Annotated in this window: 54 protein-coding genes and 4 tRNA genes; 14 read left to right on the top strand and 44 right to left on the bottom strand. The window is 39.3% G+C overall.

What is annotated here, in order from left to right; all coding sequences use genetic code 11:
* Positions 1-77: 77 nt before the first annotated feature.
* The 5 genes from ABFY81_RS15785 to ABFY81_RS15765 form a co-directional block, all read right to left on the bottom strand.
* Positions 78-662, bottom strand: a complete 585-nt coding sequence (locus ABFY81_RS15785; RefSeq protein ID WP_347914138.1) for a TetR/AcrR family transcriptional regulator — start codon at positions 660-662, stop codon at positions 78-80.
* Positions 663-1,772: 1,110 nt separating this feature from the next.
* Positions 1,773-2,264 carry a flavin reductase gene (locus ABFY81_RS15780; RefSeq protein ID WP_347914137.1) on the bottom strand — a complete coding sequence of 164 codons (492 nt, stop codon included), beginning with the start codon at positions 2,262-2,264 and terminating at the stop codon, positions 1,773-1,775.
* 185 nt (positions 2,265-2,449) lie between these two features.
* Complete coding sequence (locus ABFY81_RS15775; protein ID WP_224993337.1) at positions 2,450-3,493, bottom strand: methionine synthase; 1,044 nt, start codon at positions 3,491-3,493, stop codon at positions 2,450-2,452.
* 21 nt (positions 3,494-3,514) lie between these two features.
* Positions 3,515-4,501 carry a DUF1852 domain-containing protein gene (locus tag ABFY81_RS15770; protein ID WP_016804373.1) on the bottom strand — a complete coding sequence of 329 codons (987 nt, stop codon included), beginning with the start codon at positions 4,499-4,501 and terminating at the stop codon, positions 3,515-3,517.
* Between the two features lie 371 nt (positions 4,502-4,872).
* Positions 4,873-5,745 (bottom strand): LysR family transcriptional regulator, encoded by an 873-nt coding sequence (locus ABFY81_RS15765; RefSeq protein ID WP_347914136.1) that lies wholly within the window; start codon positions 5,743-5,745, stop codon positions 4,873-4,875.
* A 255-nt stretch (positions 5,746-6,000) separates the two neighbouring features.
* On the opposite strand from ABFY81_RS15765, the gene ABFY81_RS15760 reads away from it, so the two are divergent.
* The 7 genes from ABFY81_RS15760 to tcuB all read left to right on the top strand — a co-directional run bounded on the left by ABFY81_RS15760 (position 6,001) and on the right by tcuB (position 13,915).
* Complete coding sequence (locus ABFY81_RS15760) at positions 6,001-6,609, top strand: LysE family translocator (protein WP_347914135.1); 609 nt, start codon at positions 6,001-6,003, stop codon at positions 6,607-6,609.
* Positions 6,610-6,813: 204 nt separating this feature from the next.
* Positions 6,814-7,743 carry a LysR family transcriptional regulator gene (locus ABFY81_RS15755; RefSeq protein WP_347914134.1) on the top strand — a complete coding sequence of 310 codons (930 nt, stop codon included), beginning with the start codon at positions 6,814-6,816 and terminating at the stop codon, positions 7,741-7,743.
* Positions 7,744-8,021: 278 nt separating this feature from the next.
* Positions 8,022-9,332: an MFS transporter gene (locus tag ABFY81_RS15750; protein WP_191108688.1), complete on the top strand. Its 1,311-nt coding sequence runs from the start codon at positions 8,022-8,024 to the stop codon at positions 9,330-9,332.
* Positions 9,333-9,426: 94 nt separating this feature from the next.
* Positions 9,427-10,221 carry a substrate-binding domain-containing protein gene (locus tag ABFY81_RS15745; RefSeq protein ID WP_212511891.1) on the top strand — a complete coding sequence of 265 codons (795 nt, stop codon included), beginning with the start codon at positions 9,427-9,429 and terminating at the stop codon, positions 10,219-10,221.
* A gap of 131 nt (positions 10,222-10,352) precedes the next feature.
* The gene (locus ABFY81_RS15740; protein WP_191015726.1) at positions 10,353-11,282 is read left to right on the top strand and encodes a LysR substrate-binding domain-containing protein; all 930 of its coding nucleotides are present in this window, start codon (positions 10,353-10,355) and stop codon (positions 11,280-11,282) included.
* Between the two features lie 103 nt (positions 11,283-11,385).
* Complete coding sequence (gene tcuA, locus ABFY81_RS15735; protein ID WP_347914133.1) at positions 11,386-12,792, top strand: FAD-dependent tricarballylate dehydrogenase TcuA; 1,407 nt, start codon at positions 11,386-11,388, stop codon at positions 12,790-12,792.
* Positions 12,782-13,915: a tricarballylate utilization 4Fe-4S protein TcuB gene (gene tcuB / locus ABFY81_RS15730; RefSeq protein ID WP_191000679.1), complete on the top strand. Its 1,134-nt coding sequence runs from the start codon at positions 12,782-12,784 to the stop codon at positions 13,913-13,915. Before tcuA ends, tcuB begins: the two co-directional genes overlap by 11 nt.
* 76 nt (positions 13,916-13,991) lie before the next feature.
* Here tcuB and ABFY81_RS15725 read toward each other — a convergent pair whose 3' ends face one another.
* On the bottom strand, positions 13,992-14,525 hold the full coding sequence (locus ABFY81_RS15725; protein WP_347914132.1) for an HPP family protein: 534 nt from the start codon (positions 14,523-14,525) through the stop codon (positions 13,992-13,994).
* 97 nt (positions 14,526-14,622) lie between these two features.
* Between ABFY81_RS15725 and ABFY81_RS15720 the strand changes: the two genes are divergently transcribed.
* Together ABFY81_RS15720 and ABFY81_RS15715 are read left to right on the top strand one after the other, a co-directional pair.
* On the top strand, positions 14,623-15,171 hold the full coding sequence (locus ABFY81_RS15720) for a TetR/AcrR family transcriptional regulator (protein WP_014208449.1): 549 nt from the start codon (positions 14,623-14,625) through the stop codon (positions 15,169-15,171).
* Between the two features lie 14 nt (positions 15,172-15,185).
* Positions 15,186-15,845 (top strand): VOC family protein, encoded by a 660-nt coding sequence (locus ABFY81_RS15715; RefSeq protein ID WP_347914131.1) that lies wholly within the window; start codon positions 15,186-15,188, stop codon positions 15,843-15,845.
* A gap of 86 nt (positions 15,846-15,931) precedes the next feature.
* On the opposite strand, the gene ABFY81_RS15710 is transcribed toward ABFY81_RS15715, so the two are convergent.
* The 3 genes from ABFY81_RS15710 to ABFY81_RS15700 all read right to left on the bottom strand — a co-directional run bounded on the left by ABFY81_RS15710 (position 15,932) and on the right by ABFY81_RS15700 (position 19,984).
* Complete coding sequence (locus ABFY81_RS15710) at positions 15,932-17,161, bottom strand: CaiB/BaiF CoA-transferase family protein (protein WP_347914130.1); 1,230 nt, start codon at positions 17,159-17,161, stop codon at positions 15,932-15,934.
* A gap of 52 nt (positions 17,162-17,213) precedes the next feature.
* Entirely contained in the window at positions 17,214-18,536 is a 1,323-nt protein-coding gene (locus tag ABFY81_RS15705; protein WP_347914129.1) for an MFS transporter, read from the bottom strand.
* Between the two features lie 227 nt (positions 18,537-18,763).
* The gene (locus ABFY81_RS15700; RefSeq protein WP_005071193.1) at positions 18,764-19,984 is read right to left on the bottom strand and encodes an acyl-CoA dehydrogenase; all 1,221 of its coding nucleotides are present in this window, start codon (positions 19,982-19,984) and stop codon (positions 18,764-18,766) included.
* Positions 19,985-20,229: 245 nt separating this feature from the next.
* Between ABFY81_RS15700 and ABFY81_RS15695 the strand changes: the two genes are divergently transcribed.
* Positions 20,230-21,177 carry a LysR substrate-binding domain-containing protein gene (locus ABFY81_RS15695; RefSeq protein ID WP_347914128.1) on the top strand — a complete coding sequence of 316 codons (948 nt, stop codon included), beginning with the start codon at positions 20,230-20,232 and terminating at the stop codon, positions 21,175-21,177.
* Positions 21,178-21,281: 104 nt separating this feature from the next.
* Here ABFY81_RS15695 and ABFY81_RS15690 read toward each other — a convergent pair whose 3' ends face one another.
* A complete protein-coding gene (locus ABFY81_RS15690) occupies positions 21,282-22,457 on the bottom strand; it encodes a zinc-binding dehydrogenase (RefSeq protein ID WP_347914127.1) in 1,176 nt (391 codons plus the stop codon).
* A gap of 400 nt (positions 22,458-22,857) precedes the next feature.
* Here ABFY81_RS15690 and add point away from each other — a divergent pair, with 400 nt between their 5' ends.
* Positions 22,858-23,853 (top strand): adenosine deaminase, encoded by a 996-nt coding sequence (gene add / locus ABFY81_RS15685; protein ID WP_347914126.1) that lies wholly within the window; start codon positions 22,858-22,860, stop codon positions 23,851-23,853.
* A 154-nt stretch (positions 23,854-24,007) separates the two neighbouring features.
* On the opposite strand, the gene ABFY81_RS15680 is transcribed toward add, so the two are convergent.
* The 15 genes from ABFY81_RS15680 to rpe form a co-directional block, all read right to left on the bottom strand.
* Positions 24,008-24,084: transfer RNA gene (locus ABFY81_RS15680), tRNA-Pro, on the bottom strand.
* 4 nt (positions 24,085-24,088) lie between these two features.
* Positions 24,089-24,164 (bottom strand) — tRNA-His (locus ABFY81_RS15675).
* A 33-nt stretch (positions 24,165-24,197) separates the two neighbouring features.
* A tRNA-Arg gene (locus tag ABFY81_RS15670) sits at positions 24,198-24,274 on the bottom strand.
* Positions 24,275-24,330: 56 nt separating this feature from the next.
* Positions 24,331-24,407 (bottom strand) — tRNA-Pro (locus ABFY81_RS15665).
* A 142-nt stretch (positions 24,408-24,549) separates the two neighbouring features.
* Complete coding sequence (gene nadA / locus ABFY81_RS15660) at positions 24,550-25,614, bottom strand: quinolinate synthase NadA (RefSeq protein WP_004703754.1); 1,065 nt, start codon at positions 25,612-25,614, stop codon at positions 24,550-24,552.
* Positions 25,615-25,760: 146 nt separating this feature from the next.
* Complete coding sequence (argJ, locus tag ABFY81_RS15655) at positions 25,761-26,981, bottom strand: bifunctional glutamate N-acetyltransferase/amino-acid acetyltransferase ArgJ (RefSeq protein WP_347914125.1); 1,221 nt, start codon at positions 26,979-26,981, stop codon at positions 25,761-25,763.
* A 136-nt stretch (positions 26,982-27,117) separates the two neighbouring features.
* Positions 27,118-27,597 (bottom strand): methylated-DNA--[protein]-cysteine S-methyltransferase, encoded by a 480-nt coding sequence (locus ABFY81_RS15650; RefSeq protein WP_347914124.1) that lies wholly within the window; start codon positions 27,595-27,597, stop codon positions 27,118-27,120.
* 11 nt (positions 27,598-27,608) lie between these two features.
* Entirely contained in the window at positions 27,609-27,929 is a 321-nt protein-coding gene (locus tag ABFY81_RS15645) for a multidrug efflux SMR transporter (protein ID WP_004703760.1), read from the bottom strand.
* Positions 27,930-28,078: 149 nt separating this feature from the next.
* The gene (locus ABFY81_RS15640) at positions 28,079-29,065 is read right to left on the bottom strand and encodes a cation diffusion facilitator family transporter (protein WP_347914123.1); all 987 of its coding nucleotides are present in this window, start codon (positions 29,063-29,065) and stop codon (positions 28,079-28,081) included.
* 28 nt (positions 29,066-29,093) lie between these two features.
* Positions 29,094-29,849 carry a copper resistance protein B gene (locus tag ABFY81_RS15635; protein WP_347914122.1) on the bottom strand — a complete coding sequence of 252 codons (756 nt, stop codon included), beginning with the start codon at positions 29,847-29,849 and terminating at the stop codon, positions 29,094-29,096.
* Positions 29,836-31,890, bottom strand: a complete 2,055-nt coding sequence (locus ABFY81_RS15630; RefSeq protein WP_347914121.1) for a multicopper oxidase domain-containing protein — start codon at positions 31,888-31,890, stop codon at positions 29,836-29,838. The genes ABFY81_RS15635 and ABFY81_RS15630 overlap by 14 nt, the downstream gene beginning before the upstream one ends.
* A gap of 40 nt (positions 31,891-31,930) precedes the next feature.
* A complete protein-coding gene (locus tag ABFY81_RS15625; protein WP_311070526.1) occupies positions 31,931-32,323 on the bottom strand; it encodes a hypothetical protein in 393 nt (130 codons plus the stop codon).
* A 101-nt stretch (positions 32,324-32,424) separates the two neighbouring features.
* Positions 32,425-33,246: a Cof-type HAD-IIB family hydrolase gene (locus ABFY81_RS15620; protein ID WP_347914120.1), complete on the bottom strand. Its 822-nt coding sequence runs from the start codon at positions 33,244-33,246 to the stop codon at positions 32,425-32,427.
* A 255-nt stretch (positions 33,247-33,501) separates the two neighbouring features.
* Complete coding sequence (locus ABFY81_RS15615; protein ID WP_347914119.1) at positions 33,502-33,642, bottom strand: hypothetical protein; 141 nt, start codon at positions 33,640-33,642, stop codon at positions 33,502-33,504.
* 29 nt (positions 33,643-33,671) lie between these two features.
* A complete protein-coding gene (gene rpe / locus ABFY81_RS15610) occupies positions 33,672-34,358 on the bottom strand; it encodes a ribulose-phosphate 3-epimerase (protein WP_019456697.1) in 687 nt (228 codons plus the stop codon).
* Positions 34,359-34,542: 184 nt separating this feature from the next.
* Between rpe and ABFY81_RS15605 the strand changes: the two genes are divergently transcribed.
* Entirely contained in the window at positions 34,543-34,815 is a 273-nt protein-coding gene (locus tag ABFY81_RS15605) for a DUF2218 domain-containing protein (RefSeq protein WP_347914118.1), read from the top strand.
* A gap of 3 nt (positions 34,816-34,818) precedes the next feature.
* Here the strand turns inward: ABFY81_RS15605 and fghA are convergent, their stop codons facing one another.
* From fghA to ABFY81_RS15575, 6 genes are all read right to left on the bottom strand, one after another.
* Positions 34,819-35,664: an S-formylglutathione hydrolase gene (gene fghA, locus ABFY81_RS15600; protein WP_347914117.1), complete on the bottom strand. Its 846-nt coding sequence runs from the start codon at positions 35,662-35,664 to the stop codon at positions 34,819-34,821.
* Positions 35,633-37,084: a C13 family peptidase gene (locus tag ABFY81_RS15595; RefSeq protein ID WP_347914116.1), complete on the bottom strand. Its 1,452-nt coding sequence runs from the start codon at positions 37,082-37,084 to the stop codon at positions 35,633-35,635. Before ABFY81_RS15595 ends, fghA begins: the two co-directional genes overlap by 32 nt.
* A 136-nt stretch (positions 37,085-37,220) precedes the next feature.
* Positions 37,221-38,012, bottom strand: coding sequence for a class I SAM-dependent methyltransferase (locus tag ABFY81_RS15590; protein ID WP_151685597.1), 792 nt, complete (start codon positions 38,010-38,012; stop codon positions 37,221-37,223).
* A gap of 11 nt (positions 38,013-38,023) precedes the next feature.
* The gene (gene tsaB, locus ABFY81_RS15585) at positions 38,024-38,689 is read right to left on the bottom strand and encodes a tRNA (adenosine(37)-N6)-threonylcarbamoyltransferase complex dimerization subunit type 1 TsaB (protein WP_151685595.1); all 666 of its coding nucleotides are present in this window, start codon (positions 38,687-38,689) and stop codon (positions 38,024-38,026) included.
* A 132-nt stretch (positions 38,690-38,821) separates the two neighbouring features.
* The gene (locus tag ABFY81_RS15580) at positions 38,822-39,349 is read right to left on the bottom strand and encodes a gamma carbonic anhydrase family protein (protein ID WP_086249623.1); all 528 of its coding nucleotides are present in this window, start codon (positions 39,347-39,349) and stop codon (positions 38,822-38,824) included.
* Between the two features lie 22 nt (positions 39,350-39,371).
* Positions 39,372-39,998 (bottom strand): CoA pyrophosphatase, encoded by a 627-nt coding sequence (locus ABFY81_RS15575; protein ID WP_100290452.1) that lies wholly within the window; start codon positions 39,996-39,998, stop codon positions 39,372-39,374.
* A gap of 114 nt (positions 39,999-40,112) precedes the next feature.
* On the opposite strand from ABFY81_RS15575, the gene ABFY81_RS15570 reads away from it, so the two are divergent.
* A complete protein-coding gene (locus ABFY81_RS15570) occupies positions 40,113-40,661 on the top strand; it encodes an NUDIX hydrolase (RefSeq protein WP_347914115.1) in 549 nt (182 codons plus the stop codon).
* Between the two features lie 48 nt (positions 40,662-40,709).
* Here ABFY81_RS15570 and ABFY81_RS15565 read toward each other — a convergent pair whose 3' ends face one another.
* The 6 genes from ABFY81_RS15565 to ABFY81_RS15540 form a co-directional block, all read right to left on the bottom strand.
* The gene (locus ABFY81_RS15565) at positions 40,710-42,635 is read right to left on the bottom strand and encodes a protein FilF (protein ID WP_347914114.1); all 1,926 of its coding nucleotides are present in this window, start codon (positions 42,633-42,635) and stop codon (positions 40,710-40,712) included.
* Positions 42,636-42,664: 29 nt separating this feature from the next.
* Positions 42,665-43,894 carry a putative pilus assembly protein FilE gene (filE, locus tag ABFY81_RS15560; RefSeq protein WP_347914113.1) on the bottom strand — a complete coding sequence of 410 codons (1,230 nt, stop codon included), beginning with the start codon at positions 43,892-43,894 and terminating at the stop codon, positions 42,665-42,667.
* Positions 43,888-45,552, bottom strand: a complete 1,665-nt coding sequence (locus ABFY81_RS15555) for an outer membrane protein transport protein (protein ID WP_081409887.1) — start codon at positions 45,550-45,552, stop codon at positions 43,888-43,890. The genes filE and ABFY81_RS15555 overlap by 7 nt, the downstream gene beginning before the upstream one ends.
* A 12-nt stretch (positions 45,553-45,564) precedes the next feature.
* The gene (locus ABFY81_RS15550; protein WP_347914112.1) at positions 45,565-46,725 is read right to left on the bottom strand and encodes a transporter; all 1,161 of its coding nucleotides are present in this window, start codon (positions 46,723-46,725) and stop codon (positions 45,565-45,567) included.
* Between the two features lie 44 nt (positions 46,726-46,769).
* Positions 46,770-47,603 carry a C39 family peptidase gene (locus tag ABFY81_RS15545; RefSeq protein ID WP_019456527.1) on the bottom strand — a complete coding sequence of 278 codons (834 nt, stop codon included), beginning with the start codon at positions 47,601-47,603 and terminating at the stop codon, positions 46,770-46,772.
* A gap of 296 nt (positions 47,604-47,899) precedes the next feature.
* Positions 47,900-48,748, bottom strand: a complete 849-nt coding sequence (locus ABFY81_RS15540) for a DUF6160 family protein (protein ID WP_019456526.1) — start codon at positions 48,746-48,748, stop codon at positions 47,900-47,902.
* 353 nt (positions 48,749-49,101) lie between these two features.
* Here ABFY81_RS15540 and ABFY81_RS15535 point away from each other — a divergent pair, with 353 nt between their 5' ends.
* A complete protein-coding gene (locus ABFY81_RS15535; protein WP_347914111.1) occupies positions 49,102-50,448 on the top strand; it encodes an anthranilate synthase component I family protein in 1,347 nt (448 codons plus the stop codon).
* Positions 50,449-50,451: 3 nt separating this feature from the next.
* Here ABFY81_RS15535 and hisC read toward each other — a convergent pair whose 3' ends face one another.
* The 7 genes from hisC to ABFY81_RS15500 form a co-directional block, all read right to left on the bottom strand.
* Positions 50,452-51,537 carry a histidinol-phosphate transaminase gene (gene hisC, locus ABFY81_RS15530; RefSeq protein ID WP_347914110.1) on the bottom strand — a complete coding sequence of 362 codons (1,086 nt, stop codon included), beginning with the start codon at positions 51,535-51,537 and terminating at the stop codon, positions 50,452-50,454.
* Between the two features lie 69 nt (positions 51,538-51,606).
* Complete coding sequence (gene hisD, locus ABFY81_RS15525; protein ID WP_077166090.1) at positions 51,607-52,896, bottom strand: histidinol dehydrogenase; 1,290 nt, start codon at positions 52,894-52,896, stop codon at positions 51,607-51,609.
* Positions 52,897-53,001: 105 nt separating this feature from the next.
* Positions 53,002-53,685 (bottom strand): ATP phosphoribosyltransferase, encoded by a 684-nt coding sequence (gene hisG, locus ABFY81_RS15520; protein ID WP_004703796.1) that lies wholly within the window; start codon positions 53,683-53,685, stop codon positions 53,002-53,004.
* Positions 53,685-54,941: a UDP-N-acetylglucosamine 1-carboxyvinyltransferase gene (gene murA / locus ABFY81_RS15515; protein ID WP_039255534.1), complete on the bottom strand. Its 1,257-nt coding sequence runs from the start codon at positions 54,939-54,941 to the stop codon at positions 53,685-53,687. Before murA ends, hisG begins: the two co-directional genes overlap by 1 nt.
* Positions 54,942-54,947: 6 nt before the next feature.
* The gene (gene ibaG, locus ABFY81_RS15510) at positions 54,948-55,199 is read right to left on the bottom strand and encodes a BolA family iron metabolism protein IbaG (protein WP_004703799.1); all 252 of its coding nucleotides are present in this window, start codon (positions 55,197-55,199) and stop codon (positions 54,948-54,950) included.
* Between the two features lie 138 nt (positions 55,200-55,337).
* Complete coding sequence (raiA, locus tag ABFY81_RS15505) at positions 55,338-55,676, bottom strand: ribosome-associated translation inhibitor RaiA (protein ID WP_049064587.1); 339 nt, start codon at positions 55,674-55,676, stop codon at positions 55,338-55,340.
* A gap of 168 nt (positions 55,677-55,844) precedes the next feature.
* Complete coding sequence (locus tag ABFY81_RS15500; protein WP_004703803.1) at positions 55,845-57,293, bottom strand: RNA polymerase factor sigma-54; 1,449 nt, start codon at positions 57,291-57,293, stop codon at positions 55,845-55,847.
* Between the last annotated feature and the right edge of the window lie 378 nt (positions 57,294-57,671).

The raw sequence follows: 57,671 nt of genomic DNA, 5'->3' as shown, positions 1-57,671 counted from the left end.
TACATAAGTTAATAGCTTAATTAGAAAAATTACGCTTATAAAATCATCAATTACTATTAACTAATAATGAAAATTTCTCATAAAAAATTCAATTTCAAACTTTTAGCCTCAGTTTCCCTCCCCCAAAACCACTCCAACACTTCATCCCTTTCATCCAAACTATTTGAGCTTAAAACCTGTAGTAACAAACCATCGATCAGGTTTACCACCATGTTGGCATCGAATTTTGGCTCGCGGGTTTCCCCGCTAAAAATCAAGTCAAAAATTTCATGGCGCAGCCACTTTCGGTATTCAACCGCCATGTTGTAAGCCTTCGGGTAAAGCAGTTTTATTTCAAAAATGGCTTTAAGTAAAAGGTTGTACAGGCTGCTTAAATTGGTATGTAACACAATAATTGCTTTGATTTTATCTTTTGACGTGTAGTAACGGCTTGAGTAAATGATAGAGAGCACTGCTTCTTTCAGCAGACTTTTTTGAAAGGCGATGCACATTTCAATTAAGCCTTCTTTCGAGTGAAAATAATTGTAAAGCGTACCTTTGGCGATTTTGGTTTCTTTAGCAATCAGGTCGATGCCTGCATTGTGGAACCCATGCATCGTAATGAGTTGTATGGTGGTTTGAACAGCCAGTAATTTTTTGGAAGAGGTTTCTAAATTTCGCATAGTTTTACCTTTTTAAATTCTTGTTGTTTCTGCATGAGATAAAAAGCCTGTGCCCTTTCTGGGAGAAAAAAAGGCACAGCAAAGCCGCAAGATGGTGCTTGGCACATCTCAAGTTTTGTTGTTGCTAAGTTTTAAGTAAAAATGACTTAAAGCCTGAAAACCTTATGGCGTTCAAGCTGCTGTAATTTTTTAAGCTGTGTCGTTATAACTTTTGGCAAAGGCTGCCAAGAAATAATGGATGTGCATAGCCAACTCCTGATTATTGGAGTTCTGCCAGAGCATTTTTTTGGACTTATGGTGGCAGAACGAAAGGGGGTTAGCAGACTGGCTCAAGACCCAGCACACCCGAAGGTGTCCCCCTTCCGTCCTACCGCTACAAAAAGGGGGACGAGTGAGTCTACATCAAAAAAATGAATTTTTTCAATGTTCTTGAGCACGGTCTGCTAAAACCGGCTGGCAATGTGGCCAGCACGCAAAGCATAATCTGAGAGTTTAGAAGTGTCAATGTCGCTTTTATGACAAGTGTTTAAATTTCTTATTGTTTTTCATTAGATTATCTTAATTATTATTTTAGATATTATATTTAATTATATTTTTAATCGGTTGTGTATTACTAACTATATACGGAACAGATTAAGTTAATTAAATTTTAATTGATCACTGTTAAGTAATGGTGACAGGACAAAAGTGGAGTAGCAGACTGGTGCAAGAACCAGTACGCACAAAGGCGTCCCCACTTTCGCCCCACCATAATGGTAATGAAGCCCACCCAAATTATTCATAAAGAATGGTGGCGAAACGAAAGAAGGTTAACAGACTGGCTTCGAGTACCCAGTACGCACGAGGCGTCCTTCTTTCATTTCGCCATAATAGAGAAGTTCCCACCAATCATTTTCAAATAATGGCAGTAGAACGAAAGGAAGTTGACAGACTGCCTCGAGAACCAGCACGCATAAAGCGTCTCCCTCTCGTCCTACCATAGCGGTAAGCAGACGAGAATAATTTGGAAGACTGATTGTGTCAATATTGAAAAAATAACTTAAGTTATTAAATTTAATAATATTTTTTAGATTTATTAAATGATCATTTTAAATTTTATAAAAAGTAGGATTAGACAATCTCTGTCTGCCCCACTTGGTGATAAGCACGGTTAAAGTAAACCAAACTTTGGTCATGCTGGCTTTCTTTAATCGCCACAATCGGACATATGAAAATTGTATGTGTACCGACTTGTTGAATTTGCTCAATCTCACAATCGAAACTGACCAAAGCATCATCTAACACAGGTGAACCCGTTTCTAACTCAATCCATGCGCCATGTTTAAAGCGCTCTTCTGGTGTGAGTTTAGATGAAAATGCTTTTGAAATATGTTCGTGGTGTGCGCCTAACACATTCACCGTTAAGATTTTGTTATCTAGGAAATGTGCATGTGAGCTCGCAGATTGGTTCATACACACCAATAATGTCGGCGGTGTGTCAGTCACACTACAAACAGCAGAGGCAGTAAATCCAAAACGGCCAGACATGCCTGCCGTAGTCACAACACTAACCGCACTTGTGAGTAAAGACATTGCATTTCTAAAGTCTGTTGCTTGAACCATGACATTATTCCTAAATTGAACCGTACCTTGTCCTGTGTGTTTGCTATACCGCCCAACTCCATCAGGAAGGTACTATCGACATGCGTTCTGATTAGAGCGACATGTAGTAAGTAAAATGAGGGTTACTTGTTTGATTATCAACTGCCATCAAAAAAGTAACCCTTTATACCACTTATTGGTAAATATTAAGCAGTAAGATCATAACCCGTCAGTTCTCGGCGAACGATTTCTGCACCTGCACTTAAAGCATTTAACTTACCGCGTGCCACTTCACGAGAAAGAGGCGCCATACCACAGTTTGTGCAAGGGTAAAGCTTGTCAGCATCTACAAACTGAAGCGCTTTACGTAGTGTATTCGCCACTTCTTCTGGTGTTTCAATTTGATTAGATGCGACATCAATTGCACCGACCATTACTTTTTTACCGCGAATGAGTTCGAGTAAATCGATAGGCACATGTGAGTTGTGACATTCTAACGAGATGATATCAATGTTAGACGTTTGAAGTTTCGGGAAAGCTTCTTCGTATTGACGCCATTCAGAACCGAGTGTCTTTTTCCAGTCAGTGTTGGCTTTAATGCCGTAACCGTAGCAAATGTGGACCGCAGTTTCACATTTTAGACCTTCAATTGCACGCTCTAAAGTCGCGATGCCCCAGTCATTTACTTCGTCAAAGAATACGTTAAATGCAGGTTCGTCAAACTGAATAATGTCTACACCAGCAGCTTCTAACTCACGCGCTTCTTGGTTCAAAATTTTAGCAAATTCCCAAGCAAGTTTTTCACGGCTCTTGTAATGACCATCGTAAAGTGTATCAATCATGGTCATTGGGCCAGGTAATGCCCACTTAATTGGTTGATCTGTTTGCTGACGCAGAAACTTCGCATCTTCAACAAATACAGGCTTTTGACGAGACACCGCACCAACCACAGACGGTACGCTTGCATCGTAACGGTCACGAATACGAACAGTTTCGCGCTTCTCAAAATCTACGCCATTTAAATGTTCAATAAACGTAGTCACAAAGTGTTGGCGAGTTTGTTCACCATCGCTGACAATATCAATACCAGCAAGGCGCTGTTCGTGCAACGCTAAACGTAGTGCATCTTTTTTACCTTCAAGCAGACCTTCATTTTCGAGTTTCCAAGGTGACCAAAGCTTTTCAGGTTCTGCAAGCCAAGATGGTTTAGGTAAGCTGCCAGCAGTTGAAGTCGGTAGTAATTTTTTCATGTTAAATGACCCGTATGTTGATTAATTAGGAGCGTAATTCGCAGACCACTGCTCAAGAATCGCTTGGTATGGTTTGATAAATTGCTCTTCAACAAACTTCCCCTGCTCTATAGCCAAACGGCTACGTTCTTCACGGTCATACACAATTCGAGTAAGTGAATAATCTTCGTGTTTCAAGCTTGGTTGATAAGACTTTCCAGCCACTGAATTTGCGTTGTAAATTTCAGGACGGTAAATCTTTTGGAATGTTTCCATCGTACTAATGGTACTAATCAACTCAAGGTTGGTGTAATCACTCAACAAATCACCAGTAAAATAGAACGCTAACGGCGCAACGCTATTTGGCGGCATGAAGTAGCGAACTTTTAAGCCCATTTTTTGGAAATATTCATCAGTTAATGAATAGTCTTCTTGCTTGTATTCCACACCCAAAACAGGATGTTCGTTTTCAGTACGGTGGTACTCTTTAGTTGTTGAAACGCTTAGGCAAATCACAGGCGCTTTTTTAAAGTTGGCTCTGTAAGTTTCAGAGTTAATAAAGCTCTTAAACAAGTTGCCGTGCAGTTCACCAAACTTTTCTGGCGTGCTAAAAGTCGACTTGTTTTTGTTGTGATCTAACAACAGCACACTAAAGTCATAGTCACGTACATAAGATGAGAAATTGTTGCCTACAATGCCTTCGATGCGTTCATTAGTTTTCTTATCAACAATATTGGTTTTCAATATTTCAATGAGAGGAAGCCCACTAGTACGGTTTTCGGCATCAATGTTCATTTCAACTGAAATGATTTCAAGTTCAACCCCATAGCGGTCGCCCTTAGGGTTGTCCCAATGAGCTAAGGCATTGAAACGATTGTCGATCATCCGTAATGTGTTGCGCAAATTTTCTTCGCGGCTCATCCCTCTCGCCAAGTTAGCAAAGTTGGTGGTAATACGCGTATTGTCTGCTGGACGATAGTTCTCATCGAAACAAATACTCTTAATCGTAAATGTAAATTCTTTACTCATTGTGATCAGTACCCTAATTTCTGAGATAAAACCTAAATAAAAACTTTTTGCTCTTTTTAAACTTTCCAGCCTTGTCAGTTTTGTGCCTTATGGTCTTATCAAAAAGTGAATTACTGGAGCGCTTCAGAGCATGGATAGATTTATACCGCAATCAGAACATGAATAAAAATGATTTAGTCTCATTCAAAACTGAGTGAAATTCATGTTTAGGGTTTAATAAATAAGTATGAAGTTAAATATTTTTCATCTTAGGGATTTTTAGACAGCACAAACGAGCCATACAGCGCTCACGTTTCAATGCCTATAGTTTTTATAATTTATGATTATTTTCAATAAATTAAACAATTTATCTTTAAATAAAACTGCTCAACCTAAAGCAATTTATGTTGAATCTCGCTCATCTCTGCTTTTAGCCATTCTAAAAATATGGTTTTGCGTGGATCTTCCTCAAAAGAACTATGAGAAAGTAGAAAATAGGCTGAATTATCTTGCACAACAGGTGAAATTTTTTTCAGTAAGTTCCACTCCAGCTCTTTTTCAATCATATAAATTGAGATGACCGTTGCGCCGAGTCCAGCCAAACAACCTTCTAAACATAAATAAAAATGCTCAAGTTCAACTTTGGTGTAGCCTTTTAAACTCTGCTTTAACTCAGCAATACGACTCATGTTTTTGAAAAAATTTGGTCTAGAGGTCGAGATGAGTACGTCGTTTGTTTCCGATAGCTTGGTTGGTTGAACTAGAGCGATATATTCATCGGCAATTTTCTCACTATAGATATGCTCTCCCCAATCAAAGTCATTTCGGCGAATCGCGATATCAATATTATCTTTTTCAAAGTCGACCACGCCGCCTGCGGTGAGTAGCACAATCTCAAAATCATGCCCGAGCTTTTTAAATTTTGAGAGCCGTGGAATGAGCCATTTCATGGAAAGCGTCGGTTCACACGACAAGACCAGTTGTTTGTTATGAGTTTTAGGCTGGCTGAGTTGAATCAAACATTCATCGAGTTGACCAAACACCTGATGGCAACAACTTAATAAAACTTCACCCTGTTCGGTCATCACAAGTGTTTTATTTTTTCGGTCGAATAAAGCCGTATTTAAAGCTTCTTCTAAATTATAAATCTGTTTACTGACCGCACTTTGCGTCACAAATAATTTCTTTGCAGCTAAAGTGACGCTGCCATACTTCGCCACAAAATAGAAAAATTTTAGTGAATTCAGCGATATTCTTTCAATCATTCCAAAAACTCATAGATATGTAGTCGTTTTTATCGATTTTTATTTTTAAGTTTCTGTTCAAAATAAAAATCATCTTTATTAAATCCTATTTTAGATGATGAAAAACATATTGAATATCAATATCTATCTTCGAAAACCTGAAGCCCCAGCATCTCTTACAAAAAGAATAGCAATTTTAAGTAGTGTTTTCGCTCTCTTACATACATTCCAAAAAGTACAGATGAACTTCCTCGTTTTCAGTGAGGGTACAAGATAATGGCAGAGTTTATTGCGGTTATTCTCATTACGATTTTGGCAGTGGTAAGTCCCGGAGCTGACTTTGCGATTGTCACCAAAAATAGTTATCTGTACGGTAGAAGAATAGGTGTGTTCACTTCACTTGGAATATCGCTTGGCGTATTGGTACATGTAACCTATACGTTAGTTGCCGTTGCGTTTGTGATGACTTATACGCCGCAAATTTTAAATATTGTTAAGTACATTGGTGCGCTTTACCTGATCTATATTGGCTATAAAACTTTTACTCAAAAACCAGTCTTAGACACTGCGGCTTTAACTTCTATAGGTACTTTGCAAGCCATAAAATACGGCTTTTTTACCAACGCCCTAAACCCTAAAACCACACTATTTGTAATTAGCACCTATACGCAAATTGTGAGTTTAACCACGCCTAAAACCATTCTTTTGGCTTATGGCTTTTTTATGTCATTTGCTCATTTTGCATGGTTTTCACTTGTGGCTGTGCTTTTCTCTTCCATGCTATTGAGACAGAAAATGTTGGCCAAGCAAGTACAGATTAATAAGGTGATTGGCTCAATTTTATGTGTATTAGGTTTAATCCTGCTTTTTACTAAGTTTCAGTAAAAAGCTCATTTTATGGAAGAATAATTTGCTTATGCTCATATATAGTTTGTACTTTTAAAAAGGCTTTTTATAAGACTTTTCTAAGAGAGCTATTTAATTTTTAAGAACCTTTTATATTTTTTGCTGTTAATATTAAAACGCATGATAGATTTTCCAATCCTTCATATTTCTATAAATCAAGGATGATGAGCGAATACATTTATTATGGAAATCAAGCAAATAAAATATTTTCTGACGGTGGTTGAAGCAGGCAGTATTGGTAAAGCTGCCCAAAAACTCGATGTCGGCGCTTCGGCCATTAGTCAGCAAATTAGTAAGCTCGAACAAGAACTAAGCATTCGCTTATTACAGCGTAATGCTTTTGGCGTCACGCCTACACCCGCGGGTCTGGCCTTTTTAAAACACTCTCAACTTATTTTGCGTCAAGTTAACTTTGCAATAGATGCTGCGCATTCAGCTCGGCTTTCAGGCCATGTCAGCCTTGGTTTTCCGCCAACTATTACTGCTTTAATTGGCATCCCTTTAATGAAACTTATGTCTGAACGCTATCCAGACATTCGTCTAGAAATTGTCGAGACGCTTTCAGGTAACCTGATTCAGTCGATTAATTCGCGTCAGCTTGATATTGCCATTATTTTTACCAATGAAATTGATAAACAGTGGTCGATACAACCTTTGGTACGTGAACAAATGTATTTAATGGCACGCAAAGAAGTGCTCGAAAAATACGGTCTTGCAGACTGTATCAAAAGCGGAATTATTCAGTCTCAGCAAATCGGTGATATTCCCTTAGTACTACCACGGCAGCGTCATAGCTTACGAAAGCTACTTGAACACAAGATTGGACAGCTTAATGTCGTCTATGAAATTGATGGCTTACATTTACTTATGGACAGTCTGATTCACCTTGACCTTGCTAGTGTTCGTCCCGGAAGTGCTTGCTTGCAAGAGTACAAACATAAGCTGCAATTGCTTAAGGTGATTGACCCAGAAGTGGAAAGAATTAACTACTTAGTGAGCCTTGCCGAAGAAGAATTATCACCCGCCGCACTGGCTGCCAAGTCAGCCATTAAGGCATGTGTGAAAGAGTTGATTCAAAACCAAATTTGGCCGTGTTCTGAAATTATTGTTTAAAGGGTCATTAATTTTTCTAAATACCTAATTAATTTTCGCCTCTCACTCCTCCCTGCTTTTTAAGATTACATTTTTATACGAATGATAAGTGGTTTTCTGTTTATCGAAATATAGATGTGTAGTTTTAACTGGAAACAAGGCATCACATTTTCTACCAAGGACACCTTTAAATCTCATCTCTAACCCATTTCCTATTTAGGTTTATTGATTGAATCAATTTACGTCCAAACTTTGAAGATCGTGAATGTTTCCATTTTGTCAGGCCAAGGAGGTCTCCAATGGATGTCGTTAATAACCGTAGGGCTACTTTTAAAAAAATATTAAATGTAACAAGTGGCAACTTTTTAGAACAGTACGATTTTTTTCTTTTTGGTTTCTATGCCACTTATATCGCAGCAAAATTTTTCCACTCTGAAAATGAATATGTCTCTTTAATGATGACATTTACCGTGTTTGCTGCGGGCTTTCTTATGCGTCCTCTCGGCGCTATTTTCTTGGGTGCTTATGTCGACAGAATCGGTCGCCGTAAGGGTTTAATTGTGACTTTAAGCCTCATGGCTATTGGTACGATCTTAATTACCTTTGTACCGGGTTATGACACCATCGGTATTATGGCCCCAATTTTGGTGGTCATTGGGCGTCTGTTACAGGGCTTCTCGGCAGGTGTTGAATCTGGCGGTGTGTCGATTTATCTCGCAGAAATTGCAACCGATAAAAACCGTGGATTTATCACAAGCTGGCAGTCTGGTAGTCAACAAATTGCGGTGGTGTTTGCTGCGTTATTTGGTTATTGGCTCAACACCATTTTAACTCATGCACAAGTGAGTGAATGGGGCTGGCGTATTCCGTTCTTAATTGGTTGTTTGATTATTCCTTTAATCTTCTTATTCCGTCGTACTTTAGAGGAAACTGAAGCATTTAAAGCACAAAAAACTCACCCATCAACCAAAGAAATTTTCAGCACACTGGCGAGCAACTGGCGCATTGTACTTGCAGGTATGATGATGAGTGCCATGACCACAACCACGTTCTATTTTATTACGGTTTACACCACAGTATATGCAAAACGTACTTTAGAAATGTCGGTCACAGACAGCCTGTTAGCAACCGTATTTGTAGGTTTATCGAATTTCTTCTGGTTACCAATGGGTGGCTTACTTTCAGACAAAATTGGTCGCCGTCCAGTGTTAGTGGGTATTACGACACTTGCGATCTTTACCAGTTATCCAGTTTTAAGCTGGTTGGTCAGCGACATTAGTTTTTCAAACTTACTGATCACGCTTGCTTACTTCTCGTTCTTCTTTGGTATGTACAACGGGACTATGGTGGCAACCCTTGCCGAAGTAATGCCAAAACGTGTTCGTACCGTTGGCTTCTCTTTAGCGTTCAGTCTTGCAGCCGCTATTTTTGGTGGTATGACGCCAATGGCATGTACTTACCTTGTGGAAAACACAGGCAATGCAAGCACACCAGCGTTCTGGCTGATGCTCGCTGCGGTATGTAGTCTCATCTCAAGCTTGTATTTATGTCGCGGTTCTAAGCAGAACAAATCTGACGCGATTGCTGAACCTGCAAAGGTTAGCGCTTAAAACAACTAACTACTTAACCTGAAATTTTAATGAACAGTACGGCAGATCTTAAGTCTCCGTACTGTGTTCTCCTGTCATTAAAAAGTGAGATATTATGAAAAAGTCCCCTATCTTCATGACCATTTGCCTAGCTGGTGCAGGTTTAGGCTCAACGCTTGCCAACGCAGACACCCTCGAAGTGATTAGCTCAGGCGGTTTCTATTCATCTATGGAAAAACTCATTCCAATATTTGAAAAGCAAACTGGTCACACGGTTCACCTTTCGTCTGGTTCATCAATGGGCGCATCACCAACTGCAATTCCAAATCGACTCGATCGTGGTGAACATTTTGATGTGGTGGTGTTGGCTGCTCCTGAACTAAACAAGCTTGCAGAAAAAGGTTATGTAGAACCAAATTCACAAAGTGCTTTAGTCAATTCAAGCATTGGCATGGCTGTACCTAAAGGTGCGCCAAAGCCAGACATTAGCTCTGCGGCAAAGTTTGAAAAAGTTTTATTAAATGCTAAGCACATCGGCTATTCGGCAAGTGCGAGCGGTACACATCTTGAAAAAGATGTTTTCCCAAGCTTTCCACCTGTCGAGTACAAAGTGATTGCTGGTAAAGCAGAAAAAGTGGTCGGTGACCGCGTGGCAAAACGTATTGCTGAAGGTCAGTTTGATATTGGTTTCCAGCAAATTAGTGAAATCAAACCTTTTACTGGCCAATATGGTCAAGTTGATTTAGTCGGCCCAATTCCTGCGCCTTACCAAAAAGTCACTGTATTTGCAGCGGGCATTGGTAAAAACTCTGAACATGCAAAAGTCGCAAAAGAACTTATTCAATTTGTGAAATCACCTCAAGCGACACAAATTATTGAAGAACAGGGTCTTGAGCAGGTTAAACAATAAAAGCTCTAAAAGGCAGCATTTTGAGAGGATGTTGCCTTTTCTCTTTTGGTGGTTTACGCAGCACAATAGAACAAAATGTATAGCAATAAACCAGTGTAGAATAATGAACAAAGGACAATGTAGTATTTGCCGTGGAACTCAAACAATTAAAATATTTTATTGCAGTGATCGAGTCTGGAAGCTTAGGTAAAGCTGCAAAAAATCTCGATATTGGAACTTCTGCATTAAGTCAGCAAATCTCAAAATTAGAAAGCGAGCTTTCTATTCGCCTTTTACAACGTACTGCTTTGGGTACGGTTCCCACCCCTGCGGGTTTAGCTTTTTTTCAACAAGTTCAACTGGCACTTAGGCACTTAGACCATGCTGTAGACTCTGCACACTCTTCACGTTTAAGTGGTCATGTTACCGTCGGTTTTTCGCCAAGTGTCGCGTCGGTTATAGGCACACACTTTTTAAAACTCATGAGAAACCGCTACCCCGACATTAAAGTCCGTCTCATTGAAGGGTTATCGGGTGACCTCAAAGCATTAGTCAATGCAAGACAGCTCGATGTTGCCATCATCTTTAGTGACGATGTCGACCCACAGTGGGCCATACAGCCTTTAGTCAAAGAGCAAATGTTTTTAATCTCGCCTAAAGAAGTACTGAGTCAGTACCACCTTGAAAGCTGTATCGACACTCAAACCATTACGCATACACAGCTAAAAGAACTTCCGCTGATTTTACCGAGTCAACGACATGGACTGCGTTTGTTACTCGAACAGAAAATTCATCAGCTTAGAGTGGCCTATGAAATTGATGGGCTGCATTTGTTAATGGAAAGCATTAGCCAACTCGAAATGGCAACCATCCAACCTGCGGGTGCATCATTAAACTCAAGGCAAGACTTATGTTTGTTACGCGTTGTAGAACCTGCCATTGAACGCATTAACTATTTAATTAGTTTGTCTGAAGAAGAACTCTCACCTGCTACTTTAGCCACCAAAGTAGTGATTCGTGCTTGTGTGGCTAACTTAATTAATGAAAAGCGCTGGCCCGGTGCGGAACTCATAAACACTTAAGCGCTTAGTATTTATTTTTACTAAACACCCATTCAAGCTTAGCCTCTCACTTCACCTTCCTTTTTAAAGCTACATTAACCTTAGCTGAGAAAGGGAGAAATCCATGCATGATGTAATTGTGATTGGTGGTGGGAATGCCGCACTGTGTGCCGCGCTCACGGCAAAAGAAAGCGGCGCTTCTGTGCTTGTCATAGAAGCAGCACCTAAAGAATGGCGTGGTGGTAACTCACAACACACCCGTAACCTTCGCTGCATGCATGATGCTCCTCAAGATGTATTGGTCGATGCCTATCCGGAAGAAGAATATTGGCAAGACTTACTTAAAGTGACTGCGGGCAAAACCAATGAGCACTTAGCTCGTCTGGTTATTCGTAGCACCGCGACTTGCCGTGACTGGATGCGTAAACATGGCGTGAATTTTCAGCCGCCACTATCGGGTGCTTTACATGTTGCACGTACCAATGCCTTTTTTATGGGTGGCGGTAAAGCCCTCATTAATGCGTATTACCGTAGTGCTCAAGAGCTTGGCATCGAGATTTTATACAACACAAAAATTAAAGATCTAAAGTTAAACCAAGGACATTTTGAAGCTGCAATTGCTGAAGATGGCCGTGTGTTTAAAGCGAAAAGCTGTGTATTGGCCGCAGGTGGTTTTGAGTCAAATTTAGAATGGTTAAGAGAAGCATGGGGACAAAATGAAAACGGCGAATGGCCTGCCGATAATTTCATTATTCGTGGAACCCGCTTTAATCAGGGCAACTTGCTCAAATTTATGATAGATCAAGGCGCGGATATTATTGGTGACCCATCACAATCACACTGTGTAGCCGTAGATGCACGCGCACCATTATATGACGGCGGCATCTGCACCCGTATTGACTGCGTTTCTTTGGGTATTGTGGTCAATAACAAAGCTGAACGTTTTTACGATGAAGGTGAAGACTTCTGGCCAAAACGTTATGCGATTTGGGGCCGCCTTGTTGCCAAACAGCCTCAGCAAATTGCCTATTCGATTATCGACTCAAAAGCCATTGGTCGCTTTATGCCACCTGTGTTTGCGGGTGTGAAAGCAAATAGCATTCAAGAACTGGCCGAAAAAATCGGACTAGATGCAAAAACCTTATGCCACACGGTAGAAGAATTTAACCAAGCCTGCGTACAAGGCACCTTTAACCATACGGTTTTAGATGACTGCACCACCGAAAATATTGTTCCCAACAAGACTCACTGGGCAGTTCCTCTCGACAAGCCACCTTTCTATGCCTATGCGCTTAAGCCCGGTATTACCTTTACCTATTTAGGCTTAAAAGTCGAAGACGATGCTGCGGTACGTTTTAACAATAAAGCCAGCCACAACCTGTTTGTCGCAGGTGAAATGATGGCAGGTAACGTACTCGGTCAGGGTTATACCGCAGGCGTTGGTATGTCGATCGGCACGACCTTTGGACGCATTGCCGGAAAAAATGCAGCCCACTATGCACTTTCACAAGGAGTTGAACATGAATGCTAGTACTAAAGCCCTAATTCCAGTTGTTCAGCTCTCTGACCATGAGCAGGAAGTTCAAAGAGCACTACAAATTTGTAATGCTTGTCGCTACTGCGAGTCATTTTGTGCTGTATTTGCGGCGATGACCAAGCGCCTTGAGTTTAACCAAGCCGATATTCATTACCTTGCAAACCTGTGCCATAACTGTGGTGCTTGTTTACACGCTTGCCAATATGCCCCGCCGCATGAGTTTGGTGTAAACATTCCAAAAGCAATGGCACAAGTACGTTTGGAAACTTACCAAGAGTTTGCGACCCCTCAGCCTTTAGGCCGACTTTATAAGTCTGTGGGAATTCCTTTTGTCTCGGCGTTATCAGCTATTTTCTTTTTATGTATGTTAGCTGTGGTGTGGTACAAGGGCACCGACCTGTTTGCAGGCTATCAAGGTAATTTCTATGCGATTTTCCCGCATAACTTTTTAGCGATACTGTTTGGAGCGACCTTTACAGTTGCGATTGTTTTGCTCGGCATTGGAATTAGCAAATTCTGGCGACAAACCTCTAAAGTTATTCACGGCAAAGTTGAGAAACCCGACCTTATTCAAGCCTCTCAAAATGTTTTAACGCTTAAATATTTAGATGGTGGGCATGGTAAAGGCTGTAATGAACAAGATGACCGTTACACCCAAATCCGCCGCGTGTTTCATCACCTGACGTTTTATGGCTTTATGCTTTGCTTTGCAGCCACAGGCGTAGCGACTTTATATCACTATTTCCTTAACCTACATGCGCCTTACCCTATCTTTAGCTTGCCTGTTATTTTGGGTACGTTGGGTGGGTTTGGCTTAGTGGTTGGGCCATCTGGCTTGCTCTATTTAAACCTTAAACGCCATCCATTACATGGTGACCGCGAGCAAAAACCTGTAGATCGAGGCTTTATTTTCCTTTTAATTTTAGTCAGTGCTTCAGGCTTAGCCCTCATGGCATTTCGTAATTCTCCATACATGGCACTTTTACTGATTTTCCATTTAGCTACGGTCATGACGTTCTTTATTACCATGCCTTTTGGAAAGTTCGCACACGGTTTTTACCGCAGCGCGTCTTTACTCAAATTTGCCATCGAAGAACGCATTTCTAAAAAGTCATAATTTTATTCAAAAGTATTCACTATCTTGGCGTAGTGAATACTTCATTATTTTAAGATCAAAATACTTCATAGCTTGCCTACTTTTTACTATTTAAAATTCCCAAGCCATACATCGGCCACTTGGTACTCGCTTTAATATTATTAATCAGCATCGCCACCAAAACTAAAGACACTGCGCCCACCAAAACAGGGAAAATTAAAAAGCTCCACTGGTAATGTATGCTACTCGCGGTAAGCAAAATAACCAAAGGATTGGCCCCAGCAGGTGGATGAACGCATTTAAAAATCTGCATGAGTGCAATTGCGCAGCCCACTGAAAAAGCAATTGTAAAAATAGAAACACCGACAAATTTTAGAAAAAACAAACCCACAAAAGCCGAAATAAGATGTCCAAATATAATATTTCTCGGCTGCGCCAAAGGTGACTGCGACACGGTATAGAGCAATACACAGGTCGCACCAAACGGCGCCATGATGAAGATATTGTGTGTGAGCTTACTCAACCACAAAAGTATAAAAATACTGACCGTTCCCCCAATAAGGCTTCTTAAAACATCAACTTTAGTGGGCGATGGAGCCAGTTTTTCTTTGCCATAAAACATCGAGAACATGGTTTTATTCCTTAAACAAACATTGCTTTTTAAAAAGCATATAGATAAAATTTCAAATAGTACAGATCTGTACTATTTTATTTTTTGGAAAAGTTTTATGTCAAAATCTGCCTTAAAAATATTAGATACAGCCGAGAAGTTATTTAATGAAAATAGTTTTGTCGGGGTTGGCGTTGACTTGATTCGCGATGAATCTGGCTGCTCTAAAACCACGATGTACACATACTATAAAAATAAAAACCAACTGGTTAAATCTGTGCTCGTTGCACGTGATGAACGGTTTAAGCAAAGCCTTTTGGGTTATGTTGGAGATGCAACAGGGTTAGAGGCCATCAATAAAATTCTGGATTGGCACACCAATTGGTTTAGACAAGATTTTTTTAAAGGCTGTTTATTTGTAAGAGCAGTCGCTGAATCTAACCAAGATGATCAAGACATTATTTCTATTTCTAAAGCCCATAAACAATGGATTAAAGTGTTGATTGCGGAAAACTGCAATATACCCAATGGTGAAGCTTTATCTGAGCTGATCTATACGGTGATTGAAGGCTTAATTAGCCGCTTTTTAGTCGATGGTTTCGATGAAACACTTGCGATAAACATGAAAAATTCTATTAATCAATTATTTAATATTCACCAACATTAGCATGAGAACTTAAAATGGAAGTGGATCATATTTTTATTTGTGTACAATCAGGCGCTCCCGAAGCTGAAACTTTAAAAAAATTCGGTCTAACAGAAGGTTCATCCAATAAGCACCCGGGTCAAGGTACCGAAAACAGACGCTTTTTCTTTAAAAATAGCTTTATCGAATTAATCTTTTTAAATAACCCAGAAGAAGCTTCAAGTGATCTCACAAAACCGACTCTGCTTTTTGAACGACTAAGTGCTCAAAATAATATTGCGTCCCCTTTTGGTATTTGTTTTCGCCCTAAAAATAAAGATGATAACGGTGCAAAATTTCCTAATTGGGTTTACAAACCAAGCTATTTACCAGCCAGCTTAGAAGTAAATATTGCCAAAGATTCTGTGGTAACTGAACCGATGTGGTTCTTCCTTTCATTTGCTTCACGACCAGACCTTGCTGCAAAAGAAAAACAACAACCACTTGTTCATAGCAAAGATTTATCACAAATCACTGCGATTAAAGTTTCTATTCCAAACCTTGAAAAGCACCCTACTTCATTGCTGTTCAATTCGCTTGATGATTTTGAAGTGACTGATGGATCGGAGCATTTAATGGAAATTAGTTTTGATCATGAACCTCAAGGAATAATTCATGATTTCAGGCCAGAGCTGCCGCTTATTTTTAAATATTAAAAACGCTTAGTTTCTAATAAAAAACTGTGATTTATTGCAAATCACAGTTTTTATTTAAATTGAATCACATTAAAAACGACAATAGCTTAAGCAATTTTTCCATCAATAATGCCTTTCTCTTTTAATGCAGATAGCTCTTCTGCTGTTTTAAATCTCGATAAGATTTGAGCCGTATGTTCACCTAGCTCTGGCGGTGCATGATGATATTCAACGGGAGTATCAGACAACTTGATGGGTGAACCAATCGTTTGAAAGTTTTCATTTAAACGATGAGGAATATTGACCACTAAATTGCGATGTACGATTTGTGGTTCAGCTAAAGCATCTTCAATAGAGTTTATAACACCTACGGGTACTTTAAGCGCATGAATCATCTCAACCCATTCTTTGGCAGTTTTTTGCAAAAAGTGCTCGGACAATAAAGGAATCAGTTCATCTCGATACTTTACGCGGTCTTGGTTACGCACAAACTTTTCATTTTCGAGTAGCTCTGAATAATCAATTGCAATACACAAATCTTTAAACTGTTTATCGTTACCGCAAGCAATAATAAATTCTTTATCTTTAGCCTTAAAAGTTTGATACGGCACAATACTCGGGTGCTGATTACCCATGCGCTGTGGCGCTTTACCCGAAGCTAAATAATTCATTCCCTGATTTGCCAGTGCCGCGACCTGTACATCAAGGAGTGACATATCAATATATTGACCACGCCCTGTGTGCGACCGTGCAATCAAGGCCGCTTGAATGGCAATGGTTGAATATAAACCAGTTTGAATATCTACAACAGCCACGCCAACTTTTTGTGCACCACCGCCTGCCACATCATCAGGCTCGCCTGTAATGCTCATTAAGCCGGACATACCCTGAATAATAAAATCATAACCGGGTTCTTCTGCACGTGGGCCATCTTGCCCAAACCCAGTAATCGAGCAATACACAATATTTGGGTTTAACTCATTCAAGGAAGCATAGTCCAAACCATATTTAGCCAAAGACCCTGTCTTATAGTTTTCAATTACCACGTCGGCAGTCTTAGCAATTTCATAAATTAAAGCCTGACCTTCGGGTGTGGTAATGTCCACTGCAACTGAATATTTATTACGGTTAGTACACTGAAAATAGCCAGATTCACGGGTCATGTTTCCATCTTGATCGGGCATCCATGGTGGCCCCCACATGCGGGTGTCATCACCGACTCGAGGACGTTCAATTTTAATCACTTCCGCGCCAAGGTCTGCCAAGATTTGCCCGCACCATGGCCCTGCAAGTACACGACTTAAATCTAAAACTCGAATTCCTTGTAATGCACCCATAACGATACCCTTATCTTTTTAGAAGGTACTCAACGCACCTTCTTTTCATTGTTTATGATTGTTTTTGCGGATCGTACTGACGATCTTTAATAAATAATCCTGGCAATACACCCGCAACAAAATACGCAGCGCCCATCACAATAAAGGCCATGGTAAACGTACCGCCCGATGCCAAGAAACCAATGGTAGCTGGTGCAATAGCGGCCCCGACACGACCAATGTTATAAGCACCGCCAATGGCTGTACCGCGCACGTCGGTTGAAAAACTTTCAGCCATATAGGTCGCGTTTACACCATATGGAATGCCATATAAGAAGCCAAAAGTGATCAATAAATACAAAATATTGTCAGGGGTATTGAAGAAAATAATGATTGGCAAGAACACAGCGCTCGCAATTGTGCCAAACACAAAAACAGCACGGCGGTTAAATTTGTCGGCAAGATAACCCGCTAAAATTTTTCCTAGAATCATTGCGGTATATGAACCCACCATATAACTGGTTAAGTTTTTAAAGTTCATATGCACTTCTGTTTCTAAATAACTTGGCATCCAGTTGTTAATGCCGTAATAACCAAACTGTAAGAAGAATGCTGTGGTCATCCATAACAAAAACATTTTACGGTGCTTAAAGTTATTAAAAATTTGCTTATAAATACTGCCACTTTTTGGCTTTTCAGCCACCACCATTTCTTTAGGTTGTCTGTTACCTTGCAAGCTTTCAATTTTGGTGAGCTGCCAAGATTTTGGCTCTGGTACAAACCGTTGTAGGAAAATATTTACAAAAGCAGGGACCACGGTCAGGAAGAACAAAACACGCCAGCCATGATCTGGAATAATTGCGCCAGCTAATAACGTTGCAGCAATATAACCTACGGTCTGACCCGTCTGTAATGTGCCCAATACCGTTGTACGGTACATGGTTGGCACATATTCAGCCATTAAGGTATTACATGCCATATAAAGTGCTCCAATTCCTAAAGCACCAATAAAACGTAAAGCCATAAATTGTTCGAAGCTTTGCGTAAAGCCCAATAAGCAAGTTGCTACAGAAAAGAAGGTCACCGAGTTGGCAATGGTTCGTACACGACCAAACTTGTCACATGCCCAGCCACCCAAAATACCGCCAATACCCATACCCGCCAAAGAAGCACTACCTAAGGCACCTGCCTGAAAGGTACTTAAACCAAACTCTGCCTTTAAACTGGTTAAGCTATAAGACAACAGCATAATATCAATGCCATCGACCACCATCGCAAAATAGGCAAATAACAACGCCCATTTCCATGTATGAGGTCCAATCCTTTCGTATGTTCCAAGGTTACTTGGAAATGTATTTCTTAATTCTTTCGATATTACTTGAACGTCATTGTTCATCTTTAGTTCCTCATTTTCCCAAATGAGTCATCGATAGCTTACTTATGTTTTCTGTATGACTTAATCTTCTATATTTTCATCATCTTACATTTGGTTTTAAGTACACAGAGGCGTATCTTTACATGAGTATCCTTACGATGAATCTTGTCATTTTCCATAAATTTTTGCGTAAAAATCCCTAAAGGTGCTCTCGAAAGAACACCTCTATCTTTTAAAAAATTAATGAGTTAGTTACTAAATGCGGCAATGCCTGTTTGGGCACGACCTAAAATAAGAGCATGAACATCATGTGTACCTTCATAGGTGTTCACAACTTCAAGATTGACCAAATGACGTGCTACGCCAAACTCATCACTAATACCGTTTCCACCCATCATGTCACGTGCCATACGGGCAATATCAAGTGCTTTCCCACAGTTATTACGCTTAATGAGAGATGTACCTTCAACTGACGCAATGCCTTCATCTTTCATACGACCAAAACGTAAAGCCACTTGCAGACCCAAAGCAATTTCAGTTTGCATATCTGCGAGTTTCTTTTGAATCAACTGATTTGCAGCTAACGGACGACCAAATTGTTTGCGGTCCATGGTGTATTGATGTGCGGTATGCCAGCAGAACTCGGCAGCACCCATTGCGCCCCATGCAATGCCATAGCGGGCGCTATTTAGACAGGTAAATGGGCCTTTTAAGCCTCGAATTTCAGGGAATGCATTTTCTTCAGGTACAAATACGTTATCCATTACAATTTCACCCGTAATCGAGGCACGTAAACCAACCTTGCCATGAATGGCAGGCGCAGATAAACCTTCCCAGCCCTTTTCTAAAATGAAGCCGCGAATATCACCCACATTACCTTCAGCAGAAACTTCTTTTGCCCAGACTACAAATACATCGGCAATTGGACTATTGGTAATCCACATTTTTGCGCCACTTAAACGGTAACCACCGTCAACTTTCTTAGCACGAGTAATCATACTGCCCGGGTCTGAGCCATGATCAGGTTCAGTCAAACCAAAACAACCAATATATTCACCAGTAGCTAGTTTAGGTAAGTATTTCTGCTTTTGCTCTTCGGTACCAAATTCATGAATCGGAACCATCACCAATGAGCTTTGCACGCTCGCCATAGAGCGGTAGCCCGAATCCACATATTCAATTTCACGCGCAACCAAGCCATAACTCACATAGTTTAAACCTGCACCGCCATATTGCTCAGGAATGGTTGGACCCAGTAAGCCAAGCTCTCCCATTTCACGGAAAATAGATGGATCTGTTGTTTCATGACGAAATTGTTCAAGTACACGTGGTTGCAAACGTTCTTGGCAATAGGCATGAGCCGCATCACGAATCATGCGCTCATCTTCGGTAAGCTGTTGCTCAATTAAAAATGGGTCTTGCCAGTTAAATTGAACTTTTGCTTTTTTTGTTGTCACCATGTGATTCATCGCATCCTCTGCTTGATTGGATCTTCTTTATTTAACTCGATGTTATGCGTGAAAAATACAGTAATCAAACGATAAATGTTCATGCAGATATGCGACTTACGCATATTTAAAATAAGAAGGTTTAAATTTAGATATTTAATTCGTTGTATTTCATTAAAAATGGCTTATTTTTATACTAAACTCGGATATCTGCATTTAGGTCATATGCTGTTTTGAAATATGACGACAAATAAAAGGATTTATTTATGCGACGAAGTATCCCGTCCATTCAGGGCCTGATTTGCTTTGAAAGTGCAGCAAAACATCTAAGTTATACCTATGCTGCGCAAGAGTTATGTATTACCCAAAGCGCTGTCTCTCGCCAAATTCAGCAGTTAGAAGACTTCTTGGGCGTTGAACTCTTTATACGTACTCGGCATGGGGTTGAACTCACCATTGCTGGTCAGCAATATTTTAAAAGCATTAAACCCTACTTGTTAGGGCTAGAGAAATGTACGGCCGATGTGATTTCTCATAAAGGTTTAGGCGGAACATTAAAGTTAGGCGTGGTGCCTACCTTTGCAACCCGTTGGCTGTTACCCAAACTTCATCTTTTAAATCAAAAACACCCTGAAATTACGGTTCACTTAGAAACCAGTACCAAGCCTTTTTTATTTAATGACAATATTTTTGACGCTGCGATTTTTGCAGGTACGCAGCAGCAAATTGACCACTGGCCCGGCATACAAGCGCATTATTTAATGGATGAAGAAATTGTACCCGTGTGCTCACCCAGACTCATCGAGAAGTATTTTCCAGATGCTGTGATGATTAATGAAAATACCTATGATTTAAGCTCAGAAGATTTGCTAAAAATTCCCCTGCTACAACAAACCACTCGGCCAAGCATTTGGCAAGAATGGTTTCTGACCCATCAGATGCAACACCCGAAACCTTTTGATGGACAACGCCATGAGTTATTTTCGATGCTTGCGGTTGCTGCCAGTCATGACATGGGAATGGCTTTAATTCCACAAATGTTGATTAAGTCTGAACTACAAAAAAAAGAACTGGTGATTGTTTCCAATAAAAAATTAAAAGGCAGCCGAAAGTACTACCTCATCCATTCGAGCCAAGACATAACCCCAACCATTCAAAAATTTGTTGAGTGGATTTATCAAGAGTTAGAGCAGTTAAAAAGTAATATCAATTAGCTGAGCAGCTTTCATTTATGCCACATATTGCGATCTATACGCATAAAAAAAGATTGTGATTAATCAGATCACAACCTTTTAGTTAAGCATAAATGTCTTTGAAATTAATGATTCATTAATTGAATATCTGAACCACGACGTTTCGGGTCAATCAAGATTTTGGCATGCTGTTCAGGGTCGCGTAACGCTTCAAATGCACTCGTAACACCCTCTAAACCTACAACACCGGTAATCAGTGGTGAGCAGTTCACTTTACCTTCTGCAATCATATGCAGAGCATCTCGGAACTCAAGCGGTGTATAGCCCAACACAAACTGAATTTCTAACTCTTTATTAATCGCAAGTGCGGGTTCTATTTTGTCACTTTGCATGCACACGCCCACCCCAACAATTCGGGAAAACAAAGGTGCACCTTCAATAATTTGCTGCAAAACACCCGGTACGCCCACACACTCAAAAATAATAGGACGTTTTGGCAAAGCACCTAATTTATCAATCATGCGCCATCCATGCCACCAAGGTAAGCGAGTCGCTTGTAACTTATCAAACAACCCCATGCCCATGTTAATAGCATCCGAAACATTGCCAAGTAAACCAAACTCTTTCCAGTTAGCAAATGGCGATGTCTCTTTAGGGTCTACCACAATATCGGCACCGCATTGCTCGGCAAGCTTACGACGGTTTGGAGAAAAGTCGCTGGCAACTACAGTTTTAACCCCAGCTGCTTTAAGCATTAATATGACACCTAGCCCGACAGGACCACAGCCAATTACAATCGCAGGTTCACCAGTTTTTACACGACTACGGCGAACAGCATGTAATGCAACCGCCATAGGTTCAGTCATGGCAGCACTATCGGCATCTAGACCGTTGGGTACTTCAAACATCAAGCTCGATTGAGCCAATACTTGCTCGGCATAACCACCCGAAGCATTTGGAGAAAGCCCTGTAGACAAATAACCATGCTGATCTACATTTAAAAGCGGCATTGCGCAAACGAGTGTATCCGCTTTAAATTTATGACGTGTTTTTGGGCCGTAGTCTAAAACCTTACCGCAAAACTCATGTCCCAATACAAACGGATCTGTAGACTTGGCTAAACCATTAAACCCGACACGTGCAGCCAGATCATGCATGTGGTCGCAGTGGTGCTGCATATGTAAATCTGAACCACAGATGCCACATCGCACCACTTCTAATAAAACCTGCCCTTTTGCAGGTGTTAAGTTCGGTTGATCCACTACTTGTAATGTTGCTTGATGACAAAGTACCGACTTCATTTGAGTGCTTCCTATTTCTTCTTTTTCATTTACTTGCCAGAAATAGATTTCTACAGATAAATTAATCGCTTTATCGGTTTGGTCTTTAGCAAGCCTTTATTCATCTTTACAACTAAAAAGCAAAATACCAATGACCATTCTTCAGCCAATCTATTGTTGAAGAGTCAACAAAAACAGGCGCAGCGAAATTAAAACAATAAAAATCTTGGTGCTTGTATCTTACACAGACTGCGTTGTCTTCTTAGGCCAGAACAATGTCATCAAAATTAAAACTTATACAAATATAGTAAGTTCAAAAAACTCAACTCAACGCTTTTCACAAAAACATAGCAAATCCAAACTTTTATCAGCAGTCCTAAACAGGCATGATGAATTAATACGAACAGATAAGAAGAAGTCTATGATTACAAAAACGCTCCCCCTTACAGATATACACCGCCACCTTGATGGCAACATCCGCATTCAAACCATTTTGGAGTTGGGGCAACAATACAATTTAGATTTACCTGCCTACGACATTGAATCTTTACGACCACACGTACAAGTGATGAATAACCAACCTGACTTATTAAGTTTTTTATCTAAGCTCGATTGGGGCGTAAAAGTATTAGCGAGTTTAGATGCCTGCAAACGCATTGCTTTTGAAAACATGCAAGATGCAGCACAACAAGGCCTAGATTATGTAGAGCTGCGTTTTTCACCAGGTTATATGGGAATGACACATCAACTTCCACTTGAAGGCGTTGTTGAAGCGGTTATTGCGGGCGTAAAAGAAGGTAGTCAAGCTTACGGAGTAAAAGCGAATTTAATTGGCATTATGAGCCGTACTTTTGGTCAGGAAGCCTGTGAAAAAGAGTTAAATGCTCTACTCGCCCATAAAAATGATATTAAAGCGTTGGATCTCGCTGGAGATGAGCTTGGTTTTCCGGGCAATTTATTTATTGATCATTTTAAAAAAGCACATGATGCAGGTTGGCACATTACGGTACATGCAGGCGAAGCTGCCGGCCCAGAAAGTATTTGGCAAGCTATTGAAGAATTAGGTGCCGAACGAATTGGACATGGCGTTAAAGCAGTTCAAGATTTAAAACTTTTAGATTATTTAGCGAAACATAAGATTGGTATTGAGTCTTGTCTCACCTCAAACATTCAAACCAATACAGTGCCGTCTTTAGCAGAACATCCATTAAAGACATTTTTAGAACATGGTGTGCTTGCCACCATTAATACGGATGACCCAGCAGTAGAAGGTATTGAGATACAACATGAATATTTAACTGCTGCCCCACTGGCGGGTTTAAGCCCTGAGCAAATTTATACAGCTCAACAAAATGGTCTTAAAATCTCATTTTTGACAGATCAAGAAAAAGATGAGTTAAGACAGAAATATCAATAACAGAGAACAGAGCTTATATAAATAAGTTCAAATATTGGAGCGTGTATGAATTAAATTTAGATATATAAAACAAAAAAATTCCTTCCACCTTTAAGGCTAGAAGAAATTCTTTTTAATATTTGGGATATTTTCAAAGCTTGAACGCTTTTAAATATGGTCGGAGCAGTAGGATTCGAACCTACGACCCCCTGGTCCCAAACCAGGTGCACTACCAGGCTGTGCTATGCTCCGAAATTGGGGTGAATGACGGGATTCGAACCCGCGACAACTGGAATCACAATCCAGGGCTCTACCAACTGAGCTACATCCACCATCAAATAAGTTCTATGTACCAAGCTACCAAATGGCGCGCCTGACAGGATTCGAACCTGTGACCATCCGCTTAGAAGGCGGATGCTCTATCCAACTGAGCTACAGGCGCTTAACCGATGATGCTTATCATGCGATACTTCGCCGATCTTAAAATATTATTTTAAGTGGTCGGAGCAGTAGGATTCGAACCTACGACCCCCTGGTCCCAAACCAGGTGCACTACCAGGCTGTGCTATGCTCCGATCTATCTCAGCTTTTGCTGTATCGCACATCGTGCGGTACGGTGTGCATTCTAGGCGCGACGCCCTCAGACGTCAACACCTATTCTAAAAAAAAGTTAAAAATCCTTATCAAATGTATATTTAACAAGCATTTTGAGGTTTTTTAACGTTTTAACGATGCACTAAAGGCTAACATTCGATCTAAAGGCATTTTGGCACGTTCAGCTAGCGCTGGATCAACGTGTATTTCCTGATCACCTTTTTGTAAAACTTCTAAAATTCCATCGAGTTCATTCATTGCCATCCACGGACAGTGAGCACATGAACGACAAGTTGCCCCCTCACCCGCTGTTGGTGCTTCAACTAAAATCTTATTGGGTACTGCTTGCTGCATTTTGTAGAAAATACCGCGGTCTGTTGCCACAATGAGTCTTTCGTTTGGCAAAGTCTGTGCAGCTTTAATGAGTTGAGAAGTACTACCTACCGCATCGGCAATTTCTACAACCGACTCTGGCGACTCTGGATGTACCAATACAGCAGCGTCTGGATACAGTGCTTTCATGCTGGCAATACCACGTGCGCGGAATTCTTCATGCACAATACATGCGCCATCCCAAAGCAACATGTCAGCGCCGGTTTTCTTTTGGATATAGCGACCTAAGTGCTGATCTGGTGCCCAAATAATTTTTTCGCCCAAGCTGTCTAGGTGCTCAACAATTTCAACAGCACAGCTTGAAGTTACGACCCAATCTGCACGTGCTTTAACAGCAGCAGATGTGTTTGCATAAACAACTACAGTATGGTCAGGGTGTTGATCACAAAATGCTGTGAACTCATCAACTGGACAGCCCAAGTCGAGTGAACAAGTTGCTTCAAGTGTCGGCATTAAAATTGTTTTTTCAGGAGACAGAATTTTAGCTGTCTCCCCCATAAATTTAACACCAGCAACGACTAATGTTGAGGCAGCATGATCGCGTCCAAAACGGGCCATTTCTAAAGAATCAGAAACACATCCACCTGTTTTTTCAGCAAGCTCTTGTACTTCAGGGTCGCAATAGTAATGAGCAACAAGGACAGCATCACGTTTTTTGAGCTCTGCTTCGATCTGTGCAAACTTTTGTTGTTTTGCTTCTTCACTTAAGCGATTGTCTTTTGGCTCACCTAAACGGTCTAAATGCGCTTGTACAATGTTTTTTGCATCGTTGGCAATTAAAGTCGCATCACTCATAAAACGTCTTCTCTATCCTTTATGCTGGCATACCTGCTCGCATATAACGTTACTGCTTAAATGATTTAATAGATTGAATCATTTAATATCAAAAGTTGGGGCTAATAAAAAAGCCTCTTTGTCGAGGCTTGATTATAACTGAATATTTACGAACGGTAATCTGCATTAATCTTGACATAGTCGTAAGATAAATCGCATGTATAGACTGTGTCTTTGGCTTGTCCGCGACCTAAATCAACACGAATGGTAATTTCGGTTTGTGCCATAACGCGCGCGCCCGCTTCTTCAGTATAGTCCTCGGCTGCACCACCATCTTTACAGATTTGTACGTCGTCTAGCCATACCTGAATTTTTGACACGTCTAAGTCTTTCACTCCAGCATAGCCAATTGCCGCTAAAATACGTCCCCAGTTCGGGTCAGATGCGAAAAGTGCGGTTTTAACAAGTGGAGAGTGCGCAATGCTGTACGCAATGTCACAACATTCCTGAATGTTACCACCACCCTCTACCGCAACAGTAATAAACTTCGTCGCACCTTCGCCATCACGAATAATTAACTGCGCTAAGCGATTCATAACACGAGCAAGCACTTCTAATACTTTTGCGTAGCGTGCATCGCTGTCTGATGTAATTTCAGTGCCACCTGCCTGACCAGTCGCCACAAAAATACAAGAGTCATTTGTTGAAGTATCACCATCAATGGTAATACGGTTAAATGAATGCTCAACTGTTGTCTTTAATAGTTTTTGTACTAAATCGCGGCTAATAGGCGCATCTGTAGCAACAAAGCTCAGCATGGTTGCCATGTTTGGACGGATCATGCCTGCGCCTTTACTAATACCTGTCATGGTATAAGTAACGCCATCAAGTTCAAATTGTTCAGATGCACCTTTAGGCACAGTGTCTGTCGTCATAATGCCAGTTGCTGCATCATTCCAAGCAGCATCTTGTACGCTATTTAATGCAGGCTGAAGACCAGCAAGTAAACGCTCCATTGGAAGCTGCTCACCAATCACACCCGTAGAAAACGGAAGTACTTCAAAACTGTTCACACCAGCAAGCTCAGCTAACTTCGCGCAAGTGTCTTGGGCATTTTTTAAACCTGTAGGTCCAGTACCCGCATTGGCATTACCTGTATTAATTACTAAATAACGAGGGTTGCCTTGTGCAAGATGAGCTTTCGATACATGAACAGGTGCTGCACAGAATGCATTTTGGGTAAATACCCCAGCAACGTTTGAACCTTCTGCAAACTCAAAAATGACTAAATCTCGTCGGTTCTGGTAACGTACATATGCTTCAGTTGAGCCAATTTTTACACCTTTTACCACATGCATTTGTGGCATTGTTACGTCGCCGACAGCCATTTTTAGAACATCCAGAGTTTGTTATGAAAAGATTAATATTTCAGAAAATAGCGATGTAACAAAACATGCTTTACATGAAATATCATTCTTGACAGCTTATTAGAAAAGCCTGAAAAAATCGAGCGCTAAAAATAGCTTATTGTTGCTCTAATTTTAATAAAATATCTTTCTTATCAAGACCACCCGCAAAACCAACCAAGGCGCCGCCTGCCCCAATGACTCGGTGACAAGGTGCAATAATTGAAATCGGGTTTTTACCATTAGCAGCACCTACTGCACGCACGGCTTTTTCATTGCCAATTTGAACAGCAATCTCTTTATAACTTCTTGTTTCACCATAGGGAATACTGAGTAATGTCGCCCACACCTGCTTTTGAAATGCTGTACCTTCAAAATCTAATGGCAAGCTAAACTCACGGCGCGTACCTTCAAAGTATTCTTTTAACTGTTGCTCAGTTTTTAATAAAATTGGATGCTCAGTTTGTTCGACCAGCTCTGCTAGTCGAACACGTTTTGGATTTTCATTGTCCCAAAGTACTGCCACCAAAGCATTTTCATTCGCAACTAGCTTTAATTGCCCAACAGGCGAATTGATATACTTATAAGACAGCAACATACTTTATCCTTTTAAGATGGAGACGAAATTTTCATTAGAACCAGTCCCGATACAATCAGTACAGCGGCAATCATTCTCATCGCACCAATAGGTTCATGAAGAAAAAATATACCCACTAAAAATGATCCAATTGCACCTATGCCTGTCCAAACCGTATAAGCAGTACCAAGGGGTAGAGTTTTCATTGATATTGAAAGCAGAACTACACTCAAAATCATAAAAACTACGGTAATAATACTAGGTGTTAAACGTGTAAAACCTTCAGACATTTTCATAGAATATGCCCAAATGATTTCAAATACACCTGCTAAAATTAAAATAGCCCAAGCCATAACATTCACTAATTTTTATAGTGTCAGGTCGTCCTGACATGATTACCCATTATGGGGGAGGTCGTTCCTCCTTTATGTGAAGACTCAGTTTACTTTAAAATAAAAAATGTAGGCAAACCCGAACCCAAGCTTACCTCTATCAGAAAATATTATTCATTTTTGAGTTGTAAGATTTTCCGTGCACCATTTAAAACAAATAAAACAATAATTAACCCAATTATGAGATCAGGGTAACGAGAACCTGTGATTGCAACTAATATTCCCGCAATTATGACGCCTAAGTTTACGATGACATCATTGGCAGAGAATATATAACTCGCCTTCATATGTGCCCCACTCTCCTTATGGTCTCTCATTAAATAAAGACAACTAACATTGGCCGCAAGGGCTAAGCTACCAATTAAAATCATGAGAATTGAAACAGGTTCACTGCCGTATATAAAACGACGTAGTACATCAACTAAGACAATCATGGCTAAGCCAAACTGAAACCATCCGGAAATATGTGCGGCCTTTAATTGAGCATTGAGGTTTTTACCTACCACAAATAAAGCAATTCCATAAATTGCCGCATCGGCAAACATATCAAGTGAGTCAGCAATTAATCCTGTTGATGACGCAATAATGCCTGCCATAAATTCGATGAAAAACATCACAGCATTAATGAGTAACAACCATTGTAAAACCTGTTTTTGTGCTGCATGGTTTGAAGAACTAGCACGTACCTTTTTAGGCTTTTCAACGGGTTCATAGTGTGGCTGCGTTTGCTGTAACTCAGCCCCTAAACCTAGGCGTTGCAGGCTTTGGGTAATTTTTTCAGCTGCTGTACTGTGATATACCGCTAAATGACGAGTAGGTAAATCAAATTCAAGTTCTTGAATATGTTCAGCATAAGGTGCTAAAGCCATTCGCACCATTTGCTCTTCTGCTGCGCAATCCATGTGAGGAATATGGTAATAACTCACCCATTGGATTTTATTCGCCATAGGTTCACTCGGCATAGAATAGTCCTGAGTTGCTACGCTTGAGCACCCACAGCTTTTATTTACATTTATTTGATTCTCTTGTTTTTCTAAAGCCATCTTTGCACCATAACTGACACAAAAAACAATGCCATCAGTATAAACCAATGGCATGTCATTAAGCTTAATTTTTGTTCGGCAATTAAAACTTAAGTGTTAACCCTGCACCATAATACCAACCATGTTCAGAGTCTGTTCCAGTTTGCCAAGCAGTTTGTTTTAGACCTTTTTCATAACCATGACCGACATCAACAAATGGCATGACCTTTTTATTGATTTCATAACGGGTTTGAAAACCTGCCTGCAAACTCGATAATCCCGTTTTACTGGCATAGCGAGATTCATCTTGCAAAACAACATCTGCTTTTAAATAGGGCTTACCAATCAACTTTTGGGTAAAGAGTAAGTCTCTTTCCGTTTCTAAACTTAACTTCCATAACTGATCTTCACCTGCGTAAAGATAAGCATCGGTTTCAAAAAAGTAAGGTGCCATGCCGTGTAAGCCCACTACACCAGCCCAGCGATCTTGCTTTTCATCTTCCCGCTGTAAACGTTCGTAGTTTACCCCAGCCTGTACATCCCAATAGTCGGCAACATTGCGGCTATAAAGTACTGAACCACCATAATTAGCATCTTCCGACTCAGCTTTTTCAACATGGGCTTTAATGAACAGTTTATTTTCATCAGTTCCCACCCAGCTTTCCAATTCAGAAGAAAAACGTCCTTCTCCTTCTTCATTTTGAGTCCAACCAGAATCAATTTTTGTTGCTTGATAAACCTGTCCACCATGTTCACGTAAATGATCATGAGTTAAAGGCTCTTGAGCAAAAGCAAATATAGATATACCCGAGAAAGCACCGCAACATATCATTTGAGAAAATAACTTAGTGATGCGCATGACTAGCTCCTTTCTCATTTTCAGATTGAACGATTGGCTGTAATTGAGCTGGTTGTTGGCTATCGTTTACTTGTGCAACAATCAACTTATTCATCATTCCGGCGCTCATGTGATAAAGCAAATGACAATGAATCGCCCACTCACCTAATGCATCAGCCGTCAATAACGCAGTAACAGTCTTTCCTGGTGGAACAACAATGGTGTGTTTATTCGGTAAGTTTTCAGCTTTTTGGCCATTTTCTAATTGCATAAACATGCCATGTAAATGCATTGGATGGGCCATCATGCTGTCATTCACAAACTTCAAGCGAATACGTTCGCCATATTTAACTTGTAATGGTTCAGCTTCGTTAAATTTCTTACCATTAATGGTCCAGATATAACGCTCCATGTTACCCCCTAAACGGATGACTAATTCACGTTCCGGCGCACGGGTATCTGACTGAGGTGTTAAAGACTGCAAATCACTATATTGCAGTGCTTTCATACCCGCTGGTGTTGAAGCATTTGCCCAGCCATACACAGGCTCATCTTTTTTAGTTTTATTCTCAGATTGAGATGGCATCTCATGCTTCATATTCATCATAGCGTGGTCATGTTCGCTAGACGACATTGCCTGCATATCATGTTTCATTTCAGGCATCGCTGACATGTCATGCTTCATTTGCATCATAGAATGATCATGTTTTTCAGATGACATATTTTTCATGTCATTGCTCATCATTGTGTGATCATGATTAGTCTGGCTCTCTTCTTTTTTCATTTCAGGCATAGCCGACATATCGTGCTTCATTTGCATCATAGAATGATCATGTTCGTCAGATGACATATTTTTCATGTCATCATCCATCTTCATCACCGTATGATCATGATTAGCCTGGCTTGTCTCTTTTTTCATTTCAGACATGTCATGTTGCATATTCATTTGATGGCCAGCATGTTCATCACTTCCACTACCATGATTCATGCCCATGTCGTCCATGGTTAACAAAGCACGCGGACGCGGCTGTGGTATTTGAATTGGTCCTACAGCTTGTGTATTTTCATTATGCAAAGTGCCGATAGCAAAACCACTACGGTCAATAGACTCTGCTTCAATCTGATAATTTGACTGTTTAGGTTCCACAATGACATCGTAGGTTTCGGCTGTGCCAATACGAAACTCGTCAATTGCAACAGGTTTAACTGGCTGTCCGTCTGCACTCACGACAGTCATTTTTAAATTTGGAATTCTGACATCAAAAAATGACATTGCTGATGCATTAATAAATCGTAATCGAACCTTATCTCCAGCTTTAAAATTACCTGTCCAATTTTGCTCTGGTGTCTTGCCATTAACTAAGAAGGTATAACCCGTCACATCAGACATATCGGTTTTTAACATCCGCATCTGATTCCACATGGAACGATCTTGCCAAGTTGCCTTTAAGCCTTGTGCTTTAACTTGCTTCCACACATCAGATACGGTTTCACGGCGGTTTTGATAATACTCAGCAGATTTCTTTAAATTCTTTAAAATACTATCGCTAGAAGAGTTATGAAAATCTGAAAGCATCACTACATAATCACGATCAGTTTTTTCATGCGCCGCAACTGGTATTTTCCCTTTGGGGTAAATTACGAGTGGCCCATATAAACCATCTTGCTCTTGGCCTTTACTATGCGCGTGATACCAATAAGTACCATTTTGCTTCACCTTAAAGCGGTAAACAAAATCTCCGTTTGGCGCGATTCCTTTGAAATTATTAAAACCCGGTACACCATCCATTAACCCTGGCAGTAACAACCCATGCCAATGCAAAGACGTATCTTGATTCTTTAATTGGTTATGAACATGAATAACAGCCTCATCCCCTTCCTCAAACTCAAGAAGTGGGGCTGTAAATTTTCCATTTACGGTAATTCGTTTGAGCGGCTGACCAGTAATATTGACCTGTTGTTCATTAATATTAAGGTGATATTCCTTAATTGCCGCGAGAGTCCATGGTGAAACCAATAGACCAAATACAGCGACGAGGCTGCTAATTGTTTTATGAGACATTGCTGTAATCCTTTGAACTAAAAAAATAAGTAAGAAAGGATTAAGCTTTTGGAGGACGTAAAATTTCTTGCCAGTATCCGGCTAAATGCTGAGCCTGATAAACACTACTAAATTGAGATGAAATAGGAATAAATGATGTTTCAACGTCTGGTACAGCTTGCTGCAAAGCCAGATTCAGCATCTGACAATGGACTGGGTTACAGTCTTGGCAGTGTTCACCATGTTGAGAAACTTTCACCATAGATTGATGGCACATCGCCTGATCATCAGCTTGACCCTGCATAGTATGATGTGTCATTTGCTTACTATGACATGGCATCGTATGAAGATCATGCTGCATAGGCATCTGAGCAACAGACACGCCACTCCACCCAACAACTAAAGTCATTAGGAACACAAACCAAGCATACTTGCGTAAGTGTTGCAGCGTCATCATTTATTGCCTTGAGCAATCCATTTATCTATGGGATATAAGCATAACCAAGTTTTAAATCAGATACAATTTTACATCTTAATTGATTGTTTTTACGGTCATTAAGCAAACGGAGGTTGATGCTGAAGAACTAAATCAATCACATCTAGTGCACCTTCGTGTTCATTACTTACAGTTGCATAAGGTGCCACTGCTTTTAAAGCTTGAACAGCATTTTCAACCGCAAAACCATAACCGACTGCTTTAATCATCTGGATATCATTATTGTTATCACCTATCGCTACCACCTGTTTAGGTTCAATCTGCCATTTTTGTAGTAATAGCTTCAAACCATGTGCTTTATGCTGGTCTGGAAGAATCAAATCGATAAAACCAAACCCACTGGAAACAGGCACTAAAATTTTATCTGGTACAAAACTTTTCTTCTGAAAATGTTCAAAAATTGCAAAACTTTCGTTTTCCTGAGCAGTAAAAGTAATTTTACACACCAAGTCATTTAGCGCATAAAAGTCATCGATAACTGTCAGCTTCTCAAAATATCGAGCGACTTTAGCGTAGTCCTCTGCGTTCATACTGCTATGCACATAAGCACTCTGTTTCCCACAGATCACCATAGTCGAGGTATACGCAGGGTCAATCGCTTTTAGAATATTACTAAACTGTTCTTTGCTTAAATGGGCAAAAGCGAGTTCTTGTCCAGCATCTACAACATGTGCGCCATTTTCTGCAATAAAAGCTATTTCATGATTAATTTCTGGAAAATAGGTCACAAGCTTTGCGAGTTGGTTACCGCTGGCCACCACAAAATGAATATTATTTTGTTTTAATTGTTCATACTGTTTTAAAAAACGTGCTTTGTTGTACTGCTTCTTAGAATTAAGAAAAGTCCCATCCATATCTACCGCTAAAATTTTTACTGTCATTAATGATCTAGGTCTCTTACTAAAATCTTATTAAATCAAATTTAGCTTTACTTTTCATGACACTTTTACAGTTTTATATCTATTAATTTTTAAAAGTTTTATACAGCCTCATCTCGTTTTTTGCACAGGTTATTTTTTAGCAAAGCTTAATAAAAAACCAGACAATAAAATATTCAATACGCATAAAAAAAGAACGCCAAAGCGTTCTTTTTTCATATATTTTGTTTAGAGAGTAAACGGTTGATCTCATTTTGTTTATTTTACCAACATCTTATCCATACGGTTATCAACACAGTTATCCATACAGTTATAAACAAAGTTATCCACATGAGCGAAGATCAACCACACTTTCCCAAGCGCAAGACGAACAGCTATGCTGTGAGTGACGAAAAGCATTCTCACCTTATCCAAGCACAAAACAGCTGTTAAACCTCTTTCGTTCCTACTTTAGCAAGCTCTGCACGCATTTGATCAATCACAACTTTATAATCGGGTTGACCAAAAATAGCTGAACCAGCAACAAACATATCTGCACCCGCTTCTGCAATTTCACGAATATTTGCAGGACCAACACCACCATCAACTTCTAAACGAATATCACGGCCACTTGCATCGATAATTTTGCGCGCTGCACGTAATTTCTCTAAAGTCATTGGAATGAACTTTTGTCCACCAAAGCCAGGGTTTACACTCATTATTAAAATTTGGTCAACTTTATCAAGCACGTAATCTAAATGGTGTAACGGTGTTGCTGGGTTAAAGACTAAACCTGCTTTAGCACCACCAGACTTAATCAGCTGTAATGAACGATCAATGTGGTGAGATGCTTCTGGGTGGAAAGTAATAATATCAGCGCCAGCCTCTAGGAAATCACCAATAATACGGTCAACTGGAGATACCATTAAATGCACATCAATTGGAGCTTTAACACCATAGTTTTTTAGAGCCTTACATACACCAGCACCAAAAGTTAAGTTTGGAACATAGTGATTATCCATCACGTCAAAATGCACTACATCTGCACCTGCAGCTAACACTTTGTCTACATCTTCGCCTAAACGAGCAAAATCGGCAGATAAAATAGAAGGAGCAATCAAATAAGGCTTGGACATAGGTGGATGACCTGGCTAGAAGTTTAAGGAGAGACTAGAAATTATAACAAAAAAGAACCTACTTAGCCCGCCCTTCCTTGTTTAAATGACAACATTTCAAACTTGCAACGTAACGTTGCTACTATAGAATGCCAAGTGCCAAACGAATTTGTTAAGGTACATTAAACCAATGTGAGGATTGATAATGAAAAGTACGACTCATCTATTAACAAATGATGGAAAACGCATTGCAAAACGTCTAGTTAATCATTGGAAACATAAATTTGAAGTACAAGAAACTGAGCAAGATTTTAAAATCTTAATGCCTACAGCAACCATTACACTTGCACCAGAAACAGAGCAATTAAATGTTGCTATTGATAGCCAGTTAGATGACCATGACCACTTGGAAAAAGTTGTCCATGATCATCTAAACCGTATGGCTCAACAAGAATTTCAGGTGGAATGGCAGCACTAATTATTAGCCAGCGACCTTTTCCAACTGGATTGCATGAAACTGTAAGTGCTCATCCATAAAGGTCTGGATAAAATAATAGCCATGATCATAGCCAGCATGTTGTCTTAAAGTTAAAGGCTGTCCTGCTTTTAAACATGCTTGTTTAAATTTTTCAGGGTGAAGTTGTTCATAAAACTGGTCATCCAATCCCTGATCAACCAAAATTTCGCTAAAAACCGCACCATTTTTTGAGACTAAAGCTGTGGCATCATGGTCCAACCAGCTCTCACGATCTGCACCTAAATAATGGCTAAATGCTTTTTCACCCCATGCACATTCACTTGGCGAACAGATCGGAGCAAAAGCGGATACCGACTTAAACTTTTCAGGATATTTAAAAGCCAAAGTTAGTGCGCCGTGGCCCCCCATAGAATGTCCAAAGACACCAACTTGCTGAGCATTTACTGGAAAGCTTTTTAAAATGAGTGGATATAACTCATCAATTAAATAGCTTTCCATCTGATAATGTTCAGACCAAGGTGCTTGTGTAGCATTGATATAAAAGCCCGCACCTTGTCCTATATCCCAATTGTCACCTACTGCTACCTGTTCACCACGAGGTGAAGTATCAGGCGTAATCAGTATAAGACTAAGCTGGGCTGCCATATGCTGTGCATGTGCTTTAATGGCAAAGGTTTCCTCAGTACACGTTAAACCCGCCAAGTAAAACAATGTAGAACATGGTTTACCTTCCAAAGCTGCTGGTGGTAAATAAACACCAAACTTAGTAGAGCCTTTTAATAATTGTGAATCGAACTGGTAGATACGCTGCTCACCTTCAAAGCAGCGGTTTTTTTGCAGGAGTTGCATCGTTTTTAGCCTCTGTTTGTGTTTGAGCAATATTTACACTATCTGTACTTTGCTGTGGAAAAAGATATTTTTCCAACTGAGGTAGCATAAGTTCCATATTCTTACCAATCATCCATTGTGGCTCTGAAGGGTCTACACCTTGAGCTACTTCCCATTTGGTCACAGTTTGCTTGGCAGCATTAAACGAATCTTTCATTGAAGATTGCTCTCGCATTGCCAAGTCAAAGAAAGCTCGTCCAAAATAAGTATAGTCAGCTTCGTTATTACAACCAAAAGAAGTTTTGTCTGCCGCAGATGCCGTAATAATTAAAGTATCTGGTGACTGTAAAGCAGGAATAAAACTTCCAGAGTAACAAGCAGAAATGACAATTACGCGCCAACGAATACCAGCTTTATCGAGTGTTTCACGTAACCATTTCGGATCGACTTGCCCCAAATCTAAAGGTGCATTTTCAATTTCAAAATGATTCTGTTCACCGTGCGATGTCATGTATAAGAACAGCACATCACTATCACGGTTCATTTGCTGGCCCATACGACGTAGCGCTAGCTCAATACTGGTTTTAGATGCAATCGGGATTTCGGTTCGAGTGTCTGGGTTATTGACCAGCATCATCGAACGCCCAACGGTACCGAAACGTGTATCGAATTGTTCTTTAATACGGACCACTTCCGACTTGAAAACGTCTTGGTAACTATCGCCCGCCACACCCAAGAAATACCAATGGCTTTTAGCCACTTCACCATATTGGACTTGTTCTAAGGCATCATGAAGTAACTTGCTTTGTGCATAAAAAGCATCTTCGGCAAACGTAGGCGGAGAGTCTTCTACTTTCCAAATAGGCTGATCTTTTACTGAAAGTTGCCAGACCACCATGGTCGCAATAGTCGCAACCATGACCAACGCCCGCTCCCACCAAGGCCATTTTAACTCACGTGAGAAAACCCAAATGACAGCTAAACTTTGCCACACAAAAAGTGCCACAAATAGGCTTGGTAGAATACCGTTATAAATGGCATCGGGAATAAAGTTTAGATAACCGTTAGAACCCAAATATTGAATTAAACATTGAATTAATAAAATATTGGTATCTAAAACCAGCCAGAGCAAAGCTGGAACCAACATCAAACGCGGCTGATTAATACGCTGTGATAGAAAAATACCAACAATAAGCGCGATAAAAGGCCAAAGTGCGTACCCAATTAAACCTTGCGAGTTGAAATCACCCGTTTGACCAGCAACAAGCCAGCTATAAAGCGAGTTGGTACATCCACCTAATATTCCCCAAACAATAAGCTGAAGAATAGAGGGATGTACGATCTGTAAGGAACGTCTTGACCCCAAAAATAACCACATTCCGGCAAGCTGGTTACTTTTAAAATCATGCCAAAAGTTAATGGAAGGTTTGAGATCAATCATAAAAAGGTTTCAAAAATTTCGTTTTTGTCAGGCACCATAAGTGTATGCCTGCTAAGAATTTTAGCAATCATGCTTTTGAACTATATCACATATATTTGTGCATTATTCAAGCAATAAAACTTAACCTTACATAAGCTTACTGAAAGTAAGCATCAAAACGACAAGCATCTCCCTGCCACTGATGGGCTGGCTCTTGATTTGCTAAAAAAATCGCATGTCGTGGGCGTTTCACAATCACACGCTTGGCAACTTTCTTGGCTAACTCAAGCAAATTATCACCTAAATCCATTTCACCATCTTCTGGTAAAAGTAAATGCAAAAGCTGCATCTGCTTTTTGACTTGGGCTTGTTTTTTAATCGCTTGTTGGTTCTGGTCACGCTGTGGAAACATCGGGTCTAAATAAACCACATCAACCGTTTTTGCTTCTTGATCTAATTGCTGTAAATAGCTTGCAGAGTCAGCAAACACCAGTTGAATACGATCTATAAACTGATTTAAAAATGGATCACGCTGTGCTTGAGCTTTTGAATCTTCAAGTAAAGTAAATAAAATCGGATGACGTTCAACAAGCTGTATTTGAGCACCTAAATACGCCATGAGTAAGCTGTCGTGACCTAAACCTGCTGTTGCGTCTACAAGTATTGGTTTTTCACCCAGCTGACAAGCTCGAGCAATCATTTCTGATTTAAGGCTTGCACGTTTTAAACGAGGAATTTCAGCTTTCCAGTCAGGCTGCATTTTCATACCATTTGCAGATAACCAAAGTCCGTTTTCATCTACACAAAGCGCTAAGTCAGGGTTTAAACGTAAAAAACGAGCATTAAGCTTTTCAATCGGCTGTAAATCGGCTGTCACACCTCTAGAACAAAGCACAGCTTGGTAGTGCTGTGCTTGCTCCTGAAAATCTACTTCAAAATATATATGCATGAGTACTGCCTTTACTTTGCTTTACCCTGATCTGCTATTTTTTTCCACGCATCATCACGCAAGTAAATCGGTAAAGCATGTTCTGCATCAACCCACTGTTTTTTAGCAGCATAAACACGTGCAATCGAAGCAATGTCTTGTGCAGTAGCAGTGATAGTTTGATGCTCTGCATCGGCTTGAAGAAGCTTAGCACCTGAACCGATTAAGCAATGCTTTGCATAAGCAGCGGCTTGCTCGTAGTTCATTAATTTCTCTTCATCAATACACTGCATGATGCCTTGTTCGTTTAGAACAAAACTTGCAATGTAAACTTCATTCATACGGGCATCGAGTACTGCAGTTACCTGCTCTAAGCCTTCAAGTCGGTAAGCCGCTTGCGCGAGAGCTTGCAAGGTAGAAACTGGAACCACAGGTAAATCTTGTGACCAAGCTAAAGCCTGAGTAACGGCAGCATTAATTCGGACACCGCTAAAAGAACCTGGCCCACGGCTAAAGGCAATCGCATCTAAACCAGCAACGTCTAGTCCGGTTTGCTGTAAGCCCTGCTCAATCATTGGCAAAATGGTCTGAGTTTGTGCTTTCGCTCGCGTATCGAGTTGGAAAAAGAGTTCTTGGGTTTCATCAATTAATGAAATGGAACATTGCTCATTTGCAGTTTCCAACGCCAGCAGTTTCATGCACAACCTTAGTATTCAATCAAATTAAAAACGGAAGTTATGATACCCCACTCGGCCCTGATAGGCGAGTTGTTCCTGTCTAAATAAAAACGCCAAGCGAGTGCTTGGCATTGAAAATATCTTACTGAAAATTTAAAAGTGAAATTCTTTTAAATCTGTATAGCTTTTAAAGTGTTCAGCATAATGTAGGGCACTCAAGCGTATTTTTGCAGCGCCCTCTTCATCTAGAGTTTTGACAATTTTACCAGGCGAACCCATCACCACTGAATTATCTGGAATCACCTTCCCTTCAGGAATTAAAGCATTAGCACCAATAATACAGTTTTTACCAATTACAGCTCGATTTAAAATGACAGCGTTCATACCAATCAGGCTATTATCACCAATCGTACAACCATGCAGCATGACTTTATGTCCGACCGTAACATATTCGCCAATATTTAGTTCAAGGCCTGCATCGGTATGTAATACCGAGTTTTCTTGAATATTAGAAAAATTACCAATCCGAACAACACAGTTATCAGCACGTACTACCGCACCAAACCAAATACTGACCTGACGGCCTAATTCTACTTGTCCAATGAGCGTTGCCGTTGGAGCAATCCAGCCATCCCATGGTTCATGTAATGCTTTTGGGTGCTGTCCTTGATAGCTATATATCATAATTTATCGATCCTGATCTTTATTTTTTATGAGAAAATTTTGGCATTCCAAACGTTGGTGAGTTGAGTAAAAATGGCCATTCCTTTTGATAGCCTAAACCATATTTAAATAGAGCCACCAACATACGAGCAGTTAAGCCCCAGATAATTTCATTATCAATCTGTAAGCTTGGAAAATACAAAGACTGATGGGCATATCGAACTTCATAGGGTGTCGGACGCGTCTCTATAAGTTGCTGTAATGGCACAAAGAAAATTCGATCAATTTCAGTAGGCTGAGGTATTAAGTGAACCTCTGGTGGAATAAGCCCAACAATTGGCTTTACAGACAAACCACTTCTTGCGCGCTGCATTGGCAAATCACCTAACAACTGTACATCAAAAGGGTTTAAAGCTGTCTCTTCTTGAGCTTCTCTTAGCGCTACAACAATATTACTGGTATCACTGGGGTCACGCTTTCCACCCGGAAAAGAAACCTCCCCCGCATGGTTGTTCATATGTATTGAACGGCGTGTGAGTAGTACCTTGGGATCATTTTCATTTGTAATCGCAATCAGTACTGCTGCTTGTGCTTCTTGTATGCGGGTGGAAAAGCGCAATCTTTGCTGTAACTTTTGTGTTAGCAAGTGCTCTTCCATACCTTTCACCTATTATTCTGTCTCTCTTTTCATCATATCTGAAAATAAAACTTAGGGAATAGAGTTGATGCGTAAGTCTAAAAATTCAGTTATGCTGAGTCATCTCTATACTCGATGATAATTATGAGTTTCTGTGTAGCGTGTGGGCATAAAACCGAACAAAAAATTCCTTTAGGTGATCATAAAGTACGCCGTGTTTGTACTCATTGTGGCAATATTCACTATGAAAACCCCAAAGTAATCTGCGGTGCCTTAGCGTTATGGGAAGACAAAGTACTGCTTTGTCGTCGAGCAATTGAACCTCGTTATGGATTGTGGACTTTGCCTGCTGGTTATATGGAATTGTTTGAAACCATGGAACAAGGTGCAGCACGTGAAACTCGTGAAGAAGCAGAAGCTGAGATTGAAATAGAACAACTCTATTGTATGTACAATATTCCTCGTATTGGGCAAATTTATGTACTTTTTAAAGCACAGTTAAAAGATGGAGTTTTTGGTGCAGGTGAAGAAAGTATAGAAAGTCGTCTGTTTGAGGAGCATGAAATTCCATGGAGTGAACTTGCATTCCCGAGTGTCGAGCACACACTCAAACATTATTTTGAAGATCGTAAAAAACAAGTTTTTCCAACGCACCTAGAAACGCTAGGCACTCGTTTAGACCATACAGGCTAATAAATTCGATAATAAAAAGACCGCATTTGCGGTCTTTTTTTCAGGTTCTTATTTTGTCTTAATTTGATAACAATCAGCCGTCCGAATCGTTATCGTCCCACTCATTCTCTGAGCTAAAGCTTTATCATCTTCTGTAGGAGCAGGGCTCACATCTTTGATATTATTATACACTCGTTGATAGAAGGCATATGGATTTAACCATGAAACTGTCTTGTTATCATAAGTTGTAAGGTTAATGCCATTTACCTGTCCTTGTAATAAGTTAGCAACGTTAATTTTTGCCCCACTTACAATTAAGGTTTGACTGCCAGTTGCAGTAGTACTTTGAACAATATTCGAGTTTAACCCCGCCAAAATACCATTGAGATTGCCTAGCTTCGGTTCAGCAAAAATCATTTTTACAGTAATTGATTTATCATTTGAAGCAGACTCAGTACCACCCGTTGTTCCTATGCGGTACTGTTGAACACCATTGTTATCAATTAAAGTATTATCTGAAACTACACCGCACTGACCAGACATATCCGTTGCTGTTGCATTAGGTTTAATATCAGTACGAATATCACCATTTTCATCAATCACAATACCTAAATCGATTGGTGAAATTCCAGCGGTATCAAATTTAATATTTAAAGTACCATATAACGGGAAAATATAAGTTTGCCCAGCGCTCACATTTTTAGAAGTTCTGAAGATATCTTTTGCAAGATAACTTGCTGGAGTCACTTTATAGATATCTAGAGAACCATTATAGTTTTGATTCCCAATACTTTGACGCCAAAGCGCATAGTGCTGAGGATTTGGTGTTTTACTATTTATTGCCCCTAAATACAAACTTTCACGACCAGCAATAAATGAATCATTTAATAATTTACCTTGATAAATCAGTAAATCTTCACTGGTATTAGCTGAAGCTTTTAAATGGAATGGTTGTGTTGACTTAATCTCAGCTTGTAATGGATCAAGCCATGTTGTTTGAGCATTTGCTGTAAGTTGAGCTGGCTTAGATTTAGTTAGGACTTCCATAACAGCTGTAACTGTTGAATTATTTGTAGTCTTGCTCGTACCTTTCCACTGTAAGCCATAACCAAATGTATAGCCTTGACGATCTGAAAGTAAGAATAAATTACCTATAACATGCTGCGTATTAGCAGCATTTTTTGGACAATCGGCTAAATTAGCTAAATTACATCCATAGAAATTTTCTGAAATTAAGTTTGGTTCAGCTAAGGTCAAGTAATCCGACTGATATAAACCAACTAAACTTAAATGAGCCAATTGCGTTACTAGAGCAAAAGCTTGATTATTATCAATCTGACTAACATCTAACCAAGGTTTCAAAATACTGGCATATGCTCCACTTTTCCATTCGGTAGCAGTAATATTTTGAAGTACAACATTTAATGTGTTTTTCTTATCTTCAGTAAATAGTGTAGGTTGTATATCTCCAACAACATTATCACCACGTTCTAAACCAACGCTTTGAAAAAGTTTAACCAAAGCCATGGCTACACCGATGGTTGGATCATCTTGACTTAATGAGGCTGGTGCAACACCTGTTAAGGCTGTTGCCATATCCATAATTTTCAAACGTGGTGGAACAACTACCTTAATTTTTGAAATGTTATCTAAGCTGACAGAACCCAAGTCAATTTTGTTTTTTGTTTGAGTACCTTGTAAAAAGAAGTTTACTGTATCACCAAGTTTACATGTACCAACAACCCTATTGCCTGATGCTTTAGTAACAAAACTCTGATTTGCAGCACTACTACAGGTAAAATTTAAACCAGCAACCGGATAATCGAGTGAAAACTGTAAGCAGTCACTATTTGATACATCACAACTTCCATTTGCATTTGAACTACCAGACCCACTTGTAGGATCTTCATTAATGGTTGAACTACCGCCACCACACCCATTCAGCATGATTGCTAATGTGGTTAATGCAAAAGGCCATAATAATTTTTTATTCATTAGATACTCTACCCATTCTTACTTAATTTTTAGCGTAATACCGAAATTTGAATCTGTCCCTGATTAGATAATTCATGTTCCTCTACATCTACAGAGGAAGATAAAGGAGTTAACATCATATAACGTGCATGAGGTGGTACTTTTAAAGTACCCTGAATTGATGCATGTTGTAATATTGTAGAAGGATAAGACTTACTCTTAAAACCACTTGCCCCCTCTAAAATGCAACCTTTTTCATCTAAAAATATAGCTAAAGGCCAATAATATAGAGGTGTCGAATTACTCGCTGCAAAAGACATCAGCTGTAAATGTTGTATAGATGGATCTAATTTTACCAACTCATATTCAAACTTTTCTTTTAATGGCTTTCGAGGCCATAAATTTACGTCTTTTTTATCACCAAGTACTTTGATCGACTTTTTGTAGCCTTGAACAAAACACTTATCTTGTTCAAAAGTCGTTTCTAGGTCTTTTTGAGATAGTCGTATATAAGTTGGCGCTAAAATAATTGCTGCTTGATCATCTTGAGATTGTTTATTGAAGAGTTGTTCTAAAGTGGATTTACTCACCCCCTTTTTTCGTTCAATAAACTCTGTTCGCCCTAAACCATCGGGCATCACATAAAAGCGTTTTTTTCCTTCAAGATTAAATTCTTGATCTTCTAAATACTCATTATTTACATACTCTACGCCATCAACAGTCGTAAACTTAGATGGATCATTTGATGAGTTTTGAGTAGAAATAGCTTGTGAAGTACTTGCTACAGATGGAGGAGTTTTAACTGGAGTACTTTGTTCTTTAACAGTACTACTTTGCTTTTTAACTTCATTCTTCTGAACTTCACTAACCGTTACAGGACGCTCTGGTGCAGTCGGTGCAGTCGGTGCAGTCGGTGCAGTCGGTGCAGTCGGTGCAGTCGGTGCAGTCGGTGCAGTCGGTGCAGTCGGTGCAGTATTTAATTTTTTACTAACGTGTGGTTCAAACTTTTGAGGCACTTTTGAATTTTGAATATTTTCTTTAGGTACTTCTTGAACAGGTTTAGCATCTACTCGCGGCTGTACAACTTGTTTCGGTGCTTCCACTCTAATATTTGATTGCTTCTGTTCGACTTTTTTACTGGGTACAATCATTGGACGACCATCAGGACCAATGATTGTATAGAAACCATCTGCATACGATACAGAAATACTAGCTATCGCAATACATAAAGTCGAGATAGCAAATTTAGGTCGAAACATCGATTTATATTGTTTTACCATTTTGTTCTATAGCTCAAACCAAGTACTGTAACTTTAGTATTCGTTTTAACATCTAAACCTGAATAAGGATTTAATAAAATATTATCGACACCACACTTGTTCGATAATGTACTCGAACAGGCAGGAATATTGTCACGACTACGTAAAAAACCTACTGAAAGATCTAGATCTGTATCTGCATCGAAACGATAACCTAAGCCAAGACCAAATAATTGCGCATTATTGATTGGAACCATGGTATTACGTTTATCATCAGGTATCGAACTAGCTCGGGGCTCGTAACCAGCTCTCAATTTCAAACGGTCAGTTGCTGAGTATTCAATACCAATTCCCCAGCTCCACGGCGAAGTAAATTTCAATGGCAATGCCAATGAGTTATCGGTAACGTCATTAGATAAAAGCTTAGCCACTTTTAATAAAGTAATTTGGCGGTCAAATTCGAATTTAAACTTATCCCAAGCCGAATAATCTGTCCATCCTACGTCAAAGTTTACTTGCAAATCGGGTAATATTTTATACTTAATCCCCGCTTGGAAATGTGCCGGATATTCAAGATCCATTGCAACCAAACCAGACTCAACGTTAGGTACATATCCTGGTAAACCAAGAATTGCAGCTAAAATTTGCCCTGTTGCAGACGAGTTAAGACCCTTGATAAGTTCTTGAGGCGCCTTGGCATTATCAATCATGTACTTGCCTTTTAGGCGCATTTTGGCAGAACTTTGATAAACCATACCAAAGCCAAAGTCATCAGTTGGTTCCCAGAGTAAACCTAAGTTATAGCTTGGACTTAAGGATTGTTCTAAAGAAACTTGTAATGCGCCCATTTTATTAAATGGATTCATGCCTTCTTGGGCATTACACATACCAAATAATAGTAAGTCTGTAATCATGTCACTATTATTTTTAAAAGGCGCACATACCACTTCATCAACCATACGCAATACACCAATCATCTCATTGGGAAAACGTAGATCAGTTTTCAGTGCGATTGCGTTGTAAGACATCCCCACAGAAGCACCAAGTGATAAATGGTCATTTACTTGATAACCAAAAGATGGTGATAAATAAGTGATTCGCTCTACGGCAACTTGCTGGCCCATATAGTTGCCAGGGTTACCATTCTCTGCACCAAACCCAGCGACCAATGGTGCATATACTGCTGTTGCATAAGTAACTTTTGAACCAGGTGGTTTATAGGCAATTCCAGCTGTAGGGGCAACTAGAGGATACCCTGGCCCGAGATCAACCATTTTTTTAAGAATCGGCACATATAGGCTTGCATATTCGACATCACCATGTACGGTCCCTTTGAAATCTGTACAAATATTGGCGGAAACTTCCGGACCATCATTACAAACAAGAGGGTCATCTGAATAACCAAAAATGTTATAGCCAGGAGGAGCTGAAAATTCACGCTGGATATCAAAGTTAGCCAAAATCCCCTGTACATCGGTTTGTAGCCCATCAATTTTTGCTAAGGCCGCAGGGTTAAAATGAACCGCACTAATACCAGGAGGATCTGCAGTTACAGCATTCCCCATCGCTAGTGAACGAATATCAACAGCTAAGTTTTGTCCTAATTGAGCGTTGGCAAAGCTAGAAACACCGGAGATAACAATTGCCGCCGTTAGAGGACATAATTTAGGATATTTCACCTGCATATCTCCTTATTTTTGTTTTTTATTAAAACCTAAAATATCTAACGGGAAAGACAGACCAAGTGAAATATCTGGCGCATCTTCAGTTAAACCAATACCAACAGTACCGTTAACAATCGTATCTGGTGAAACACGAACACCTAGAGCAAAAGATAACATTCCGCTACTTTGATCTGGTGATTTATAAGAGTCTCCATTGTCAAACTGGAATTCAGCATTCATGTTAAAACTTTGCTGATATGACATTGTTAAAGACACGTCATAGTTAAATGAATAGGCAAAACCAAACGAGAACCCACCACTAATGCCTGGATCAAAAGAAGTTAAATTACGTGAACCACGTGCTTGGTTAAGACCGCTTTCTTTAAAGCCATAGTTAGCCGATGCTGAAGCAAACAGAACAACTGGATCGATATATTTACGGGTACTTGCACCTACACCAACTGAGTAATAACCTTTACCTGTTGAAAGTTCATCTATACCAATTTCATAAGGACTATCACCCGTTTTGGTAGATACACTACCAAAAAGGACAAGTGGTAAACGACCCTGCTTTAACGGAAAGGGTTCCCAACGTGCACCAAGAGAAATATCCCCTAAACCAGCTGTTGTTTTATCTTTAATAATTTCAGACTTTGCAACAAAAGGAACAGTTGCTGACAAAGTTAAATTATCCAATACCCCATATTGAAAGGTAAAACTGTTCGTCAATGTATGGTTAGCATCTTCTTCAACACGTAAACGGTTAAGTTGAGAAGAATTATCAGATAAAGCTAAGTCAATACGCGTATCGCGGTAGTAAGTGTAATCGAGATCATAATAAGAGGAAATTACGCCCTTCTTAATTAAAGAATATTGACGTTCATTTGAAGTAAATACTTCTTGTAAGTTTGTCTCTTGGCTAGCATCACCTTCTTTTTTCTGTAAAGCACTTGCTGCTTGATGTGCATCAGTATTAGCTGCAGGAGCTACCGTATTAGCATCCGCTATACTCGACGTTTGTACACTAGCATCTGTTGTTGCAGAACTAGAACTTGCCGCATCAGTAGCCCCAGAGCTTTGTGCTCCCTCTACTTGCGGTTGTTGTACTTGATCTTCGGCATAGATTGTCCCTGTAATGGCGCTCATACTTAAGGCCAACACACTCATCTTCATCCATCGATTATTCATGTTTTTCCCACCCAATTTATTTATTTTACTAACTTTAAATTTGACTATTTACGCTTGTAATAAAGGCGCATATAGGTTTCTATCGGCTGTCCATATGTTGGCGATTTGTTATCATTATCCAATACACGCCTCATGGTCGAAGCTTTATTCGCTAAACGATCAAAGTTAAATGTTGGATATTGAACATCAACGAAAGCATATTTATTGACTGTTGCATCTTCGACATGACGCATATCTGACTCTTTTAATGCCAATAAGTCTTTACGTTGTGATTCAGGAACAGAAATAACAAATAAAGTATTATTATCCCAAATTTGTTTAAAACGATTTTCGTCAAAGCTGATATTCCCTAAAGCCGGATCAGCTACATACACTCGTCCATCTTTATAAGCTTTATATACGACAAAATGTTTAAAGCCTGCATATGAAATAGGCACAATTGCGGGTTGGCCAAGTTTAACTAAATCGGAAAACTCACCACGATACCCCCCGCTGTCTAAACCAATCGCTGTGACAAAGCGCTTCATATCAAGTAATGAGAAACTTCGACGCTCAATAATACGTTGATATTCACCATACTGTAGCAAACCACTCATTGTTTGCTGTTCAGTTAAATTGGTTCCTACATAACCATTTAATAGAGTTGTAAGTGCAGCAGATCCACAACTATAATCATAGGCTTGCCGAACAATCCCACGAAACTGATCTTCTACAGCTGGTTTAATCTGAACTGGTTCGATATGATTTCGATGAAACGATAAATTACGTGAATCGGCAGTCTCTGTATAATAAACAGTTCCCGGCGGCTTTTTTTCTATTTCAAAGGCTTCTGTCGCAAAGTAATACATCAATGCTGAGCCTAAAACTATCTCTAACATAAGCACTTGGTCTAAATGGTGGCCTAACCGGCCTTATTCATTTTATTCTTAGAGCAATAGCTCTACATCCCTGTGTGTTGAAGATACCTTTTTTTTCTGTAAAAAACAGCTTTTTTTTAATCTTTTTGATGAATGCATAGTTTTACATTTATAAACTGATAATTAATTCTCATTTGTTTTTTACATTCTTTTTTATTATATAAATTAATATGATTTAAATATAAAAAATGAAGTTAAGTTTTATTATGGCAAATAAAAAAAGCGCGTATAAACGCGCTTTTTTATCACTCTTTAAATTAGTGACCAGAAATAGTAATTGTAGACGTTCCTACATTTAAACCTTGAATTTCTAAATCACCAATTGAAGCATTAGTCTGTGCGCCTAGGTGAATTCCTTGTGCATAAACGTTCATACCTTGTGTACTGTTATTTTGGATACGTAAACCTGTAGGAACAACAGAAATGTTAGCATCTACATTCATATCACCAGTTGTATTACCTGACCCACGAACCATTACTTTGTCTAGGACAATTTTACCACCACCAGCAGCATCATTAATACCGAAGTTAGATAGTGTTAAACCACCTTGTAAGCTAGAGTTCACTTTGATCATCGCGCCTTGCGGAGTTGAACCTAACTGAACATTCGCAGAAATTTGACCCAAAGATAAATCTAAGCCAGAAATAATCTCAGTCGGAGCTGTTTCAGTAATACCACGTACAGCAGTAGTCGTATTTAATGTACCAGAAGTACCCACGCCAATTGAACCTACATGTACATCAACAGCACCTACTGTTGCTGCAACATTTAAGAAAGCACCATTTGAACCTGAAGCACCATTTGTATCAATTTTTAAATCTAAAAGATTACCTGTACCTTTTTGAGTTACCGTTACACCACTAATTGCGATTGCACCCGCTGTACCAGAAGCACCAGTGATACCAGTTGATGATGCTAGACCATCATTATCATGTAAATACAGTTTATCAATAGAAATACCACCAGAGCCTAAAGCAATACCGATATTAATACCATCTTGACCTGTAGCTGCACTCAGCGCTGCATCGTCCATTGACTGCATTGCCATTGCATTTGCACTGATAGCTAAAGAAGAAACTAAAGCAAGTTTAGTGAACATTTTCATTGAGCACTCTCCCAAGAGCATTTATTTTTTGACTTAACCACTCTTACTGTCTCAAGTTGCATTTTTCTTTTATGGCAACCGAAACTTCCAATCCTTGAGTAGTTTTGCTTAGCAATTACTAAATTACAGCTACGTTAATTTTTGTTCAACTACTGTAATGCATTTTTTGCCAATTACCCGATAAACGGTACAAGGGTCACACTTTCTTAAATATGCAGACCAATTATGCTTAAGTTGTAACGAAAAAATAGATGATTTTATCGACGAAAAGTTAAACTCTTACCGCCTAGATGACTGATGAACCATAAGTTGTAGTAAACTAGGCGACCTCTTCCAAACTTGTCATGTTTAAAATGTCTCAGTTAAAGAAAAAAATCTCTTTAGAAAGTACTCTATCAGCTGCCGATATTTTAAAAAAATTAGAAAATTTAACTGGACTTGTATATCTTTATGATGATGACAACCCTATTATTGGCTTTCTGCCAAAAAAATATCTAATTACTCAAGGTCATCAAAATTTTATATTCGAGCAAGATATCCTTAATAAGTATATAAACTCCTCTAATATTGAAAGTATTTTAGACTTCACTCAATTCCATACTGAAGAATCAAAAAATAAAAATATTAGTTTTAATGGGGGATATATTGGATTCATTAGTTATGATTTTTCTGCACATCAATTTATTAAAAATCAATTACACCAACAACCCTCTTTGTTTATAGGTTCTTACCACTCTTTTCTAAAAAAAATAAATAATGAATGGTATTTTTTTAGTGATGAAAAAAATAATTCAGAAATTTTTAATTACATTACAGAATTACTATATGGCTCTTCTAATCATTTAAGAAAAAATATTTTTAAACTAGATAAAAATATTTATCCCCGTTGGTCTAAAAATGAATATTTGACCGCTTTTCATAAAATACAAGATTATATTAAAGCAGGAGACTGCTATCAAATTAACCTTACGCAAGAATTTAATACAACTTTTACAGGAGCTTTATTAAATAAAGCAGAAGAATTATGGAGTTTAACCAATGCACCTTATTCAGGTTATTTAAAATTAAATAACTTTGAGTTATTAAGCTGCTCTCCTGAATTATTTATTGAATTTAGTACAGACAAACAAATTAAAACCAGACCAATCAAAGGCACGATGCCTCGATATGAAAATAAAGAACAAGATTTAATTTCAAAACAAACATTGAAAAACTCGCAAAAGGATCAGGCAGAAAATGTCATGATTGTTGATTTATTACGTAATGATTTGAGTATTTATGCCAATACAGGTTCGGTAAAAACGACAAAGTTATTCGAAATTGAAAGCTTTAATCAAGTTCATCATATGGTAAGTGAAGTCACGGCTATACTTAAAAATGATATTAATCCTATGCAAATGTTGCTTAGTGCTTTACCAGGTGGCTCAATTACTGGCGCTCCTAAAATTCGAGCAATGCAAATCATTGAAGAGTTAGAAGGTTCACCGCGAGGGGCATATTGCGGTACTTTGGGATATTTTAATTTTGATGGTACTGGTCGTTGGAATATTCTTATTCGTAGTTTTCAACAATATCAAAATCAGCTTTCTATTTGGGCAGGTGGTGGTATTACGATTGCCTCAGAAGCTGAGGCCGAATATCAAGAAAGCTTAGATAAAATCTCTGCTATGCTGAACTTAATGAACAGCACAGCAGAATAATTTTTAAAGAATATCTTGCTTCAAAGTTTGAACTAAACGTGCATTTTGCTCATCAGTTCCAACTGTGATACGTAAAAACTGATTAATGCGAGGCTTATTAAAGTGGCGAACAATAATACCCTGCGCACGTAATTCCTGCGCTAGTTGCCCAGCCTCATGTTGTGGGTGTGAAGCAAAAATAAAATTCGCTTTTGATGGTAAAACATTAAAACCAAGTTCAGTTAAATCACTAACTAGCTTTTCTCGACTCGTAATAACTTTTTGACACTGTTCTTCAAAGTAAGCCTGATCTTCAAAAGAAGCCACAGCAGCAGCAATAGCAAAGCGATCAATTGGATATGAATTAAAACTATTTTTTACCGCCTCAAGTGCTGCAATCAAGTGTGACTGAGCAATCGCAAATCCGACACGTAAACCAGCCAAAGAACGAGACTTTGAAGTTGTTTGGCACACCACAAGATTTTCATAACGGTTTACCAAACTTACAGCTGACTCAGCACCGAAATCGACATAAGCTTCGTCAATCACAACCACACGGTCTGGATTGACTTGTAGCACTTGTTCAATCTCTGCCAAGCTGAGTGCAATACTTGTTGGTGCATTAGGATTGGTAATAATCACGCCACCATTAGGTTGTGCATAATCTTTGACATCAATCTCGAAATTCTCATTAAGTGGAATTTCTTTTGTTTTTGTTCCAAAAAACTGGCTATAAACTGGATAAAAGCTATAAGTAATATCCGGATATAAAATAGGTTCATCTTGAAGGAAAAATGCTTTAAAAATATGAGCAAGCACTTCATCGGAACCATTACCTACAAAAACTTGAGATACATCCATATTCTGTTGCGTAGCAATAGCTTGTTTTAAGGCAGTTGCATCTGGATCTGGATATAAGCGTAGTGCATCAGCTTGATCATGTAGTACAGCTTGAACCGCTTCTACTACTTTTGTTGATGGCGGATACGGATTTTCATTAGTATTTAACTTTAATAAATTTTGGATTTTCGGTTGCTCACCTGGCACATAAGGCTCTAATTCACGAACCTCAGGACTCCAAAAACGCATTTGTGCTGTAGATACAGTCATAGTCTTATCTCAAAAAAGGGCTGAAAATCAGCCCTGAATAATCATTTAAAATACTGAAAGGTTTAAAGCTTATTGATAACGATAACGAGCCGAGCGCGCATGAGCATCAAGATTTTCTTGAACAGCAAGTATATCAGCGGTTTTAGCCAATGTTTTTACGCCCTCTTTTGAGCACATGATCAAGCTAGAGCGCTTTTGAAAGTCATATACACCCAGTGGTGACGAGAAGCGCGCTGTACCGGATGTTGGTAATACATGGTTTGGACCAGCACAGTAATCACCAATTGCTTCAGGTGTATAACGTCCCATGAAGATTGCACCTGCATGACGAATGTCTTCGCTCATTGCTTCGGCATCATCCAGACACAATTCTAAATGCTCGGGTGCAACTTGATTAATCAAATCAACAGCTTCTGCACGGTCTTTTACCAAAACTAAAGCCCCACGATTTTCAATAGACGTACGTGCAATATCAGCTTTAGGCAAGTCATTTAAGTGCTTTTCAATTGCTGCCTCTACGGCTTCTAACAAAGCTTCATCTGGGGTTATAAAAATAGCTTGGGCAACCGTATCATGTTCAGCTTGAGATAATACATCCATCGCTAACCACTCAGCGTTATTCGCCCCTTCTGCATATACTAAAATTTCAGAAGGCCCAGCAATCATGTCGATACCGACTTGACCAAATACAGCACGTTTAGCAGCTGCTACAAATCGGTTTCCGGGACCAGTGATTTTATCTACAGGCGGAACAGTTTGAGTACCATAAGCCAGAGCTGCAACAGCTTGCGCCCCACCAATAGTAAATACTCGACTCACACCAGCTAGATAAGCGGCAGCCAAAACAAGTGGATTTAATTCACCATTTGGAGCAGGTACTACCATAATAATTTCAGGTACACCGGCCACATGAGCTGGTACTGCGTTCATAAGCACAGATGAAGGATAAGAGGCTAGTCCACCAGGTACATAAATACCAACTCGGTCAAGTGGTGTCACCTTTTGTCCTAGTGTATTTCCCAAATCATCTATATAAGTCCAGCTATCTTGTTTCTGGGCTTCATGAAATGTACGAATACGATTAGCCGCAAGTTGCAGGGCTTCACGAATTTCTTGATTTAAGTCATCAAACGCAGCTTTAAGTTGTTGTTGAGACAATTCTAGATCGGAAAATTGATGCGCTGGATGTCGATCGAACTGTTGAGTAAGTTTTAAAACATGATCATCACCATGCTGACGAACATCAGCAATAATTTGATCTACTGTTTGAACTAAATTAGGATCATTAACAGTTTCAAAAGCTAAAAGCTCTGCAAAAATCTGTTTGAAGTTCTGATCTTGAGTCGATAAACGTCGCATCAATTTACCCACAAGGCGAAAAAGAAAAACCAAGTTTACTCTTTTTCTAAGGCCTTGTGGGCATCATATCTACAACTATCGCAAAAGCATGATAGGAAATTACTTTTAACGTGATTGAACAGCTTGTTCAAGTTGGGAAATGATAGGATTTAACAAACTTTGCTTACGCTTAAAGCTTGCCTTATTAACAATAAGACGTGAGGATACTTTACAAATTTCTTCTAATGGTTCAAGCCCATTTGCTCGTAAAGTATTTCCAGTATCAACTACGTCAACAATATAATCGCCCAAACCTACAAGTGGTGCTAATTCCATAGAACCATAAAGCTTAATAACATCTACCTGCTCACCTAAGCTTGCATAGTATTGACGCGTTAGATTGACGTACTTAGTTGCAATTTTTAAACGGCCTTTTGGACGTTCCATTCCAACTTTGCCAGCAGTCATTAACTTACATTTTGCAATCTGTAAGTCCAATAACTCATAAACATGCTGAGCACCATGTTCCATGAGTACGTCTTTACCTGCTACACCTAAATCAGCTGCACCATTCTCAACATAGGTTGGCACATCAGACGCACGTAAAATCAAAATACGAACTTGCTTATGTGTTGTAGGAAAAATCAACTTACGAGATTTTTCTGGGTCTTCAAGCAAGTTAATACCTGCTGTTGCAAGTAAAGGTAAAGTTTCTTTTAAAATACGCCCTTTACTGAGTGCTAAGGTCAAACCATGATCAAAATTACCCATTACATCAAAATTAGGATCATCGTTTCTTACGTCATTCATTAACTTACTCGCTTAATTTGGGCACCTAAACCTTGAAGTTTTTCTTCGACATGTTCATAACCACGGTCAATATGGTAGATACGATCAATTAACGTATCACCTTCAGCAACTAAAGCCGCTAAAACCAAAGAGAATGAAGCACGTAAGTCTGTTGCCATTACAGGAGCAGCTTGCAATTTTTCAACTCCAGTCACCACAGCATCATGACCTTCGACCTGAATATTAGCACCCATACGTGACAATTCAGGAACGTGCATGAACCGATTTTCAAAAATGGTTTCGGAGATCGTTGCAAAACCGCGACCAATTGCATTTACGGCCATAATTTGCGCTTGCATGTCGGTTGGAAACTCTGGATGAGGTAATGTTCTAAAACTTACCGCTTTAGGGCGCTTGCCCATCATATCCAATTCAATCCAGTCATCACCGCGAGTGACTTCCGCGCCCATTTCTTCAAACTTATCTAAAACAGATTCAAGTAATGACGGATCTGTATGAGTAGTTTTAATCCGACCACCTGTAATTGCCGCAGCAGCTAAGTACGAACCTGTTTCAATACGGTCTGCAACAACTGCATATTCACAGCCATGTAAACTTTCAACACCAGTAACAACAAGTGTATCTGTATCTATACCTTCAATTTTTGCGCCCATTTTAATAAGCATTTGAGCAAGATCAGTAATTTCAGGTTCACGTGCTGCATTACGAATTGTAGTTACACCATCCGCTAAAGCAGCCGCCATTAGAATATTTTCGGTGCCCCCTACAGTGACCATATCAAAAATCACTTCGCCGCCTTTGAGACGACCATCTACAGTCGCATGGACATAACCATTTTCAACTTCAATATGTGCACCCAATGCTTCTAGGGCTTTCAAATGTTGATCTACTGGTCGAGATCCAATCGCACATCCACCTGGTAACGAAACTTTAGCATTTCCATAACGTGCCAATAATGGTCCTAACACCAAAATAGATGCGCGCATCGTTTTTACCAGTTCATAAGGAGCAAACTGGTTATCTAAAGTAGAGGTATCTGCTTTAACTGTGTCATTTTCATAACTAATTGTGACGCCTAATCCACCAATTAATTTCACCAAGGTATTTACATCTTTAAGATTTGGGACATTGGTTAAAGTAATAGGTGAATCAGCAAGAATCATTGCTGCAAGTAATGGTAAAGCCGCATTTTTAGCACCAGAAATGCGTACTTCCCCTTCGAGCTTAACACCGCCCGTAATTAAAAATTTATCCATTAATATTTAAGCTCCGAAAAGGCTTGCTTTGCGCCATTCGTCTTTGGTCATCGCACGAATTGTTACGGCATGAACTTCGCCACTTGCAATATAAGTATTTAATGGTGCATAAACTGCTTGTTGACGAGCAACAGTACGCTTACCTTCAAATTGATCATCCACAATACGGAGGTCAAATTTTCCAGCCTGTCCGCTCACCGCTACTTCCGCATCAGGAAAAGCTTCTTTTAAAATTTGAGTGAGCTGTTCACTATTCATTGCAAAGACCTCTGGCACAACCTACGGTGTAAAACGAAGTATTTTACTATAACTTTTTCCAAGAATTCAGTACGTGTTTAGATTTTATCAATAAAAAAGAGGCTATATTTCAAGCCTCTCTCAATTATTAAAAACTTATCAAATAGAAACAGCAACTTGTGAATAAGTACATTGCATTTTCCGGTATTTTAACAATTGTTTTTTTAATTTTTCAGTCAACTTTTTAATTGATGTATACATGTCATCTGCCGCTGCTTGAGCAAATAGTTCAATCCCGGGTAAGCGAACTATTGCTTCTGCCACATGATTCGCGCTTCCCTTATGTGAGCGCTTATCAATCTGATGATCTTTAGTTAGTTTAATCTGCATACTATTCACCTGATCGAGATGTTTCGTTAACTGATTAAATTTTGCTTTAATATTTTCTTCTATAGCTGGTGTAATTGCTAAATGATGTCCACGAATCGTTATTTGCATAATTCTATCCCTCACCTTTTTGGGTTAATAAAGAAGAACTAAAACGATTTAATGTGATCTAAAAAAGATGACTTTGGACAATTAAATCATTTTAGCAGCTCCTCTTGGTGAAATTGAAATTTCATTATTTCGTCATAATGAACATCTAGAATAGTCATACTTCAAAAATTAGATCAAGACTTTTCTTTCGGATGACGATGGAATATGTAACGATTCACGATATTTTGCTACAGTTCTTCTAGCCACTTCTATTCCTTCATCCTTCAATAAAGCCGCAATAGTATTATCAGACAATGGCTTACGTGGGTTTTCATTAGAAACCAATTTTTTAATCATAGCTCTAATTGCAGTAGAAGAAGCCTCACCTCCCGTAGTTGTTCCCACATGACTAGAAAAAAAGTATTTCAACTCAAAAAGCCCACGTGGTGTCAGCATGTACTTATTTGTAGTGACTCGTGAAACAGTAGACTCATGAAGCTCCACTTCTTCAGCCACATCCCTTAGCACCAAGGGTTTCATTGCCTCAGCACCTATCTCTAAAAATGCTTTTTGGTGTTCAACAATACAAGTAGCAACTTTTAATAAAGTTTTATGCCGTTCATCGATACTTTTTATGAAATTTTTAGCTTCAAGCATTTGATTACGTAGATATAAATTATCATCGCTTTGATCAGCTCTACGAATCATACTCGAATAGAAAGAGTTGATTCTTAATTTTGGCATGATATCTGGATTTAATTGGACTTGCCAATGTTGATCTTTTTTAGCAACCACGACATCAGGGATTTGGTATTCCGATTCTTGCTTTTGAAAATCCATACCAGGATAGGGCTTTAATGTTTTTAATAAGTCAACCGAAAGCTTTAATTCATCTTTCGATAGGCCTGTTTGTTTTAATAATTTATTTAAATCATTTGCAATTAATAACTCATAATACTGAAGTAAACTTTGTGCTTCTTTTAAATATTCAGTTCCTTTTGGTAAAAAATCCAATTGAATCTTTAAACATTCAGCAAGATTACGAGATCCTATTCCAACTGGATCAAGACGTTGAATATGTTTTAAAACAACTAAGACTTCGTCTTCTTCAATTTCTTCCTCAATATCCATGTCATTTAATAGATGTTGTACAGCGAGAATAATTTCTTCTAATTCAGCATCTAAAAAGCCCTTATCATCTAAAGCATCGATAATACAATAAGCAATCAACTGATCTATTTTTGAGAAATGCAGCAAGTTCACTTGCTCCAACATATGTTCTTTTAGTGTCATCTGAACTTGGCGATTATCTTCACGCTCTTCAAACTCAGGAGTACCTAAAGCCGTCGACTGATGTGTATAGATATCATCCCACTCAGTATCCACAGGTAAGTCATCAGGTAAATGATCCGCATTTAACTCCGTTGTAAGATCATTACTTTCTTTGTTTTCTAAAGTGGATAAACTTTCGGCTAGTGATTCATCTTCCACTTTTTCAAGTAATGGATTACTATCTAATTGAATTTGAATTTCTTGCTCTAATTCTAAACTTGAGAGCTGCAGTAATCGGATTGCCTGCTGCAATTGAGGCGTTAACGACAACGAATTCGCAACTTTCAATCCAACAGATAATTTCATATATTTCTCTTTCCAATAAACAAGCAAAAATCATGCCTATTTATTATTTATAGCATATAGTCAAGTTTTATCCTATATATTGACTGAGAATTTCATGAGAAAATTATTAATTTATTCTTCTAAAAATTCATTTTAACAACCGAAAAAGATGAGTTGTTTAATCAAATTAACTTTGCACTTTAATATCCACATATTTCTGAAGCAGGGCAACCGTACAAATGTTCTTTTAGAGATGTTTTTTATCTTTATTTTTTTATCACGCATATAAAGCAACACCCCGGTTTCTTTCGAGACCGGGGTGTTTGGAATAATGAGCTGGCGATGACTTACTCTCACATGGGTAACCCCACACTACCATCAGCGCTAAGAGGTTTCACT

This window comes from Acinetobacter sp. WA-87, from assembly GCF_039938935.1.
Classification (GTDB): Bacteria; Pseudomonadota; Gammaproteobacteria; order Pseudomonadales; family Moraxellaceae; genus Acinetobacter; species Acinetobacter seifertii.
The sequence above is the reverse complement of the archived record's forward strand: the minus strand, read 5'-3'. Positions and strand labels throughout refer to the sequence as shown.

Bases quoted from the DNA above. Each gene is read 5' to 3' on its own strand.
- ABFY81_RS15785 (WP_347914138.1), bottom strand. From the start codon at position 662: ATGCGAAATTTAGAAACCTCTTCCAAAAAATTACTGGCTGTTCAAACC.
- ABFY81_RS15780 (WP_347914137.1), bottom strand. From the start codon at position 2,264: ATGGTTCAAGCAACAGACTTTAGAAATGCAATGTCTTTACTCACAAGT.
- ABFY81_RS15775 (WP_224993337.1), bottom strand. From the start codon at position 3,493: ATGAAAAAATTACTACCGACTTCAACTGCTGGCAGCTTACCTAAACCA.
- ABFY81_RS15770 (WP_016804373.1), bottom strand. From the start codon at position 4,501: ATGAGTAAAGAATTTACATTTACGATTAAGAGTATTTGTTTCGATGAG.
- ABFY81_RS15765 (WP_347914136.1), bottom strand. From the start codon at position 5,745: ATGATTGAAAGAATATCGCTGAATTCACTAAAATTTTTCTATTTTGTG.
- ABFY81_RS15760 (WP_347914135.1), top strand. From the start codon at position 6,001: ATGGCAGAGTTTATTGCGGTTATTCTCATTACGATTTTGGCAGTGGTA.
- ABFY81_RS15755 (WP_347914134.1), top strand. From the start codon at position 6,814: ATGGAAATCAAGCAAATAAAATATTTTCTGACGGTGGTTGAAGCAGGC.
- ABFY81_RS15750 (WP_191108688.1), top strand. From the start codon at position 8,022: ATGGATGTCGTTAATAACCGTAGGGCTACTTTTAAAAAAATATTAAAT.
- ABFY81_RS15745 (WP_212511891.1), top strand. From the start codon at position 9,427: ATGAAAAAGTCCCCTATCTTCATGACCATTTGCCTAGCTGGTGCAGGT.
- tcuA (WP_347914133.1), top strand. From the start codon at position 11,386: ATGCATGATGTAATTGTGATTGGTGGTGGGAATGCCGCACTGTGTGCC.
- tcuB (WP_191000679.1), top strand. From the start codon at position 12,782: ATGAATGCTAGTACTAAAGCCCTAATTCCAGTTGTTCAGCTCTCTGAC.
- ABFY81_RS15725 (WP_347914132.1), bottom strand. From the start codon at position 14,525: ATGTTCTCGATGTTTTATGGCAAAGAAAAACTGGCTCCATCGCCCACT.
- ABFY81_RS15720 (WP_014208449.1), top strand. From the start codon at position 14,623: ATGTCAAAATCTGCCTTAAAAATATTAGATACAGCCGAGAAGTTATTT.
- ABFY81_RS15715 (WP_347914131.1), top strand. From the start codon at position 15,186: ATGGAAGTGGATCATATTTTTATTTGTGTACAATCAGGCGCTCCCGAA.
- ABFY81_RS15710 (WP_347914130.1), bottom strand. From the start codon at position 17,161: ATGGGTGCATTACAAGGAATTCGAGTTTTAGATTTAAGTCGTGTACTT.
- ABFY81_RS15705 (WP_347914129.1), bottom strand. From the start codon at position 18,536: ATGAACAATGACGTTCAAGTAATATCGAAAGAATTAAGAAATACATTT.
- ABFY81_RS15700 (WP_005071193.1), bottom strand. From the start codon at position 19,984: ATGAATCACATGGTGACAACAAAAAAAGCAAAAGTTCAATTTAACTGG.
- ABFY81_RS15695 (WP_347914128.1), top strand. From the start codon at position 20,230: ATGCGACGAAGTATCCCGTCCATTCAGGGCCTGATTTGCTTTGAAAGT.
- ABFY81_RS15690 (WP_347914127.1), bottom strand. From the start codon at position 22,457: ATGAAGTCGGTACTTTGTCATCAAGCAACATTACAAGTAGTGGATCAA.
- add (WP_347914126.1), top strand. From the start codon at position 22,858: ATGATTACAAAAACGCTCCCCCTTACAGATATACACCGCCACCTTGAT.
- nadA (WP_004703754.1), bottom strand. From the start codon at position 25,614: ATGAGTGATGCGACTTTAATTGCCAACGATGCAAAAAACATTGTACAA.
- argJ (WP_347914125.1), bottom strand. From the start codon at position 26,981: ATGGCTGTCGGCGACGTAACAATGCCACAAATGCATGTGGTAAAAGGT.
- ABFY81_RS15650 (WP_347914124.1), bottom strand. From the start codon at position 27,597: ATGTTGCTGTCTTATAAGTATATCAATTCGCCTGTTGGGCAATTAAAG.
- ABFY81_RS15645 (WP_004703760.1), bottom strand. From the start codon at position 27,929: ATGGCTTGGGCTATTTTAATTTTAGCAGGTGTATTTGAAATCATTTGG.
- ABFY81_RS15640 (WP_347914123.1), bottom strand. From the start codon at position 29,065: ATGCCATTGGTTTATACTGATGGCATTGTTTTTTGTGTCAGTTATGGT.
- ABFY81_RS15635 (WP_347914122.1), bottom strand. From the start codon at position 29,849: ATGCGCATCACTAAGTTATTTTCTCAAATGATATGTTGCGGTGCTTTC.
- ABFY81_RS15630 (WP_347914121.1), bottom strand. From the start codon at position 31,890: ATGTCTCATAAAACAATTAGCAGCCTCGTCGCTGTATTTGGTCTATTG.
- ABFY81_RS15625 (WP_311070526.1), bottom strand. From the start codon at position 32,323: ATGACGCTGCAACACTTACGCAAGTATGCTTGGTTTGTGTTCCTAATG.
- ABFY81_RS15620 (WP_347914120.1), bottom strand. From the start codon at position 33,246: ATGACAGTAAAAATTTTAGCGGTAGATATGGATGGGACTTTTCTTAAT.
- ABFY81_RS15615 (WP_347914119.1), bottom strand. From the start codon at position 33,642: ATGCTTTTCGTCACTCACAGCATAGCTGTTCGTCTTGCGCTTGGGAAA.
- rpe (WP_019456697.1), bottom strand. From the start codon at position 34,358: ATGTCCAAGCCTTATTTGATTGCTCCTTCTATTTTATCTGCCGATTTT.
- ABFY81_RS15605 (WP_347914118.1), top strand. From the start codon at position 34,543: ATGAAAAGTACGACTCATCTATTAACAAATGATGGAAAACGCATTGCA.
- fghA (WP_347914117.1), bottom strand. From the start codon at position 35,664: ATGCAACTCCTGCAAAAAAACCGCTGCTTTGAAGGTGAGCAGCGTATC.
- ABFY81_RS15595 (WP_347914116.1), bottom strand. From the start codon at position 37,084: ATGATTGATCTCAAACCTTCCATTAACTTTTGGCATGATTTTAAAAGT.
- ABFY81_RS15590 (WP_151685597.1), bottom strand. From the start codon at position 38,012: ATGCATATATATTTTGAAGTAGATTTTCAGGAGCAAGCACAGCACTAC.
- tsaB (WP_151685595.1), bottom strand. From the start codon at position 38,689: ATGAAACTGCTGGCGTTGGAAACTGCAAATGAGCAATGTTCCATTTCA.
- ABFY81_RS15570 (WP_347914115.1), top strand. From the start codon at position 40,113: ATGAGTTTCTGTGTAGCGTGTGGGCATAAAACCGAACAAAAAATTCCT.
- ABFY81_RS15565 (WP_347914114.1), bottom strand. From the start codon at position 42,635: ATGAATAAAAAATTATTATGGCCTTTTGCATTAACCACATTAGCAATC.
- filE (WP_347914113.1), bottom strand. From the start codon at position 43,894: ATGGTAAAACAATATAAATCGATGTTTCGACCTAAATTTGCTATCTCG.
- ABFY81_RS15550 (WP_347914112.1), bottom strand. From the start codon at position 46,725: ATGAATAATCGATGGATGAAGATGAGTGTGTTGGCCTTAAGTATGAGC.
- ABFY81_RS15545 (WP_019456527.1), bottom strand. From the start codon at position 47,603: ATGTTAGAGATAGTTTTAGGCTCAGCATTGATGTATTACTTTGCGACA.
- ABFY81_RS15540 (WP_019456526.1), bottom strand. From the start codon at position 48,748: ATGAAAATGTTCACTAAACTTGCTTTAGTTTCTTCTTTAGCTATCAGT.
- ABFY81_RS15535 (WP_347914111.1), top strand. From the start codon at position 49,102: ATGTCTCAGTTAAAGAAAAAAATCTCTTTAGAAAGTACTCTATCAGCT.
- hisC (WP_347914110.1), bottom strand. From the start codon at position 51,537: ATGACTGTATCTACAGCACAAATGCGTTTTTGGAGTCCTGAGGTTCGT.
- hisD (WP_077166090.1), bottom strand. From the start codon at position 52,896: ATGCGACGTTTATCGACTCAAGATCAGAACTTCAAACAGATTTTTGCA.
- hisG (WP_004703796.1), bottom strand. From the start codon at position 53,685: ATGAATGACGTAAGAAACGATGATCCTAATTTTGATGTAATGGGTAAT.
- murA (WP_039255534.1), bottom strand. From the start codon at position 54,941: ATGGATAAATTTTTAATTACGGGCGGTGTTAAGCTCGAAGGGGAAGTA.
- ibaG (WP_004703799.1), bottom strand. From the start codon at position 55,199: ATGAATAGTGAACAGCTCACTCAAATTTTAAAAGAAGCTTTTCCTGAT.
- raiA (WP_049064587.1), bottom strand. From the start codon at position 55,676: ATGCAAATAACGATTCGTGGACATCATTTAGCAATTACACCAGCTATA.
- ABFY81_RS15500 (WP_004703803.1), bottom strand. From the start codon at position 57,293: ATGAAATTATCTGTTGGATTGAAAGTTGCGAATTCGTTGTCGTTAACG.